Source organism: Virgibacillus litoralis (genome assembly GCF_017873675.1).
GTDB lineage: Bacteria > Bacillota > Bacilli > Bacillales > Amphibacillaceae > Lentibacillus > Lentibacillus litoralis.
In genome coordinates this window covers 1-53,789 of record NZ_JAGGKK010000020.1, presented here as the reverse complement: position 1 = coordinate 53,789, position 53,789 = coordinate 1, and the positions used below count along the sequence as shown (strand labels likewise).

General features: G+C 36.5%; 78 protein-coding genes, 2 pseudogenes and 1 riboswitch (1 of these 81 running past the window's edge). Of the genes and pseudogenes, 11 read left to right on the top strand and 69 right to left on the bottom strand.

Features of this window, described 5'->3' with window-relative positions; genetic code table 11:
• From ytkD to J2Z82_RS15915, 9 genes are all read right to left on the bottom strand, one after another.
• Nucleotides 1–187 carry the beginning of an RNA deprotection pyrophosphohydrolase gene (gene ytkD, locus J2Z82_RS15955; protein WP_209481814.1) on the bottom strand. 296 nt of this gene lie to the left of the window's left edge, so the window shows 187 of its 483 coding nt (coding positions 1–187); it begins with the start codon at nt 185–187; its stop codon lies off the left edge, out of view.
• Nucleotides 188–219: 32 nt separating this feature from the next.
• Complete coding sequence (locus tag J2Z82_RS15950) at nt 220–777, bottom strand: hypothetical protein (RefSeq protein ID WP_209481813.1); 558 nt, start codon at nt 775–777, stop codon at nt 220–222.
• A 199-nt stretch (nt 778–976) separates the two neighbouring features.
• Nucleotides 977–1,297: a hydrolase gene (locus tag J2Z82_RS15945; RefSeq protein ID WP_209481812.1), complete on the bottom strand. Its 321-nt coding sequence runs from the start codon at nt 1,295–1,297 to the stop codon at nt 977–979.
• A 107-nt stretch (nt 1,298–1,404) separates the two neighbouring features.
• Complete coding sequence (locus J2Z82_RS15940) at nt 1,405–2,235, bottom strand: ABC transporter ATP-binding protein (RefSeq protein WP_092492166.1); 831 nt, start codon at nt 2,233–2,235, stop codon at nt 1,405–1,407.
• A gap of 850 nt (nt 2,236–3,085) precedes the next feature.
• Entirely contained in the window at nt 3,086–4,507 is a 1,422-nt protein-coding gene (locus J2Z82_RS15935; protein WP_209481811.1) for an o-succinylbenzoate--CoA ligase, read from the bottom strand.
• Between the two features lie 81 nt (nt 4,508–4,588).
• A complete protein-coding gene (menB, locus tag J2Z82_RS15930; protein ID WP_092492164.1) occupies nt 4,589–5,407 on the bottom strand; it encodes a 1,4-dihydroxy-2-naphthoyl-CoA synthase in 819 nt (272 codons plus the stop codon).
• Nucleotides 5,408–5,444: 37 nt separating this feature from the next.
• The gene (gene menH / locus J2Z82_RS15925) at nt 5,445–6,251 is read right to left on the bottom strand and encodes a 2-succinyl-6-hydroxy-2,4-cyclohexadiene-1-carboxylate synthase (protein ID WP_209481810.1); all 807 of its coding nucleotides are present in this window, start codon (nt 6,249–6,251) and stop codon (nt 5,445–5,447) included.
• Between the two features lie 11 nt (nt 6,252–6,262).
• Nucleotides 6,263–7,990 (bottom strand): 2-succinyl-5-enolpyruvyl-6-hydroxy-3-cyclohexene-1-carboxylic-acid synthase, encoded by a 1,728-nt coding sequence (gene menD / locus J2Z82_RS15920; protein ID WP_209481809.1) that lies wholly within the window; start codon nt 7,988–7,990, stop codon nt 6,263–6,265.
• 2 nt (nt 7,991–7,992) lie between these two features.
• Nucleotides 7,993–9,378, bottom strand: coding sequence for an isochorismate synthase (locus J2Z82_RS15915; protein ID WP_209481808.1), 1,386 nt, complete (start codon nt 9,376–9,378; stop codon nt 7,993–7,995).
• Between the two features lie 224 nt (nt 9,379–9,602).
• On the opposite strand from J2Z82_RS15915, the gene J2Z82_RS15910 reads away from it, so the two are divergent.
• Both J2Z82_RS15910 and J2Z82_RS15905 read left to right on the top strand, forming a co-directional pair.
• Nucleotides 9,603–10,538: a 1,4-dihydroxy-2-naphthoate polyprenyltransferase gene (locus J2Z82_RS15910; RefSeq protein ID WP_209481807.1), complete on the top strand. Its 936-nt coding sequence runs from the start codon at nt 9,603–9,605 to the stop codon at nt 10,536–10,538.
• A 14-nt stretch (nt 10,539–10,552) separates the two neighbouring features.
• Nucleotides 10,553–10,942 carry a hotdog fold thioesterase gene (locus J2Z82_RS15905; protein ID WP_209481806.1) on the top strand — a complete coding sequence of 130 codons (390 nt, stop codon included), beginning with the start codon at nt 10,553–10,555 and terminating at the stop codon, nt 10,940–10,942.
• 97 nt (nt 10,943–11,039) lie between these two features.
• Here the strand turns inward: J2Z82_RS15905 and J2Z82_RS15900 are convergent, their stop codons facing one another.
• Nucleotides 11,040–11,633 (bottom strand): ECF transporter S component, encoded by a 594-nt coding sequence (locus J2Z82_RS15900; protein WP_280923006.1) that lies wholly within the window; start codon nt 11,631–11,633, stop codon nt 11,040–11,042.
• Between the two features lie 267 nt (nt 11,634–11,900).
• Nucleotides 11,901–12,051: riboswitch (FMN riboswitch) on the bottom strand.
• A 153-nt stretch (nt 12,052–12,204) separates the two neighbouring features.
• Nucleotides 12,205–12,879 (bottom strand): coiled-coil domain-containing protein, encoded by a 675-nt coding sequence (locus J2Z82_RS15895; protein WP_209481805.1) that lies wholly within the window; start codon nt 12,877–12,879, stop codon nt 12,205–12,207.
• 249 nt (nt 12,880–13,128) lie between these two features.
• Here J2Z82_RS15895 and J2Z82_RS15890 point away from each other — a divergent pair, with 249 nt between their 5' ends.
• Entirely contained in the window at nt 13,129–13,488 is a 360-nt protein-coding gene (locus J2Z82_RS15890) for a YhjD family protein (protein WP_209481804.1), read from the top strand.
• A 160-nt stretch (nt 13,489–13,648) separates the two neighbouring features.
• On the opposite strand, the gene J2Z82_RS15885 is transcribed toward J2Z82_RS15890, so the two are convergent.
• Nucleotides 13,649–13,768 carry a YjcZ family sporulation protein gene (locus tag J2Z82_RS15885; protein ID WP_209481803.1) on the bottom strand — a complete coding sequence of 40 codons (120 nt, stop codon included), beginning with the start codon at nt 13,766–13,768 and terminating at the stop codon, nt 13,649–13,651.
• Nucleotides 13,769–14,179: 411 nt separating this feature from the next.
• Here J2Z82_RS15885 and J2Z82_RS15880 point away from each other — a divergent pair, with 411 nt between their 5' ends.
• Nucleotides 14,180–14,407, top strand: a complete 228-nt coding sequence (locus J2Z82_RS15880; protein ID WP_209481802.1) for a helix-turn-helix domain-containing protein — start codon at nt 14,180–14,182, stop codon at nt 14,405–14,407.
• A 123-nt stretch (nt 14,408–14,530) separates the two neighbouring features.
• Nucleotides 14,531–14,734 (top strand): hypothetical protein, encoded by a 204-nt coding sequence (locus J2Z82_RS15875; RefSeq protein ID WP_209481801.1) that lies wholly within the window; start codon nt 14,531–14,533, stop codon nt 14,732–14,734.
• Nucleotides 14,735–15,093: 359 nt separating this feature from the next.
• On the opposite strand, the gene J2Z82_RS19445 is transcribed toward J2Z82_RS15875, so the two are convergent.
• The 22 genes and pseudogenes from J2Z82_RS19445 to J2Z82_RS15770 form a co-directional block, all read right to left on the bottom strand.
• Nucleotides 15,094–15,330 (bottom strand): peptidoglycan-binding domain-containing protein, encoded by a 237-nt coding sequence (locus tag J2Z82_RS19445; protein ID WP_245251754.1) that lies wholly within the window; start codon nt 15,328–15,330, stop codon nt 15,094–15,096.
• Nucleotides 15,331–15,741 (bottom strand): annotated as a pseudogene (locus J2Z82_RS19440) (M23 family metallopeptidase); the annotation flags it as partial.
• Nucleotides 15,742–15,754: 13 nt separating this feature from the next.
• Nucleotides 15,755–16,006 carry a phage holin gene (locus J2Z82_RS15865; RefSeq protein ID WP_209481799.1) on the bottom strand — a complete coding sequence of 84 codons (252 nt, stop codon included), beginning with the start codon at nt 16,004–16,006 and terminating at the stop codon, nt 15,755–15,757.
• 22 nt (nt 16,007–16,028) lie between these two features.
• Entirely contained in the window at nt 16,029–16,364 is a 336-nt protein-coding gene (locus J2Z82_RS15860; protein ID WP_209481797.1) for a hypothetical protein, read from the bottom strand.
• A 118-nt stretch (nt 16,365–16,482) separates the two neighbouring features.
• Entirely contained in the window at nt 16,483–16,629 is a 147-nt protein-coding gene (locus J2Z82_RS15855) for a hypothetical protein (RefSeq protein ID WP_209481795.1), read from the bottom strand.
• 126 nt (nt 16,630–16,755) lie between these two features.
• On the bottom strand, nt 16,756–16,995 hold the full coding sequence (locus J2Z82_RS15850) for a hypothetical protein (RefSeq protein ID WP_209481794.1): 240 nt from the start codon (nt 16,993–16,995) through the stop codon (nt 16,756–16,758).
• On the bottom strand, nt 16,992–17,417 hold the full coding sequence (locus J2Z82_RS15845) for a DUF1617 family protein (protein ID WP_209481792.1): 426 nt from the start codon (nt 17,415–17,417) through the stop codon (nt 16,992–16,994). The genes J2Z82_RS15850 and J2Z82_RS15845 overlap by 4 nt, the downstream gene beginning before the upstream one ends.
• Nucleotides 17,417–19,924: a phage tail spike protein gene (locus tag J2Z82_RS15840; RefSeq protein ID WP_209481790.1), complete on the bottom strand. Its 2,508-nt coding sequence runs from the start codon at nt 19,922–19,924 to the stop codon at nt 17,417–17,419. Before J2Z82_RS15840 ends, J2Z82_RS15845 begins: the two co-directional genes overlap by 1 nt.
• Before the next feature lie 12 nt (nt 19,925–19,936).
• The gene (locus J2Z82_RS15835) at nt 19,937–21,373 is read right to left on the bottom strand and encodes a distal tail protein Dit (protein ID WP_209481788.1); all 1,437 of its coding nucleotides are present in this window, start codon (nt 21,371–21,373) and stop codon (nt 19,937–19,939) included.
• On the bottom strand, nt 21,363–24,701 hold the full coding sequence (locus J2Z82_RS15830) for a phage tail tape measure protein (protein ID WP_209481786.1): 3,339 nt from the start codon (nt 24,699–24,701) through the stop codon (nt 21,363–21,365). Before J2Z82_RS15830 ends, J2Z82_RS15835 begins: the two co-directional genes overlap by 11 nt.
• 43 nt (nt 24,702–24,744) lie before the next feature.
• A complete protein-coding gene (locus J2Z82_RS15825) occupies nt 24,745–24,891 on the bottom strand; it encodes a hypothetical protein (protein ID WP_209481785.1) in 147 nt (48 codons plus the stop codon).
• Nucleotides 24,892–25,103: 212 nt separating this feature from the next.
• The gene (locus J2Z82_RS15820; protein ID WP_209481784.1) at nt 25,104–25,469 is read right to left on the bottom strand and encodes a hypothetical protein; all 366 of its coding nucleotides are present in this window, start codon (nt 25,467–25,469) and stop codon (nt 25,104–25,106) included.
• A 59-nt stretch (nt 25,470–25,528) separates the two neighbouring features.
• The gene (locus J2Z82_RS15815; protein ID WP_209481783.1) at nt 25,529–26,407 is read right to left on the bottom strand and encodes a major tail protein; all 879 of its coding nucleotides are present in this window, start codon (nt 26,405–26,407) and stop codon (nt 25,529–25,531) included.
• 3 nt (nt 26,408–26,410) lie between these two features.
• Nucleotides 26,411–26,797: a hypothetical protein gene (locus J2Z82_RS15810; RefSeq protein WP_209481782.1), complete on the bottom strand. Its 387-nt coding sequence runs from the start codon at nt 26,795–26,797 to the stop codon at nt 26,411–26,413.
• A complete protein-coding gene (locus tag J2Z82_RS15805) occupies nt 26,794–27,180 on the bottom strand; it encodes an HK97-gp10 family putative phage morphogenesis protein (protein ID WP_209481781.1) in 387 nt (128 codons plus the stop codon). Before J2Z82_RS15805 ends, J2Z82_RS15810 begins: the two co-directional genes overlap by 4 nt.
• Nucleotides 27,170–27,508 carry a phage head closure protein gene (locus tag J2Z82_RS15800; protein WP_209481780.1) on the bottom strand — a complete coding sequence of 113 codons (339 nt, stop codon included), beginning with the start codon at nt 27,506–27,508 and terminating at the stop codon, nt 27,170–27,172. Before J2Z82_RS15800 ends, J2Z82_RS15805 begins: the two co-directional genes overlap by 11 nt.
• On the bottom strand, nt 27,505–27,810 hold the full coding sequence (locus tag J2Z82_RS15795) for a head-tail connector protein (protein ID WP_209481779.1): 306 nt from the start codon (nt 27,808–27,810) through the stop codon (nt 27,505–27,507). Before J2Z82_RS15795 ends, J2Z82_RS15800 begins: the two co-directional genes overlap by 4 nt.
• A 12-nt stretch (nt 27,811–27,822) precedes the next feature.
• Nucleotides 27,823–28,044 carry a hypothetical protein gene (locus J2Z82_RS15790; RefSeq protein WP_209481778.1) on the bottom strand — a complete coding sequence of 74 codons (222 nt, stop codon included), beginning with the start codon at nt 28,042–28,044 and terminating at the stop codon, nt 27,823–27,825.
• A gap of 59 nt (nt 28,045–28,103) precedes the next feature.
• Nucleotides 28,104–28,280 (bottom strand): hypothetical protein, encoded by a 177-nt coding sequence (locus tag J2Z82_RS15785; RefSeq protein WP_209481777.1) that lies wholly within the window; start codon nt 28,278–28,280, stop codon nt 28,104–28,106.
• 25 nt (nt 28,281–28,305) lie between these two features.
• The gene (locus J2Z82_RS15780; protein WP_209481776.1) at nt 28,306–29,520 is read right to left on the bottom strand and encodes a phage major capsid protein; all 1,215 of its coding nucleotides are present in this window, start codon (nt 29,518–29,520) and stop codon (nt 28,306–28,308) included.
• Nucleotides 29,521–29,522: 2 nt separating this feature from the next.
• On the bottom strand, nt 29,523–30,278 hold the full coding sequence (locus J2Z82_RS15775; protein WP_209481775.1) for a head maturation protease, ClpP-related: 756 nt from the start codon (nt 30,276–30,278) through the stop codon (nt 29,523–29,525).
• Nucleotides 30,279–30,301: 23 nt separating this feature from the next.
• Nucleotides 30,302–31,513: a phage portal protein gene (locus J2Z82_RS15770; RefSeq protein ID WP_425348065.1), complete on the bottom strand. Its 1,212-nt coding sequence runs from the start codon at nt 31,511–31,513 to the stop codon at nt 30,302–30,304.
• Between the two features lie 78 nt (nt 31,514–31,591).
• On the opposite strand from J2Z82_RS15770, the gene J2Z82_RS19790 reads away from it, so the two are divergent.
• Entirely contained in the window at nt 31,592–31,771 is a 180-nt protein-coding gene (locus J2Z82_RS19790) for a YegP family protein (RefSeq protein ID WP_209481773.1), read from the top strand.
• 38 nt (nt 31,772–31,809) lie between these two features.
• Here the strand turns inward: J2Z82_RS19790 and J2Z82_RS15760 are convergent.
• From J2Z82_RS15760 to J2Z82_RS15725, 8 genes and pseudogenes are all read right to left on the bottom strand, one after another.
• Nucleotides 31,810–33,320 (bottom strand): annotated as a pseudogene (locus J2Z82_RS15760) (terminase large subunit).
• Complete coding sequence (locus J2Z82_RS15755) at nt 33,292–33,609, bottom strand: phage terminase small subunit P27 family (RefSeq protein ID WP_209481772.1); 318 nt, start codon at nt 33,607–33,609, stop codon at nt 33,292–33,294. The pseudogene J2Z82_RS15760 and the gene J2Z82_RS15755 overlap by 29 nt, the downstream one beginning before the upstream one ends.
• Before the next feature lie 135 nt (nt 33,610–33,744).
• The gene (locus J2Z82_RS15750) at nt 33,745–33,999 is read right to left on the bottom strand and encodes an HNH endonuclease signature motif containing protein (RefSeq protein ID WP_245251752.1); all 255 of its coding nucleotides are present in this window, start codon (nt 33,997–33,999) and stop codon (nt 33,745–33,747) included.
• A gap of 62 nt (nt 34,000–34,061) precedes the next feature.
• A complete protein-coding gene (locus J2Z82_RS15745) occupies nt 34,062–34,382 on the bottom strand; it encodes a hypothetical protein (protein WP_209481770.1) in 321 nt (106 codons plus the stop codon).
• Nucleotides 34,383–34,446: 64 nt separating this feature from the next.
• Nucleotides 34,447–34,707, bottom strand: a complete 261-nt coding sequence (locus J2Z82_RS15740; protein ID WP_209481768.1) for a hypothetical protein — start codon at nt 34,705–34,707, stop codon at nt 34,447–34,449.
• Between the two features lie 101 nt (nt 34,708–34,808).
• Nucleotides 34,809–35,129 (bottom strand): hypothetical protein, encoded by a 321-nt coding sequence (locus J2Z82_RS15735; RefSeq protein WP_209481767.1) that lies wholly within the window; start codon nt 35,127–35,129, stop codon nt 34,809–34,811.
• Between the two features lie 90 nt (nt 35,130–35,219).
• A complete protein-coding gene (locus J2Z82_RS15730; protein WP_209481766.1) occupies nt 35,220–35,750 on the bottom strand; it encodes a hypothetical protein in 531 nt (176 codons plus the stop codon).
• Nucleotides 35,751–35,770: 20 nt separating this feature from the next.
• Nucleotides 35,771–36,694 carry a Kiwa anti-phage protein KwaB-like domain-containing protein gene (locus J2Z82_RS15725; protein ID WP_209481765.1) on the bottom strand — a complete coding sequence of 308 codons (924 nt, stop codon included), beginning with the start codon at nt 36,692–36,694 and terminating at the stop codon, nt 35,771–35,773.
• A 120-nt stretch (nt 36,695–36,814) separates the two neighbouring features.
• Here J2Z82_RS15725 and J2Z82_RS15720 point away from each other — a divergent pair, with 120 nt between their 5' ends.
• A complete protein-coding gene (locus tag J2Z82_RS15720; RefSeq protein WP_209481764.1) occupies nt 36,815–37,030 on the top strand; it encodes a hypothetical protein in 216 nt (71 codons plus the stop codon).
• A 14-nt stretch (nt 37,031–37,044) separates the two neighbouring features.
• Here the strand turns inward: J2Z82_RS15720 and J2Z82_RS15715 are convergent, their stop codons facing one another.
• The 27 genes from J2Z82_RS15715 to J2Z82_RS15585 form a co-directional block, all read right to left on the bottom strand.
• Entirely contained in the window at nt 37,045–37,467 is a 423-nt protein-coding gene (locus J2Z82_RS15715; RefSeq protein ID WP_209481763.1) for a hypothetical protein, read from the bottom strand.
• A 231-nt stretch (nt 37,468–37,698) separates the two neighbouring features.
• Entirely contained in the window at nt 37,699–37,902 is a 204-nt protein-coding gene (locus J2Z82_RS15710; RefSeq protein WP_209481762.1) for a hypothetical protein, read from the bottom strand.
• A 46-nt stretch (nt 37,903–37,948) separates the two neighbouring features.
• The gene (locus tag J2Z82_RS15705; protein WP_209481761.1) at nt 37,949–38,632 is read right to left on the bottom strand and encodes a hypothetical protein; all 684 of its coding nucleotides are present in this window, start codon (nt 38,630–38,632) and stop codon (nt 37,949–37,951) included.
• Nucleotides 38,633–38,882: 250 nt separating this feature from the next.
• Nucleotides 38,883–39,425 (bottom strand): site-specific integrase, encoded by a 543-nt coding sequence (locus J2Z82_RS15700; RefSeq protein ID WP_209481760.1) that lies wholly within the window; start codon nt 39,423–39,425, stop codon nt 38,883–38,885.
• Entirely contained in the window at nt 39,422–39,937 is a 516-nt protein-coding gene (locus J2Z82_RS15695) for an ArpU family phage packaging/lysis transcriptional regulator (RefSeq protein ID WP_209481759.1), read from the bottom strand. The genes J2Z82_RS15700 and J2Z82_RS15695 overlap by 4 nt, the downstream gene beginning before the upstream one ends.
• Before the next feature lie 3 nt (nt 39,938–39,940).
• Nucleotides 39,941–40,084 carry a hypothetical protein gene (locus J2Z82_RS15690; protein WP_209481757.1) on the bottom strand — a complete coding sequence of 48 codons (144 nt, stop codon included), beginning with the start codon at nt 40,082–40,084 and terminating at the stop codon, nt 39,941–39,943.
• Nucleotides 40,081–40,251, bottom strand: coding sequence for a hypothetical protein (locus tag J2Z82_RS15685; RefSeq protein ID WP_209481755.1), 171 nt, complete (start codon nt 40,249–40,251; stop codon nt 40,081–40,083). Before J2Z82_RS15685 ends, J2Z82_RS15690 begins: the two co-directional genes overlap by 4 nt.
• Nucleotides 40,248–40,427: a hypothetical protein gene (locus tag J2Z82_RS15680; protein ID WP_209481754.1), complete on the bottom strand. Its 180-nt coding sequence runs from the start codon at nt 40,425–40,427 to the stop codon at nt 40,248–40,250. The genes J2Z82_RS15685 and J2Z82_RS15680 overlap by 4 nt, the downstream gene beginning before the upstream one ends.
• A 126-nt stretch (nt 40,428–40,553) precedes the next feature.
• Entirely contained in the window at nt 40,554–40,976 is a 423-nt protein-coding gene (locus tag J2Z82_RS15675) for a hypothetical protein (protein ID WP_209481752.1), read from the bottom strand.
• A gap of 40 nt (nt 40,977–41,016) precedes the next feature.
• A complete protein-coding gene (locus J2Z82_RS15670; RefSeq protein WP_209481750.1) occupies nt 41,017–41,211 on the bottom strand; it encodes a DUF3954 domain-containing protein in 195 nt (64 codons plus the stop codon).
• Nucleotides 41,212–41,276: 65 nt separating this feature from the next.
• On the bottom strand, nt 41,277–41,483 hold the full coding sequence (locus J2Z82_RS15665; protein ID WP_209481748.1) for a hypothetical protein: 207 nt from the start codon (nt 41,481–41,483) through the stop codon (nt 41,277–41,279).
• Nucleotides 41,476–41,721, bottom strand: coding sequence for a hypothetical protein (locus J2Z82_RS15660; RefSeq protein ID WP_209481746.1), 246 nt, complete (start codon nt 41,719–41,721; stop codon nt 41,476–41,478). The genes J2Z82_RS15665 and J2Z82_RS15660 overlap by 8 nt, the downstream gene beginning before the upstream one ends.
• Before the next feature lie 11 nt (nt 41,722–41,732).
• Nucleotides 41,733–42,992, bottom strand: a complete 1,260-nt coding sequence (locus J2Z82_RS15655) for a DNA cytosine methyltransferase (protein WP_209481744.1) — start codon at nt 42,990–42,992, stop codon at nt 41,733–41,735.
• Nucleotides 42,993–43,166, bottom strand: a complete 174-nt coding sequence (locus J2Z82_RS15650) for a hypothetical protein (RefSeq protein ID WP_209481742.1) — start codon at nt 43,164–43,166, stop codon at nt 42,993–42,995.
• A 23-nt stretch (nt 43,167–43,189) separates the two neighbouring features.
• On the bottom strand, nt 43,190–43,396 hold the full coding sequence (locus J2Z82_RS15645) for a hypothetical protein (RefSeq protein ID WP_209481740.1): 207 nt from the start codon (nt 43,394–43,396) through the stop codon (nt 43,190–43,192).
• The gene (dnaB, locus tag J2Z82_RS15640) at nt 43,386–44,660 is read right to left on the bottom strand and encodes a replicative DNA helicase (RefSeq protein WP_209481738.1); all 1,275 of its coding nucleotides are present in this window, start codon (nt 44,658–44,660) and stop codon (nt 43,386–43,388) included. Before dnaB ends, J2Z82_RS15645 begins: the two co-directional genes overlap by 11 nt.
• Nucleotides 44,638–44,916 (bottom strand): replicative helicase loader/inhibitor, encoded by a 279-nt coding sequence (locus J2Z82_RS15635; protein WP_209481736.1) that lies wholly within the window; start codon nt 44,914–44,916, stop codon nt 44,638–44,640. The genes dnaB and J2Z82_RS15635 overlap by 23 nt, the downstream gene beginning before the upstream one ends.
• Nucleotides 44,913–45,719, bottom strand: a complete 807-nt coding sequence (locus tag J2Z82_RS15630; RefSeq protein ID WP_209481734.1) for a chromosomal replication initiator DnaA — start codon at nt 45,717–45,719, stop codon at nt 44,913–44,915. The genes J2Z82_RS15635 and J2Z82_RS15630 overlap by 4 nt, the downstream gene beginning before the upstream one ends.
• Before the next feature lie 24 nt (nt 45,720–45,743).
• Nucleotides 45,744–45,914, bottom strand: a complete 171-nt coding sequence (locus J2Z82_RS15625; RefSeq protein WP_209481732.1) for a hypothetical protein — start codon at nt 45,912–45,914, stop codon at nt 45,744–45,746.
• Between the two features lie 32 nt (nt 45,915–45,946).
• The gene (locus J2Z82_RS15620; protein WP_209481730.1) at nt 45,947–46,654 is read right to left on the bottom strand and encodes a hypothetical protein; all 708 of its coding nucleotides are present in this window, start codon (nt 46,652–46,654) and stop codon (nt 45,947–45,949) included.
• Between the two features lie 221 nt (nt 46,655–46,875).
• Complete coding sequence (locus J2Z82_RS15615; RefSeq protein WP_245251749.1) at nt 46,876–47,271, bottom strand: replication terminator protein; 396 nt, start codon at nt 47,269–47,271, stop codon at nt 46,876–46,878.
• 448 nt (nt 47,272–47,719) lie between these two features.
• Nucleotides 47,720–47,893, bottom strand: a complete 174-nt coding sequence (locus J2Z82_RS15610) for a hypothetical protein (protein WP_209481728.1) — start codon at nt 47,891–47,893, stop codon at nt 47,720–47,722.
• Between the two features lie 104 nt (nt 47,894–47,997).
• Complete coding sequence (locus tag J2Z82_RS15605; protein ID WP_209481727.1) at nt 47,998–48,249, bottom strand: hypothetical protein; 252 nt, start codon at nt 48,247–48,249, stop codon at nt 47,998–48,000.
• Nucleotides 48,246–48,761, bottom strand: coding sequence for a helix-turn-helix transcriptional regulator (locus J2Z82_RS15600; protein WP_209481725.1), 516 nt, complete (start codon nt 48,759–48,761; stop codon nt 48,246–48,248). The genes J2Z82_RS15605 and J2Z82_RS15600 overlap by 4 nt, the downstream gene beginning before the upstream one ends.
• A 65-nt stretch (nt 48,762–48,826) precedes the next feature.
• Nucleotides 48,827–49,015 (bottom strand): helix-turn-helix domain-containing protein, encoded by a 189-nt coding sequence (locus J2Z82_RS15595; protein ID WP_209481723.1) that lies wholly within the window; start codon nt 49,013–49,015, stop codon nt 48,827–48,829.
• Entirely contained in the window at nt 49,016–49,795 is a 780-nt protein-coding gene (locus J2Z82_RS15590; protein ID WP_209481721.1) for an antA/AntB antirepressor family protein, read from the bottom strand. It lies immediately after the preceding gene.
• Complete coding sequence (locus J2Z82_RS15585; protein ID WP_209481719.1) at nt 49,796–50,029, bottom strand: helix-turn-helix transcriptional regulator; 234 nt, start codon at nt 50,027–50,029, stop codon at nt 49,796–49,798. It lies immediately after the preceding gene.
• A 159-nt stretch (nt 50,030–50,188) separates the two neighbouring features.
• Between J2Z82_RS15585 and J2Z82_RS15580 the strand changes: the two genes are divergently transcribed.
• The 4 genes from J2Z82_RS15580 to J2Z82_RS15565 all read left to right on the top strand — a co-directional run bounded on the left by J2Z82_RS15580 (nt 50,189) and on the right by J2Z82_RS15565 (nt 53,346).
• Entirely contained in the window at nt 50,189–50,599 is a 411-nt protein-coding gene (locus J2Z82_RS15580; RefSeq protein WP_209481717.1) for a helix-turn-helix domain-containing protein, read from the top strand.
• A gap of 119 nt (nt 50,600–50,718) precedes the next feature.
• Nucleotides 50,719–51,423 carry a hypothetical protein gene (locus tag J2Z82_RS15575; protein ID WP_209481715.1) on the top strand — a complete coding sequence of 235 codons (705 nt, stop codon included), beginning with the start codon at nt 50,719–50,721 and terminating at the stop codon, nt 51,421–51,423.
• Between the two features lie 97 nt (nt 51,424–51,520).
• A complete protein-coding gene (locus tag J2Z82_RS15570; protein ID WP_245251748.1) occupies nt 51,521–52,024 on the top strand; it encodes an ImmA/IrrE family metallo-endopeptidase in 504 nt (167 codons plus the stop codon).
• A gap of 92 nt (nt 52,025–52,116) precedes the next feature.
• On the top strand, nt 52,117–53,346 hold the full coding sequence (locus tag J2Z82_RS15565) for a tyrosine-type recombinase/integrase (protein ID WP_209481713.1): 1,230 nt from the start codon (nt 52,117–52,119) through the stop codon (nt 53,344–53,346).
• The last annotated feature ends 443 nt before the right edge of the window (nt 53,347–53,789 follow it).

Here is a 53,789-nt window from a genome sequence, read left to right as displayed (position 1 = left end):
CCTGTGCGGTTTCACCCTTTTCTACTTTCCCACCTGGAAATTCCAATCCACGGTCCTTATGTCTCGTTAGCAGCCAATCATCATTGAATTTACAAATAACCCACACATGTTTCGGTTTATTTGAAAAAGGGTGGTCATCAAATGATAGCTTTACTTCATTATGGTAATAATCTTTGAATGTATACATTATTTCAACTGCTTTCATATTCGACTATAGAATTAATGTTCGATGCCTGTTATTTTCCATCCATCATTATATGTGAATTCGATTTTCACCATATACGACCCATTTAAATCAGATTTATTTTCCTGTACAACTTCAATTACATTACTTTCTTTTTGTATCATATCATAGTCATTTTTTTTGTTAAACCAAGGCGGTGTTTCAGTGGGTATTATATATAATCCACTTGGCTGACTCTTGTAATAATAATCAACATATTCAGCCGCTACATTATTGGTGGTTACTTTTTCAAACTCCTTCAGCAACTCGTTCTTCGTATCAAAATTGACCACTTTGTTATTACTGTCAACATCCTGTACGAGTATTTTCATAAACTGATTTGTAAGGGAGACAATCCGTTCATGAGAAAGCTTCTTTTCAAAATTTTCCTTTTTTAATGTCTGTGCACTTACCTTAGAATTTTCATGGTTATTATTATATTCAACTGTTGATGCAGTTTGAACTTCGGTTGTTTGGATCATAAAAAATAATGGCAAAATAATAGTACAACTGATAACCCACTTAAAATATTTAAGGTATATGTTTTTTTTCATGTTTTTCGCTCCCTTCTTACTTATATAAGAACATCCTGTTATACTATTCCTTTTTTTCTGGTCCTATAAACTTCTTCTTAGAAAACTTGGCATTCGCCAAGCCTTTGGGCGAATTGCCTTAGTTGCACTTATGCAGTACTTTCTTATCTGCCAAAAAAAAAACAGGAATAAGAGGGGTACTCTTATTCCGTTTTCCAAATCACTCGTGTCCATCTGAGAGAACACCCATACTATCTATATGGTTTTTGGTAGTCTCATCGCCCAAATCATAGATCATTTGAAAAGCTTCTGTTATGCCTATATCATAATCATCGTTCGAGCTGTCATTATGATATGGCATAATAGGCACATGTGATCGAAAGAATGAACGATAATCAGCGTTATACATGTCATCCATTTTATCGCGTAAGACACGTACCTCGTCCTCTGTTGCATGAATTACAAACTCGTCATTATTATCGTATTTTATTTGAGATATTTCCTGACTTCCCAAGTTAATATAAAATTTCTTTTTTTCCATACAGCACCTCCTGCTCATAATTTGCCTCAAATGCATTGGATAAATGTATGGATAAATTAAAAAACCCATCAATCTGCGAAGACTGATGGGTTACTTTACGATTTTATTCAGTTAATTGCTGATTGCGATGCTCCTGCTCCATTAGCATAAATACATCGCCCTCTTCCATGCGGAATACACATTGGTGTACCAAACATAGGGTCAAATGTCACATCACACTTCATTTGGAAAACTTCATGAACTAGTTTACATGTAACAATTTCTTCTGGTTTACCTTGGGCAAACACCTGTTTATCTCTAATTGCGACAATATGATGGGCATAACGGCAGGCAAGGTTTAAATCATGCAGTACCATTACAATCGTACGCCCGTCTTTTTCATTGAGCTCGAACAATAAGTCAAGTACGTCAATTTGATGTGTCATGTCCAAGTATGTTGTAGGTTCATCTAACAATATTGTATCCGTTTCCTGTGCCAAAGTCATTGCAATCCATGCTCGCTGACGTTGACCTCCAGATAACGAATCAACTGAGCGATCCTTAAACTCCATCATATTGGTAGCTTCAAGTGCATTATTAACAGCATTTTCATCATCATTAGACCATTGTTTTAGGAAACCGCGATATGGATGTCTTCCTTGCTTAACGAGTTCCATTACTGATAATCCTTCTGGTGTTACTGGTCCCTGCGGCAAAATGGAAAGCTTTTTAGCGACATCCTTCGTTCCCATTTTAGCAATATGTTCACCATCTAACACAACATCCCCACTTTTGGGTTTAAGTAAACGAGCTAATGAGCGTAACAAAGTAGATTTCCCGCAGCCATTTCCACCAATTAAAACAGTAATTTCACCTTTAGGTATTGTTATATTTAAATCATCTATTATTATGTCTTCACCGTAGCCAAGTGTTAAGTCCTTCGCTGTCAACGTTTGCATTGGAATCTCTCCCCACGTCTGCATTCTTTCACTAAAAAGCATATACAACTATTTTAGAATGTACATGCACAGTTTTTCACATTACATTGTATATACAGTTTATTTGGTTTTAGGATATAAGTCAATGACTTTGAGAATCATTTTCAATGAAAATTCATATTTTCAAACAAATTGTTGTTAAGATGCCACTTTTTCACTCCGGCCTTCGATTGTATAAGTAAGAAGGACATCCTCTGTAAGTAAGTATTGGTTTTTCTACAAGCCATTGTTTATTTCTAATAGCTGTTGATAAAATAATCGCTATTAGCTTTCATCTGATTAGTGGACACAGGAGCTGCTATTTCGGTTAAAAAGTGCTTTTTGTGGGATTCGCGGACGCAGAAGCGCTTATTTAACATATATCCAAGTGAAATAGGAGTAATTATAGCAAATAAGGTATCTGGTGTCCGCTTAAACCTTTATATTGCTTGTTTTCCATACAATAAGGTCCCTCATGTCCCCAAATTACTAATAAGCAATGCTTTTTGTATCTGTACGGAAAATTAATTCAGCACATTATACGAATCACTCACGGCAGTTATTTTCGTTTATGGTCATACGACATTTGATGTTGTTTGTATTATTTTTTTTAAAATAATACTTTGTGTTACTACATTCGATTCTCAAGCCAAAAAAGTGGCAACAAAATATCGACAATCTAGCGGAAATTAAAAATTACTGTGTTAACCGCTGTGGTGCTGTATTAAGGAAGTCTATTCTTAGAAAACTAGGCAATCACCAAGCTTCGATAGTGAATGCCTTCGCTGTACAAATGCAGTAAGAAAATAATCGCTATGCTAGCGCAGGTAAACTATAACAATTTATTTTTCACAATTTTATTTGACGCATTTCTCGGAAGCTTATCAATAAAATGAATCTCTTTTGGCAGCTTGTATTTAGCAAGTTTCTGACTGGCAAATTCCAGTAAAACTTCAGCCGAAACAGATTTATCATTTGTAACAACAAATGCGATGGGAACCTGTCCCCACCTATCATCGTTTCTTCCGACAACACCTACTTCCTGGACTGCATCCATCTCAGACAGGACGCTCTCGATTTCAGTGGGATATATATTTTCGCCACCAGATATTATAAGATCTTTTCGTCGATCGACAACATATAAAAAACCATCATCATCAAGATAACCCAGGTCACCAGTAGCTAGCCATCCATCATTTAGCGTTTTTTCTGTTGCTGCTTCATTCTTAAAATAACCACTTGTAACCATTGGGCCCTTTACGAATATCTCACCAATTGATTTATCTAGTGCATCAATTTTCAACTGGGCTGGGAATAATGGCTTCCCAGAAGAACCTATCTTGTCCAAAGCATCATTTGGGCTTAAAGTTACAATTTGTGATGACGTTTCTGTCATACCGTAAGATTGGAACACAGGGACATTACGAAACTTCGCCTGTTCCAAGAGTGACTTTGGCGCTGGTCCGCCTCCTAGCAACACACAACGGAAGGTATCTGGAAAGAGATTGTCACCAAGGTACTCAACAAGTTCCCTTAGCATAAGTGTAACAACAGAAACAATTGTCACACCTTTTGACATAATCGCATCATGTACACTTCTCTTATCGTATTTATCAACTAAGTAAACAGGCATCCCATAAATAACGCTTTTAACAAAAATAGACAGACCACCAACATGAAAAATAGGTAATGCATTAAGCCACTTGTCGTTATTATTTAGGCCCAGATTCAACATAGAACCTATTGCACTCCACCAGTGATTTCCATAAGTATGAACTACACCTTTTGGGAATCCTGTGGTACCTGATGTATAAATAATAGTGAATCTGTCACCTAAGTTAATTTCCTTTCGCAACTCAACTATCTTTTCCTGAAGCGAGTTAACTTTAGAAAATGTATATACCGGTACACTGAAATTTGTATTATTATTTTCAGCCAATACATGTGAAACTTCTGCATCGCTGATTTGATATGCTAATTCCTTTTCAGTTAAGCGAGTATTCAGCATGACCGCAACAGCCCCAAGATAACTTAGTGCATGTATTGCAATTACCATATCAACATTATTGTTAGATAAAATAGCAACATGTGATCCTTGTTTAATATCTAATTGTGCTAGTTTTTGAGCAAAATGTTGGCTTTTTTCCTTTAGTTCCAAAAAAGTTAAGGAAGTTTCATTTTCCAGTTCAATTGCAGTTTGATCTGGAGCAATATTTGCTTGTTTTGTCAGCCAATGTGGAATGGTTTCAGGCATAATGCTGACCTCCTCATTCAGTAAATGAAAAACCTTTGCCTATCATAAGCAAAGGTCTCTCTTTTTAAAAAATATTTAAAATCACGGGAAGCGTGGAAATTGCTTAAAGTCTGGTTTTCTTTTCTCTTTAAATGCATCGCGTCCTTCTTTTGCTTCCTCAGTTGTATAGTAAAGAAGTGTTGCGTCTCCACCCATTTGCTGTAAACCAGCTAATCCATCTGTATCGGCATTAAATGATGCCTTTAGGAAACGAAGAGCTGTTGGTGATTTTTCAAGCATTTCTTCACACCATTGAAGCGTTTCATCCTCTAGCTTGTCCAGCGGGACTACAGTATTTACCATGCCCATTTGAAATGCTTCTTCGGCACTATATTGACGGCATAAATACCAGATTTCGCGTGCACGCTTATGACCAACCATACGTGCTAAATAACCTGCTCCATATCCAGCGTCAAAGCTGCCTACTTTTGGACCAGTTTGACCGAACACTGCATTATCTGCAGCGATTGTCAGGTCACATACAACATGCAGTACATGGCCACCGCCAATAGCATAACCAGATACCATTGCCACAACTGGTTTTGGAATCGTACGGATTAACCTTTGTAAATCAAGAACATTCAAACGCGGCACCTGGTCATCACCAACATAGCCACCATGTCCTCTCACTGATTGGTCTCCACCAGAACAAAATGCTTTATCGCCAGCACCAGCCAAAATAACAACACCGATTGATGAATCATCACGTGCGTCAACAAAAGCGTCGATCATTTCATTTACCGTTAGTGGTGTAAATGCATTGTGTTTTTCGGGACGATTCATCGTTACCTTTGCAACACCATCATACTTTTCATACGTAATTTCTTTATACTCTCTAACTTCTTCCCATTGTACAGTCATTGTTTTCCTCCTTTAAAAATAACTATGTAGTTTACTACTACCATATTGAATTATAAAACTCATTTACTATTTTACCAAAAATTCCTGGCTGTTCCACGTGAATTGCATGACCGGCATTTTCAACAATCACCAGTTTACTTGATGAAATGCGTTCTGACATCAATTTATTTATATCAATAAATTTCTGATCGTATGCACCAACAATTAAAAGTACAGGAATAGTAATATCTTGTAATTGATCCCACCAGGATGGCTGCTTGCCTGTCCCCATATAGCGGAGTGAGTAAGCCAGACCTTCCGCAGATTGTGCTAATCTTTCATCACGGATCTGATTTTGAATATTGTTTGGCAGACTTTTCTGTGTCTTAAAAAGATGGATATTTTCCCAGAACTCTACGAATGACTCAATCCCATTCTGTTCAATACGTCTGGCAAGTTTTTCATCATGATTAACACGGCTCTTCCGTTCATCATCTGAATTTAAGCCAGGTGAAGCACTTTCCAGCGTTAATGATTTAATTCGCTCCGGATAAAGCATTGCGATAGATAATGCCGTCCTTCCACCCATAGAATAGCCTGCAAGATGAACTTTTTCCAGCTTTAAGTAATTTAATAAATGTATTAAGTCAGAGCAACATTCTTCCATTGTTCTTGGTGTACCTAAAGTTGTTTTTCCGTGTCCTGGAAGATCAACGGTAAGGATCTGATAATGATCCTGCCAGTCATTTATAAAAGAAGTCCAAGTAGCAGCTGTACCTGTGAAACCGTGCAATAACACTACTGTCTCCTTACCTTGACCATCTATTTCATACCAATATGATGCATCATTTACTTTAAAATACACAGAATCATCCTTTAATTCAACAGTTCATTCTCGATTGCCTGCCATTTGCTTCGATGCCATTCCATATTTACGGTTCTGTCAGTCTTCACTTCAATCACCGACAGTCCTTGACTCTCATAGCTAGACTGCAGCGCTTCTCTTAACTCTGAATCGCTATTGACCCCAACATAGCTTCCACCATACATTTCAACTATATGTTGAAAGTTAACGTCCATTGGGGTGCCAAACAGAGCCTCAAAATGATCCTTGTAATTTACTTGGGGCAAAAAAGAAAAGATGCCACCACCATTGTTATTAATTAAAAGGATAGTTATGTTTAACTTATATTGCTTTGCAGCTAATAACCCATTTGAATCATGGAAAAATGATAAATCGCCAAGTAACAATGTAACCGGATCACCTGTTGAAGCTGCACCTAATCCGCTTGACACCATTCCGTCAATCCCATTAGCACCACGATTGGCAAGTATATTTAATCTTTTAGGTGTTGTCACAAAAAACGTATCCACATCCCTAATGGACATACTGTTACCGACATACAAGCTGCTCTCATCGGGAATAGCATCCATTAGAACTCTGGTAGCGTCTCCTTCTGTAAGCATAACTGAATCATCTTGTCCCAGGAGATGTTTTTTGGCAACCTGATTCATAGATTGCCATTTTTCCAGCCATTTCTCATCAAACATTAAATTTGCAGCAGCCAAATCATTGCACAGTAAATCCGGTTCAGCATAAATAAATTCAGTTCGATTGCCCGCTGGTTCACGATAACTCGCTTCACTTTCCACGATATACTGAGAAATTTCACTATGTTCTTTTACATAAAAGAGATAGGCTTTAGACACGGGCATGGCCCCAAAACGAATAATAAAGTCAGGCTTCAATTGTTTACGAATCGAATCATTTCGTAATATTGCATCATAACCCTCAATCACCTGATCTTTATGATGCTGACCAGACCTCACCTGTGACAGCGGGTCAGCCAGGATAGGAACTTGCCATGATGCAGCAAGCTGTACGACTGCCTCAGCAAACTCCTTATCGAGTTGTGGGCCACAAACAATTAACCCTTTTTGATGTGTCTGTAATTTCTGGATTAGTTGATTCAACTGATCCAGATGTAACCTTCTCTCTCCATTAAATACAGGATAATATGCTTGATCACCCTGCTGTCCCCACAAATCAGATACGGTAAAATCTGGAATTAATGGTTCACGCAACGGAAAATTCAAATGAACCGGACCCGCATTACCATCTGTAGCGGTATTTACTGCACGTGATGCTTTACTTCTAGCATATTCCAGCATTTTAGAATCAGCTTCAGGTAATGCCATTTCGTGAAACCATTTAGCATAATACCCATACAAGCCGATCTGTTCAATCGATTGTGGTGCTCCTACATCCCGTAATTCATGTGGGCGGTCAGCCGTTAATACAACTAAAGGAACGCGCCCATAATGTGCTTCCACAATAGCTGGATAATAATTTGCTGCAGCAGTACCAGATGTACAAATAATTGCTACAGCTCGATTTTTCTTTTTGGCTAATCCTAATGCAAAAAAAGCAGCCGAACGTTCATCAATAATTACCCACTGGTTTATATCAGGATGTTCTGTCACTGTCATTGCCAATGGTGTCGACCTGGAACCAGGTGAGATCACCACATCGGTCAACCCGCTTTGAACGAGCTCATCTACAAAGTTTGCAATATATCGTGTTAATACTTCTGTATAATCCATCATTAGCCCCCTAAAACGGACAGCATTGGCAGAAACTTAATATTTGTTTCTTCATATTCAGCTTGTGGATCTGAATCCTTCACAACACCACACCCTGCGAACAGTGATGCTTCATCACCTTGAATCAGACCAGATCTGATTGCAACAGCAAATTCGCCATTCTGGTTAGAATCCAGCCAACCAATTGGTGCGCCATACCAGCCACGATCCAGCTGTTCCTGTTCACGAATAAACTTAAGTGATTCTTCGCGCGGAACACCTCCTAAGGCTGGTGTTGGGTGCAGTTGTTTAATAATATCAAAAATGCTGTATCCCTTCTTTAAGGTAGCAGTGACTGGAGTATATAAATGCTGTAAATTTTTAAGCGGATAAATCACAGGGTCCTCTGGAATTTGAATAGAAGTGCAATAAAGTTCCATTGCATTTTTTATCATATTTACAACAAAATCATGCTCACTGCGATTTTTCCCATCCTGTAAAAGATTATTGCTGATCTTTCTATCTTCCTCTTTTGTCATTCCTCTTGGTGCAGTTCCAGCTAAACAAGTTGAAAGTAATTGTTGATTTTTCAGCTTTACCAACCTTTCTGGTGAAGCTCCGACAAAACAATCTCCATCACGTTCAAATGCAAAGACAAAACTGTTTGACTGTGAAGTTATAAATTGATCTAAAACAGCAGTAATAGATGCATCGTCCTTCAGCTTAATTCTTACTTCACGAGCAAGCACTATTTTCTCAGCTTCATCTTGGTTAATTTTTTCAGTTGCACGTTCAACGGTATCCATCCATTGCTGCGGTGCAATTTCATTCTTTGAATGGATTCTAGCTTGTGCTGGAAGAGTTGTTGAATAAGACATTAATGTTTCTTCAGCGTGTTTAATTCCATTTGCTAACTGCCTGGAATGATCAGCCTGATTCACTTGCACATTTGTCGTCATAAAATACTTTCCTTCATTTACAGTCAGGATAAACTTTGGTATCGTAAACGAACTATGACCGAACTTCTTCCATAAATCAGACTTTCGAATGCTTGGATCAAAAGACATACCGCCCATAGTAACCATGCCTGTTCCAGGAACCTTGTAGGGATTATGAATAATTGCATCTTCTAATAGTTTCTCCCATTGTTTTTCCGTATTTTGAAAACGGTATTCATTAGCACCAATATGAAACGCACTTCCGACACCCACTAAATAAAATTGTTCTGAAGTGCTTGTCCAAAAAGTACGATCCATTCCTAATTCTTTAGCAGATTCAAAAAACCGAAGTGGGTTTGTCTCATTTATTTCTTTCGTCATACTTATTATTTGTGTCTTATTATTTGATTTAGCTTGATCGACCGCTTCTTCGAGTAGCGACTCAATCAGCTCTTCTTTAATTTCTATCATCAACCTTAACCTCCGTAACTTTAAACAATCACAAAGTACCATATCTATTTTATTCTCTTTTTGCCTGATTCTCAAGGATTGACTTTTATTATGGCGCTTAAATGAAATATTTCCAATTGACACCCCTTGCTGAATTGCCTAAACTATATATGTTAATGTGATATTAGTTGTACTTTTCCAGTAAGAAGTTTTCTTACTGCGAACAAACAGGGGAGAGAACATCCGTGGAATCATCAAATAATTCTACTATCAAACAGGAACTTAATGAAAAAAGCGGTTTCCAGATATGGTGGAGGCTGTTACGTCCGCATACACTAACAGCTTCTTTTGTTCCGGTTTTTGTCGGAACAATGCTGGCACTTATTGATCATGGGATAAATATCTTCTTATTTTTAGCAATGCTGCTGGCATCTATGTTAATTCAATCCGCTACAAATATGTTTAATGAATACTATGACTTCGCCCGTGGGCTGGATAATGAAGAGTCTGTCGGTATTGGTGGCACAATCGTTCGTGATGGTGTTTCGCCCAAAACCGTATTACGATTGGCGCTTACTTTCTTCGGAGTCGCCATTTTGCTAGGTGTATATATTTGTATTGAGTCAAGCTGGTGGATAGCTGTCATTGGATTAGTATGTATGCTTTTTGGCTACTTATATACAGGCGGGCCATTACCAATTGCATATACTCCATTAGGTGAAATCTTTTCAGGCTTCCTAATGGGAACGGTAATTATCGGAATAAGTTATTTCATCCAAACACAAACACTTACAAGCACAGTAATTTGGGTTTCAGTCCCAATCGCTATTTTTATTGGCGCGATTATGATGTCCAATAACATCCGTGATTTAGATGGAGACAAAGAAAATGGCCGGAAAACGATTGCAATTTTACTTGGAAGAAAAAATGCTATCCGGTGCTTAGCTATATTATTTACTGTAGCTTTTGTGCTGACAACAGTTTACATTATTGTCGGGATGCTTCCAATTTGGTCTGCGATTGCGCTATTAGGAATTTTTAAAGCAATTGATGTTGTCAAAAAATTCCAGGGTAAATCCCAACCAATTGAGATGTTGCCAGCAATGGTTGCAACTGGAAAGACGAATACCATTTATGGTTTTCTTCTTGGTATATCTTTATTAATCAGTAATTTTATCTAAAAAGGAGCTTTTAAATGGATCTATCAAACACTCTAATGGAATCACTTGGTATAGAAGTTTCATCTCTTGATAAAAATCTGGTTACCATGACAATGCCGGTTGACCATCGCACACATCAGCCAGCAGGTTTTTTGCATGGTGGTGCAAACGTAGCATTGGCAGAATCCGCAGCAAGTATTGGTGCATATATGAATGTAACCCCCGAAGAATTTAATGTGTTTGGAATTGAAATAAATGCTAACCATGTTAAAAGCAAGCGTGAAGGAATTGTTACAGCAAAAGGAACTCCAGTACACATTGGAAAAACAACGATGGTCTGGGAAATTAACATCGTTGATGAAAATGATGATCTTATATGTATCTCAAGATGCACAATTGGGGTAGTGCCTAAGAAAAGCGATTAGATAAAGTGACTGCAAACAGGCAGTCACTTTTATTTTGGTAATCGTTTTGCTTTTCATATATAAAAATGAGAGTGCCACCTGTGACACTCTCATAAAGCTAAGCTAAATTGGCTTGTTTTTGCTCAATCCATCTTTTCATTTTTATAAATAAAGGTACAAATAACAAACCTACTATAATTCCTTTAATAATATTAAATGGTAACACACCAAGCGATACCGCTATCCATTTTGCGCTCTGACTCATATCCTCCCACCCCATAAACCATGCATATGCAGGCAGGATGACAAGATAATTTAGTATGCTCATTCCAATTGCCATAATAACTGTTCCTGTTATCAAACCGGAAATAATACTTTTAACACCTTTATATCTATGATAAAGCATCGCAACAGGTACAATAAACATTACTCCTGCCAGGAAGTTTGCAATTATACCAATCGGATCACCGGCACCAGAAACGACTAGATAGAGCATGTTCTTTATTGCTTCTACCGCTACTCCGGCCATTGGTGTAAAGATTAAAGCAGCGATTAATGCAGGTACCTCACTGAAATCTATTTTCAGATATGGTGGTAAAAACGGTAATGGAAAATTCAAGAAAAAAAGTACCAGTGAAATTGTTCCCAATAATGCTAGAATAATAAGTTTTAGTAATTTTGATGAATGCTTATTAGTTGTGGTTTGCATCATCAACTCTCCTCCCTCATCTTTAATCGATTCACATCTGTCTTGTGATGAAGGGTAAGCCTATCCCGTTTTATATTTTTAAAATGCACATTAGAAAACTTGGCATTCGCCAAGCCTTAATATAGATAAGCCTTAGTTGCACTTATGCAGTAAGAAAGGATTTATACTTTCTTAACTGCTAAAAAACATAAAAAACCCTAAAACCTAATCGGGGCTTCAGGGTATATATTCACAGGAAAACAGAGGCGCAAAACGCACCAATTTTCGGCTCGACATCTTCTCCCATCCAGACTGTAACTGTCGGTCCCGGACTCACACCAGGTCCACCGCTTGGCAAATGCCGCACGGGTCACGGACTTAGAACATTTAATAATTGTTCCTAACCGTCGGTCGGGAATTGCACCCTGCCCCGAAGATGGAATCGATATGTTATTGTATTTTTATTATAGCTTAACTGTGATTGTATCGCAATATCTTAGCTTTTATTATGTTTTCTTTTGGTTTAATTATGATTAATTTAAGTTGTTGTTGACGAATTTAGTCAACAATTCGTCAACAATAGTTATATCTACCTTTACTCTACAGGTGTAAACGTGACTGGAACATTTAATTCCATTGTATCCCCATTTTCAGCAAAGAAAACATAACTTGATAGATGATAATCAGGATTAGGTCCTAACGTTTCCGATACTTTGCCCTCACCGGACCCACTATCAATAAATACATTACCCGATCCCTGCGTTGGAGTTATTTTATAACGCCCTATTGGTAAATCATTTCCCACAACATAGTGACCTGCTTCTAATTTAAGAGGCTTTCCTTCAGCTTTTTGTAATTTTCCCGTTAGAGATTGAAGTTCCTCTGTTTTGGACTCTATATTTTGCTTTATCGTGCTAAGTGTATTTTCAGCTTGAGATATATCAGTTTCCAGACCATCACGATTGCTTGCTAGTTCTTGCAATTTGTCAAGTTCATCTTGGTTTTTTGCGACCTTCTCTTCAATGGTCTTTAAGTCAGATTCTGCTGTTTCAATTTTATTATTAACATCAACCAATGTTTGTTCAGCTTCACCAACTTTTTCCTGTATTTGTTCATAATTCAACAATTCTTTATTTACTTCTGCAGTTAATGAGTCCTGGCCTTTTGAATAACCTACATTATGAATGCCGAATACAGAAATAACTACTACAATTATTGTTACTGCTATCCAAATCCATTTGGTTTTAAATAAAGACTTAATTTTCCCCATCTAATTACCCCCTTCTTTATGACACTATTCTACATCTATTGTCGGATTACCTGCCTTATTTATCAAGTCACCCAAAACATTCTGATAGCATACCCTCATTAATTAATTGCTTCAAACTAGCTAAATTACTGGAATGAAAAAAATCGATGATCTATTTGAACGAAAATAACCATTGAATAATTAACACCCACCTGTGTATAATAAGAACAAACGTTCGTTACAAGGTGGGTGCTTTAAGTGGATAAAGAAATGATTAATAATTACGTCACTATCCCAATGGCCATAAGAGTACTTCGGCAAGATCGTGAAGTACTTAATGATTTTAAAATGTACCGCATTTATCTGAGTAAAATAGATGCTGTTCTGGAACAATTGCAGCAAGATTTTAACGCAACCAAGAAACACTTGTATACTATCGATCATGTAAAGATAAGTTGTATCGAAAAAGGCGATACCATGAAATACAGTGTGCGTGGTAATGGAATGAATGAAGTTTTTGAATTTACTCCTAGTGAATTGAGAAGTTTAACGAGTGAACTTATGAGGGATTATTTGTACGGAGATAAAGCGATTTTTTCTGAATTGAAGGAAGATACGTGGATTAATTAAGCCCTGTTATGAGGGCTTTTTTGTTTGTTTGAAAATAAAGTAAATTATTTTCAATTTGGATGCCACCAACGCTCTCTGCAAACGATAGTGGGTATAGGAGGGGGAAGAGGGTGGCAGTCTTCCCTATCTCAATTCAATCTTCTTCTCAAGTGTAAGGTTTTTAATAATAGTCTTTTTTCACAAAAGAAGCCCCTATAATAATTAACAAAATAAAAAGAACAACGATTAACTCAAAATTGTTATCCCTCTTTTTATCAAAACCGCCAAAAAAGTCACTCATTTATGATTCCTCCTTTCAAAATAGCCTTACCTTATATTATGTTGAAGGGGTTAAGATTGTTTGTACAAATACCTAGGGATCGACCGATGTCAAATACAGCCAAAGGTAGAAAAAGTGATGTTGGAAAAATATTGATACATAATGTGTAAAATGTAATAATTTGAAACTGTAACAACCATACCTCAACTTAAGTTGTTGTTGTTACCCCAAAAAAAATTAAGCCATAGTTTAATACTATGGCTTTTTTATGTAATAAAAAACACGTAAGCAATAAAAATTATACAGAGGATTAGACACTTGAATTTTGTGACATTAGCTATATTATATAATGAAAAAGGATTATAAACTAGGCGCCAAAATCAAAGTATTTTTTTACAGAGTAAGAACAAAATATCACAAAAGGTGGGCGTTATGGATCGTCATTTATTTAAGAATATACGAAAGTTAAACCGATTATCACAATACGAAATGGCAGCCAAAATTGAAGTAAGCCGGTCACTAGTGGCAAAGATTGAAACAGGTAATAGAGGACTAACACTGGATATAATTAAGAAGGTTAAACAGGAGTTTGGCGTCAAACATATCGAGCAAGTCCGGGATGTAATGGGGCCACTAAAAGGTTTACAACCCCATCTTTAATAGATGAGGCCATACTTAAATTGTTAGTTTCAGCTATAGTCTAGTACTATGGCTTTTTATTTCACCCTAATCTTTGGTAAAATTTTCTGTAGTCAATATAATCCAACAAGAGAGGATGATAATATGAAAAACATATTAGAAGTGGCCCAGGAAAATAATCTTACCTTAATTGAAGTTGGCATCCTGGTTGAACTTGATAAGAATTACCCTCAAACAATAGAAATTAAAGAAGTGACTAATGATGGACAAGTAAGAGAAAATATAAATAATTTAATACAAATAGGTTTTGTCGAGGAAAGATTTCAAAAATATAGGATCAAGAAGTGAATATAAACATACCCTCCACCAATTATGGTAGAGGGTTACTTGTATAATTTAACTATACTTGGTAAATATAAAATTTATAGGTCAAAGATGGCACATACCTCTCTTCATATTTTCACCGACCTAGCCTCATCTTAATCGATGGGGTTTTTGTATATTATTACTTAAACTGTAAATAATAACTCACGGAAGTGGGCGTTCATTCTCCCCCTCAACTTCCGCTTTGCCTCTTCATTTGTGAAGGGGTCTTTTTCTTTTGGCTTTAGTTTATCCAACAAGTGTTTCCGCACCGACGTTGGAAGTGGTCTGCCTACCACCTAACAATTAAATAGTTTTCTTATTTTATTGATTAAATTCCTTACTTAAAACATTACATTCCAAGTTTCAGGTCCAACAATACCGTCAACCTGTAAACCATGCCTACGCTGATAATCTCGAACTCCTGCTTCTGTAATAGGCCCATAAATACCATCAGGCTTAACACCGACAGCTCGTTGAATACGTTCTACGTCAATACCAGTATCTACATACTCTTGTCCGATATAATGCCCTGGATAAGGAACGATTCCATGTTTACTTGTAGATTTACTTGGAAACAAATCTTTTCCAATATAATCTAAAGGATCCACAGCATTCGTTTTATCAATGTTCCAGTTGCCATCTTTATGCAATTCGAAATGAAGATGCTGACCAGTTGAATGTCCGGTATTACCCATGACACCAATCTGTTCACCCTGCTTAACATGATCTCCGACATTAACCCTACGTGTACCGCTTTGCATATGAGCATATACTGTTTCCCAAACGTCACCGCCAATATTGTGTTCAATCATAATACATTCACCATATGAACTTGATAAATATGAACGTCTTACTTTACCAGCAGCTGCAGCGTAAATAGGATGATAACCGCCATCTGCAAAATCAGTACCATTATGATCTGGTCTGTGGCTTGTCCTGAAATCACTTGTTACTCTTTTGGTATCTGTTGGATTAATAAATGTTGTCATAATAAAACTCCTCTTATTTTTTTATTAATTTTTGAGATTGTAATGCTTTCTTTTGTAACCCTGCATTCTTACTTACATACGTGTTTTTCCATACTGCATAAACTCCACTACCAAGCATCGCAGCTGCAACAAAAAAAGCACCAAATGCATTGATGCTTTGTTCCGTTAACCATTCAAATTTAATATTAAGCGTTGCTAAAAATCCCATTAATGTTGATAGGAACCCCACAATTAGTATTGATAAATCTTTTGCTTTGTTTTTCATAATAAATTCCTCCTTAAAAAATTTAATTAACATATGGCAATAACAAAGCGACGATTGCTATAATCGCCGCTACCCATGCTGGTAAGTTTCGTTTCCAGTTGTCCTTTTCTTTTACAATCCTTTCAACATCTTCCTTATTAGCTTTTGTACTAACTTTTGTTTGCAAGTCATTAATATCTTTTTCGTTTTCAGTAGAACGGTTATTTGCAGAATCTGCTACCTTTTTTGTTTCAACTAACGTCTCTTTCATATCAGTTAAGTTGTCAATTTTCCCTGCAAGTTCCGTAATCGATATCTTCAACTCCATCATTAGTGCATAATATTTTTCCACAGCCTCCACTTCCTTGTTTTCACTCATACTGACCCCCTAACATTGCGACATAAAACATATAAATTTCAACAACCTCTAACATTAAGTTGGACTATCGTGAATACTTTTTTCTACATAAAAAATACGCCCTCATAGGACGTGTTATTTAGTAGAAACCATCTAACCATGGATCCAAATATTCTTCTCCTTCATTTGCAATTTGTTCAAAAAACTCTTCCTTTTCTCCAAACTCATCAAATACATTAATATCTTCATCGTGAGTGCTAAATAGACCTAGAATTTTACTAAGCAAACAATCACCCCGTTCCTGTATTTGTGTGTACTGTTTTATCTTACAGGACTAATGTTAACCACCAGTTAATAAAATATAAATTTAGTGTTAAGTTTCAACCAAAAAACTCCTTACTTAGCGTTTAGTTTATGCCTCTAATCGTTCTATAAGCCTTTTCTTAACCAAAGTACTCAATCCATCCATTGATGAATTAGTCTCATATTCTTCAACCGTCGCTGGTACATAACCGTTGATGTTAATTTCCTTTTCACTGTCTATACCCTGGAAACGAACATGTACCCTTTGCTCTTCACCAGTAGCCGCACCAACATTTTTGACGGTAACAAACTGGACATTACTCACTTTTATTTCCATGTTTTGAATCATTTACTTTCCTCCTCATCGATTTCAAACTGTTCACATAGATAATCATACGTGTATGCTTCTTGGCCACTAAATTCTTTGTCACAATCCAATACTACTGTTTTAACAGTCTTGAGCATTCCCTGAGCATCACCACCCTCAATGATTAACTCTTCCTCATGCAGTTCCTTCATATCTTTTTTGAATGCATCTTTATCTATGACATCCCATTCAGTGTCATTTTTAATCTTCTTTGGTTCACCTTCATCGTCCAGGTTACAATGTTCTTTTAATAATTCTTTTTCCTGTTCTGCAACTTCTTTTAATCGATCATTCAGTAACTTAATAAACCTAGTGCGATGCCTTGATTGTTTACCTTTTAAAGACAAATCAAAAAACAGGCTCATTGCCTGCCCTAGTTTCCCGTTTTCAATTTTTATTTTCATTATGCTGCACCCTCCAATTGTTCTACACGTGCTTTTAAATCTTTTATTTCAGCTTTTCGCAACTCATCAGACATTTCAAGATAGTTAATACGTTCATCATGGCCATAATAAAGCGTTGATATTTCTTGAATCGCTTTCCATGCCCAACTACTCATACCATACTGTGATACAGCTTCACCATCTGGCGCTATAATTTTTGCTGGCGTAGCGTACCCATAGCCAATTACCAAACCTTGTCTCAGGATATCTTTTCCTGCTTCAACATCACTTATTAGCCTGTATTCGTGTATAGTAGAATTGTTTATTAAATCTAATGCACTTTCTTGCCATACAACGATATCCTGCTTGTTTTCCTCTAATGAACCCGTCCAATGGTCAGACGCTCGAATAGGTGCTAATGTACTGGATAAGTAATGTGTTGCCCGAATTTCATCGTCACCTTGAAGATAGGTTATACCATCACCGCTATTGTAAAAACGTCCTGCATTATTACTGTAAAGTCCGTTTCCGTCTGACCGCACCGTGCCGGTTGCGAATATGTTACCCGGTCTAAGTGTGCCACCACTCAATGTGCCGGAAAGACTCCCTCCTATGCTTAAATTTCCATCTGCATGAAAATTATTTGTAGTCGATGTTGTACCGTTATGCTCTACTCGTAAACGTTCGGAAGCTCCTGAACTTAAAACTTGGAATAATGGTTGTCCGGATGCCGGGTTGGAGGCTACTCTGAAATATCCTGTACCTTCTACATCTATGTCACTAAGTACTTCTACGAAACCATAAGGAGCTAACCTAACTCTATAGGCATCTGTACCACCTACATATACGTTATGAATATCAGTACCCGAAGTTTCAAATCTAAACCTAACATCTACGGTTCCATCACCATAGTAAATATCCCTTCCGTCCAAAAACCCGGCTTTATCCATATAAATAGTTTTACCTACGCTTAAATCTGTTGTCACATCAATTGTAGTATTGGATGTTAGTGATCCTGCAGTAACTTCACCTAAATTAGCACTAACAGCACTTAATGAATCTGCGACAATTTGACTGGCTACGACAACACCAGTATAAACGCCATTCTCATCAATATAAGTACCTTGTCCATTCCAGGTACCTGCGCTTTGTATCTGATCATCAGTTAATTGACCACTTAACCAACCTACATTAAGTGTACCGTCTACATTAAACACACTTGCTTTATCCCACATGTCTCGATTATTATTTACCGTGTTTTTAACCGATTCATAATTATCATAAGCATACTGTTCAGCATTTGATTGAGCGTTTTGTGCTTGATTGAAGGCATAGGAAGTACTGTCTGTGTATATCACACCGTCTTTATCATCAATACTGGTCTTTGTGTAAGTGTAATCAGCCAATTCCGTTTGCCCAATTTTAAAAGCGACTTGCTTACGCAGATTACGCCATAAGGCCATAACGTCCTCTTCCGTGTATTCAGTATAATCACCCAAAACAACTTTCTTTTTTGACTTATCAGTAATGCTGCGGTCTTGTGTATGGACACGTGCTTCTAAATAAAGTGGAGGGCTGAACTTGGTATCTTTTATTTTGATGGTATCACCAAAACGGATCTTTTTATTTTCCATTCCCGGTACATGTTCCAAGTCAGCTATATCAGATTCATATTCCACAACTTCATTCACACGTTTTTCAAGTTCGCTTTCAGTTAACGTAGTTAATTTATTGAGGGTCATATCTTGGTCAGTTGATTGTGGTTCATACGTACCAATTAAATGCTGTAAATCACCGTTTTTGTCAGGTTCACCCCATCTTTGAAGCGCATCTTCATCTGTAACCGTCACTTCTAACCGTGTACCGTCTTCTTGTTCAGGACCTAGTCCAACAAGTGCGGTATAGATATTACCCGTCTTTTCTTTTCGTTTGATTCCAAGTAAATCTTTACCTAGCGTGACTTCTCGACCTCGCCATTGCCCTACCTGTTCTAATAAATCAACATATCTACCAATAACCCTGTTGCCATCTGTTACTACACGGAATCGCAGTTCCAAATCAAAATCAGTTGCTATACGCTTTAAAAGGCTGTATGGATTTGTATGTGTATCGATATTAAAAGTTCGGCTGCCTCCACCTTCAATAGTTCCAGCAAGCCATCCCGTTCCATCAAGCGCGTGTGCCATAGCAGTAGAAGGCGTTTGCCCTGTCAATGTTTGCGGATATATGACTTTTGCTTTTTTAAGTAGTAGATAGGTTGCTGAAGCATAGACTTCCATTTGTTTGTCCATTGTTTTAATTGATTCCTGGATGACAAATTCTCTCAGCTCTCCATCCTCACCAGGGATAATAACTCGATTTTGCTTACCTAAATGTGGTGAAAAGCGTTTATCTGCAAATGTAGTAAAGTTAAACGTTTCCAGCGTGTCTTTCAGCGATTGTCGGTGCATGTTGCTTATTATATATTTGGCTGGTATGTCGTCTTTTATGATACCGTTTTGTCCATCTGTAATATGGATAATTGACATTCGGTTCACCTCCTACTTAAAACGCTCTCTGTAACGGGCAATGGTATTAAATACATTATTTGGATGCATAACAATCTGATTGTCACCTTTTGCTAGTTTGAAATATTGAGCACCGAAGTCTTTTAAATCTTTTCTGTCTTCACCATTTATCAAGAGTTCGTCATTTTTATGATCAAACTTAATAACATCACCTGCATAAGCAATATATGGTGTTTGGTCAACGGTTGTTTGCGCTAAACCAGTCGCACGAATATAGTTTATTTTCGGCCCATATGCACGTGGGGTATCGCCATATTTACCAATGTGGATTTGAATGTATTGCAGCCGACCACCATAGTTATTTGCTCTATCTACAAATACCTCTCTTAACGAATCAACATGATCGCTAGAGTTGTCTATTCGCGTTACATAAAACTCAATTTTATTACCTACACGCTTCATACGAACCATACCAAACCAAAACTCGGTACGTTGTTCATAATTACGTGAACTCATGAAATATTGACCGGTTGCCCTATCACCAAGTCGTGCTTCAGCAACTTTTGTGTGTACGTTTGGGCTATTGTCTAAGACAGCCATCTTACCTAACTCATTCATGCCTTCATCAAATGCATAAAATTCAATACGTACTGTTTGATCTTCTTGTGTTGTACGACCTTCCAAGTGCATTTCAACTTCAAAGTCTTGTGCTGGTGTGATCTCTTTAAGCAAAGCAGGTCCATGCCAATCAGGTGTATTTGTACCGTAAGAAGGTACTGTTATACCGTCACCATCTGTACCAAGATTACCATCAACCGTACCGTCTACATTAGTAGGAGTTGCTCCCCATGTACTAAGCGTGTCTCCTCGTTCTTCCAATAACAACGTTTTAGTATCGATTACTTCTTGATCTACTTTTGCAGGTCTACCAATTAAGTTGTATTCTTCACCATCCGAAACCATCGCAAATGTAATTGGTGCTAGCACCTCTAATTCAAATATGGGGTCAGCTTCAGCAGTTCCACCGTTTGTAATTGTGACAACATCATTACCTAGAAAATCTTCTGTGAGTTCAGATCCGTATGAATAAGGATCTAAGCATAAAAATTGTATGGTTCCGTTTCGCAATTCAGCAAACTTTTCAAAGTCATCTATTGAATTCTGAACAACAGCATAATAGATCCGTCCTGGTTCATCATCAAATTGTAATTCAACAGATTCATCAGTTACTAACCATGAAGCTAATTCGTCTTTTAACTGTAGTGCATGATTATCGTCTCTTACTGTGAATCCAACTGGCTGATTAATTATCAACGGTTGGATACTGCTTGATTGCAAATAAGCTCCATCCATACCTGGTACAGTTAATAAATCGCGTGAAATGGAAGCGAAAGGAGGCTTGCTTCTGCCACGTAATAAATGCAACCATGGTTTTCGTATGTTATTAAATGTTAATGATTTAAGTGGCAAAGCTATCCCTCACTTCCTTCTCGCGATTTTGAAACTCAGTAATGTCTTTATGGATTTCTCGACTAACCTCTCTGCCATTCACCTGGTTAATAACTGTTGTGTAAATGACAGCTTCCCCTTGTAAATTTTGAGGTTGTTGTCCGTTTAACCTATTCACAATCTTATCAGCTTCACCACTTGTTCCAACGCCACTTGCGTAAGCAGGAATGTTGTTTAATGAGTTTAGTATTCTCTTAGAATCATCATGATCGAATACCTGATAACCAGCAGGTCTGTCATATAATCCTGCATTCAACATTTCAAAGTTACTGCCTAATTTTCCAAGTTCAAAACCCTCTTCACCTGCTATGAATGGACCGCCTTTGTGTGTACCACCATCTGCAAACCCTGGAACATAATGACCACCACCGCTTGTGGTGATATTCAATGTTTTATAAGAATCTTTGGCTAATCGTCGCTCAAATGCAGCTAAGCTTGGATTAGTATCGAGATGAATCGTTTTACTGTAAACCGTTTCGCCAGCTAATTTATTAATCTGTCTAAGCTCATCCTTAGCCTTTATTAACCTGTCTCGCTGTTCATTTAATTCGCTGTTCTGTTTTTGGTATTGTTTTAAACTAATATCTCCTTGGTCCAGTTGTTCATCTAGTTTTGCTTTCTTTATATCCAACTTTTTCAGTTCTTTGTCAATCGCTTCAAGTCCTTGTCCTTTTTTAGCGTTAATTTCCAACTGAGAAAGTATTAAAGCTTCATAATCCCATTTCATTTTATCCAGTTCTTTTAATTCTTCACGCGTTAATTCAAGGTCATCTTGTTTCTTTTCGAATTTTTCTACAAGCTTATTGTATGTTTTGTTCAATTCACTTTTTTCAGCGCGCAAACCCTCGACAACTCCACTTTGTACAACGCGTTGTCTTTCAAGTGTTGCGCGTTTGTTTCTGGCTTCAACACTGGTATCCCCTTCAAGCTCCAGTATTTTGTTTTGAATATCCCGTAATTTTTGTTCTTCTTTTTGCAGGTTCTTCGTGTTTTCAATTCGGCTTTCTCTATTACTTTGAATATCTTGTTCAATATTTTTAATGTCAGTGACCAAATCTTTCTGATCTTGCATTAATTGCGCTTCATTTTCAAGGGCTTTTAATAATTCATCTTCAGCTGCAATCATCATTTGCTTACGTTTTTCATCGTTTAATTTTTTCAGTTGTGCCAGATTATGAGCATAAGCATTACCCTCTTCGCTTATTGCTTTTTTTGCTCCTGGAGCTTGTTCGATAATGTCACCATTTAATTCTAAGAACCGATCCATTTCTTTATTTGTTAATCCAGATTGTTCGAGAAGCTTGGCTTGTTCGTCTTTTAACTCTTTGATTACTGAGGCATTGTTGGTTTCTTTCAATTCGCTCATAATGTCCATATACCGGAGCATTTCATCAGTGGCCAAACGATTTTTCTTTTCAAGCTTTTCAAATTCAGCTATCAGTTTATCGGTCTGGTCAACTTCAGCTTTCATACTTTCGACTGTATCCCAATTGACATCATTTAGGTCAGAACTTTCTTTCGATAATGCATTAACTACAGTTCCTAAGACAGTAACGCCAGCTATAGCCCAACCAACAGGACCACCAACACCTAATCCAGCAAGCCTACCTAACAGGCCTGCACCTCTTGCAGCGCCCAACATTTTAGAAAGAGATCCAAATATTTTTAATGCGCCGCCTACAGTCGTAGTCAATCCACCTAACACAATACTTGCTGGACCAACAGCTGCAACAAAGCCAACCATCTTTAATATAGAGCGTTGTTCTTCTTCATTCATTTTTGAAAAAGCGTCTGCACCAGCTTCAATCTTTTCAATAAATGGTTCTGCTGCATCAATGGCATCCATGACAGCAGGTACTAATGCTTCACCTAATGTAATGCCCAGATCTTTCACACGGTTCCACATAATTTTTAATTGTGATTCGGTTGTTGCATAGCGTTTTTCGGCTTCTTCAGTGAGTGCAATATTCTCTTTCCAAGCTTTTGAACCGATTTCAAGTGATTCAGAAAATACGTCACTTGCTCCTGCAGCTCTTAACAATGCATCACGCATTCGTACTTCGGTAATACCCATTTCATCAAGTACACCAATTGCAGATAAACCTCTATCTTCAGCAGTTGATAACCCTTCAATAAACTGCATGATAGCACCAGTTGCATCTTGTTCATATGCCTGTTTAAATTCTTCTGCAGAAACGCCTGCAACTTTTGCAAAGTTATCTAAACTGTCTCCGCCTTTTTCAGCTGCGAGTTGCATTTCAACCATAACTTTAGAAAAACTAGATCCACCTGCTTCTGCTCTAATACCAACTGAACTTAATGCAGCACTAAAAGAAAGTATTTCCGATTCAGTCATTCCTACTTGATCACCGGCACCAGCTAAGCGTAATGCCATTTCAGATATTTCGGATTCTGTTGTAGCTAAATTATTACCTAAGTCAACAACGACTGAGCCTAATTTATCAAAGTCATCTTGACTCATACCTACAATGTTTGCAAATCTAGCAAACTCAGTTGCTGCTTGACCACTTGTTAGGTTTGTTGCTTCTCCCAAGTCAGCCATTACCCTAGTGAAATCTTCAATGTTCTCGGTTTGTATACCTAATTGCCCGGCACTTTCAGCAATTGCTGAAATTTCCGTAGTACTAGCAGGAATCTCTTGAGCCATATCACGAATAGACTCTTTTAACCCATCCATTTGCTGCTTAGTTCCATCAACAGTTTTTTCAACGCCAGTAAAAGCACTTTCAAAATCCATAGAGGCTTTAAATACAGCACCTGCACCAGCAACAATAGGTACGGTAACTCCCATTGTGTAAGCTTGACCAAACTGCCTCATGTTGCTACCAGCATTCATCATTTTTTGCCCTGCTGTTTCTGCTGATTTGCCTAATTCAGTCCACTTACTTGGTTGGTTTTTGAGCTGTCGATTTACATCTTTTAATTCATGTTCTGTTTCGCTTAACTCACGATTTGCACGTTCTAAACGTCTTGCAAGGTTTTGGGTATTCTTACTAAACTCACCGCTATTTTCTTTCGATTCATTATAAGCTTTGCTTAATAAGTCAACCTGTGATTTTTGCAGTTTCAACTTTCCTGATAACGTTTGTGATTTATTACCCAAAAAATCTACTTCATCTCCAGTTTGTTTGAATCGACTCCTGGCTGTTTTTAGTTCTTCTTGTACAGTTTTCAATTCACGATTAACCTTACCCATGCCTTGATTAAACTTAGCGCCATCCAGTGATACTTGAGCAACTAAATCAGCTATTACTTCGCGATTTGCCATAGTGTACCTCCTTTCTGGTGGATTAGATTAAGACCACTTCCTTTCACGCTTTGACTTGGTATCCCAATTTAACTGAGCATTCGAGTAAAATTTTATTTAAAGCGTTAAACTCTTCCGTGTTCAATAGATGTTCCTTAGTATCACGTTCTAAAAAATCATCCATCACTTCGCAAGCTTCTTGAATACCCAATTACTCCACCACCTACAACGCCCTCATCTGTTCAAGAGCCTTATTTTGTTTCTCCATTTCTTTCGCTTTATCGATTCTGTCTTGCTTATTAAAATGCAACGTAAAAAGCGCAGTTAGCCTTCTCATGCCAATGCGCCAAAATTGCTCTTCATCTTTTTTTAAAATATCTGTATAGAATGACAACAACATTTCCCAATCATACTTCTGATTTTTTATTTTTTTTTATCAGTTTCGCTGTCCTCTTTGTCCTTGTTTTTTGCTTTTGGTTTTCCGTCGAGTATTGCTTTATAAATTTTAGTAGCGTATTCCTGAATGTTATTTACATCAACGTATTTACCAACAAATTCTGGAGTTAGTTCTCTGTCCTCATGTACTAATCCACCCCATAGAAAAGCTTTAATTGCATATGGGCGCATCTCTATTATGTCTTTTTCAATATCGTGGTATGTTTTATCCTCATGAAGTAAATCAATCTCTGCATAAGCGTTTAAGTCCAATATGAACGTGCGCTCTTTATCGAGTTGTATTTTTACTTGTGTTGGCTTGTGTTGTAGATCATCTTTTAATTCTTTTTCCACAAAATCACCTCCTGTTTTATGTAGAAAAAGAGAAGGTATTAACCCTCTCTTTTATAAATTTATGAAGTTGCGAAATTAGTAACTTCTGTATTAGCTAGGTTGTTTCCAGCTAAATCTCGTATATTCTTAGATGCGACTGCTGTATAGTCCATTGCAGAATTTAAATCTGTTGTTGGAGTAAATGTAACTGTTGTTTCATCTGTACTCTGAGTCAATGAACCGTCAACTACTGTACCTAATGAATCCATTAAGTAGAAGTTTCCATCGTTAACATCCGCACTCCTGATTGCTTCATCAAATGTCCAAATAACATCTGTTGTAATAGCAACTGCTGTCGCATCATCATCCGGAGCTGTAGTAACAGTCGGTGCGGTAGTATCTGGATTAGGTTCATATACAGAATTAAACCAGTCGTCAGCAGTAACAGTTTCGAATCCAGCATTACCTTCATTTCCGGTAAATTTCCACTCTTCATCAAAATCCCGTCGGATGAACTCCCCAACAATGGACGGTTGACCATACTCAATACTATCAGTGCCAGTGTTTTTTGTGCGTGAAGGTTCTTGGAATTTACCTTTTAATATCCACCAAAATTCACTAGTTCCATCATCCAATGTTACTTCATAGCCAAACGCAACATACGGGGCATTACCTCTCGAACGTAAAACACCGTCGCTTCCCAATGTTTTCCCTAAAAGCGCCGCTTCATCTTTAGCTGGCAACTTAGTAGTGGTGATCGTAACAGTTGCATAATTGAATTTCGAAGCATTAGAAACTACTTTATTATCACCGTATAAACGACCAGTCGCTATACTCGGTTCAACTCCAGCAGTTACCGCTTCGGCTAACTTAACTGGCGTGTCATAAGTGGCTCCTGAGTCTGAGTCATCAGTCAATATTGCGTAATGAAAATTCTTTAATCCATTTTCATATCCCATAACTTACAATCCCTCTTTCCTCATTTTAATTTTCCATCGGCTAGAAACATGCGTATAACCTGTATCAGTCTCATACGTTTCTCCGATGTAAGTACGATAAAAGCCCAACGACTCCATAGTTTTGGTAACCTCGTTACCTAATGAAGTAGTTGAGCCTGTTTTTGTAAATACAGATATTTGATAGTGAATATATTCTTTTTTTGCTTTGTTATCTGCATAAAACGTATCAGTGTTATTGATTAACTGATAAATAACATAAGTGTCAAAGTCTTGATTCGGTTCTGCTTTTAAATCAAAAATAGCAGGATAACCATAAAACGTATCGAGCTGTCCAGTTAGCGTAGTGTTCAATTCAAGCGCATTTAGAATATCGTCTTTTAAATTGATCATAATCTTAATATCCTTTGCTGGCCTTCTGCTAAAATTCGAGCAACATCACCTTTTGATTGGCTTATCCCTTTTTCCATTGGAGCCTGGGCACTCATTTTAGAAGTACCTAATTCCAAGAACTTTAAAATAAAAGCTTTGTCCTTAGATGCTCCAACTTGAACACTTCTTTCACCGAATTCATTGGTACGTGTTGAGCTTGTTTTGATAGCATCAGCCAAGTGCGTATAATCAGCACTGCTATTGCTTGAACGATTAATGTTACTCGCAATTTCTTCACCTAGTTTATTGCCCGCAGCCTTTAGTGTCTGACCTTCCAGAACCTTACCTTTTCGACCTAGTTGACTTACTTTGTTACGAACATCAAGTTTCATATCAGCTGGCACTAGCTACCACCGCCTCTGTGATGATTTCTAGTTCTTTTCGCAAGCCTTTTACATCAGCTACACTTTTCACTTCATAAGACTGATCATTATAAAAGAAACGTCTGCCCTCACCATTTTTATATAACTCTTTATCAAAGCGAATTGTCCAAATAACAGTTCGGATAGCATTAGCAGCCTTGGCTTCAAAATATTCATCGCCGCCTTTATCTTCCCTGCTAGCCCATAGTTTTTTATATTCGGACCAGGTATCGACAAATTGACCATCTATACGCTCTTTAGTAACCTTTTGGACAGAAACGCGATGACGGTATTTAGATGGATTTGTCATGTCGTATCCTCCAATTCACTGTCAAGCGGTATTTCCTCCGCCTTTAGCTGAAGAATAATTCGTTCAAGACTATAGGCGAGCTTATTTGTGACAGTACCAACAACTTGAGGGCGACGTTCTTCGTAATGGTTGGCGACGAGTAGTTTAATAGCTAACCCATACCTTTCAGTTTCTGTATTCGTAATCCCAGAACTAGCCAAATCTTCTTGAGCAACAGAAATTAAAGAGCTGATAAACATATCATCTTCAGTTCCATCAACTCTTAAATAGCTTTTTACTTCATCTATGCTTGGTAAAGGCATTCAATCGCCTCCCTATTCCTTTGCCGTTTCTGATTTCTTTTTCTTCTGTTTAGATTGATTTTGTTTTGGTGGTTCTTGTTTAGGTTCTTGTTGCTTTTCTTTTTTAACTTCACCAAGATAACCCAGATCCTGCAATTCTTTTATTCTTTTTTCATTAGATTCATAGAAGTGATTAGCTTCATGAATTTTATTTGAATCTTTATCACGAAACCGTTGAAGCACCTTTGCTTTCATTTAATTCAACCCCTTCCATCTAAAAAAATACCAAGCCAGGACGAATCCCAGCTTAGTTATTATGACTTAATCATCCCAAGACTACGAAGGACGGCAAGTATTTCATTTTGCTTCGTAGCAATTTCAGTTGCAGTTGCAGTCGCTGGGTCAACGTGGTCCGCAATTGCTGAACCTTGTTTACCGTCAGCGGTAAGTTTACTGCCTGGGGTTAGGTGAACATCATTTAAATAAGGCATTTATGACCCTCCTAATTAGTATTTATTAAACTGTTGGTGTTACTTCCGCAATACGGAATGCTGATTTTAGCTTGATTTGGTGGTCCATCCAAGCAGTGATAACGAATTGCTCAATACCTGTTTTTACATCTTTGTCGCGTTCATTAAGCATTCCTAGGTCATAGTTAAAGTGAGAGTACATGAAGTCACCCACAATTGGCTTTGTAGCTGAATCAGAGAATACAACTGGCTTACCTAATACTTGTTCAGGTTGAGCAGAATAAAGTGTTGCATTACCATTCGCTAGAACCTCAACAATGTCGGAATAATCTTGGTAGCGCATAACGATCTTTGCGTTTTCACGATAATCCTCATGTAGGTCAGCAATAGCATTTTTAATTGCTTTATATAAGCTATCCCCTTGTACGACTGTGATTGCATTCTGGCTAGAGTAGAAAGACATATGCTCTTCACCAGCTTTAGGTGTCTCTGCGAAAACCACTTTCTTTTCTTTAGCAGCAACACCAGAAGAAAGCGCACGGTCAACATGGCTTACTAGATTTCCAGCAGATCCCATTAATACAGTTTCCGAAATGCCAGCAAATACTTTGAATTTGTGACGACCAAACGTTACAACATCTCCGCTTGCTTTAAGTTCCCTTGCAGTTGCTTTATCTGCAATGAAATCATCGTTATCAAGTGTAAATCCGATTTTAGGAATCTCAAGATTAGTGATTTGAGTAAAATCCGAAATCTCACGTAGTTGATTTTTTACATAAGGTTCAGACAGAATTTCTGTTGAAACAGTTTTAGGTAAAAACTTGCCTCCACCAGTTGTGCTATCGTCACCCAATGCTTGGCGAATGTCATCAGATATTGGTTTATTCTTCATGGTCGCGCGAATCAATTCTGCTTTAGCTTCTACTTTTTGTTTATCTGGGTCCGTAATAGCTTTTAGATCGTCTTGTTTTGCGAATTTAGCTTGTTGTTCAGCTTCTAATTGATCGTGTTGGTCTTTGATAACATCAAAGCGCATTTTTAAATCTCTCTTAGAATCTTGCAGTGCTTGAATATCTTCTGTTGTTTTACCTGTGTCAATTGCAGCTGCAGCTAAATCGTTCTCAACCTTTTGTAATTGTTGACCAACAGTGGTCATGTTTTGCTTTAGTTCATATAGAGTCTTGTCACCAAAGTGTTGAAGGTTCAACCTTAATAGATTTTTCTGTTTTACCGCCTTAAATAACTCTTTACTTTTTGTCATTATTAAATTCCTCCTAAAATATCGTTAATATAATTAGCATTTTGTGTAGCTTGCTCAGCTATTTTTTTACGTTGTTCCATTTCTTCTTCGCTTGGTCCAGTGGGCTCTTCGGTTTCTTTTACCAATGCTTCAGGTACATTCTTGTACTTAGCAAATAATTCATCACTAATAGATGCAGCCATGTCATTTGCATCTAACAACACATCACATAGTCCATATTGGATCGCTTCATCGGCTGATAACCACGTTTCGGCATCTAACATTTGTTTCAGCTTTTCTTCAGAAAGTTTATCGCCTGCTTTTTCCAAATAAGACTGTATTGCTGAGCCATTAATGCGATCAAGGTCATCTGCTGCTTTCCTCAATTCAGTGGCATTACCAATAACAAAATTTAAAGCGTTGTGTATCATGAGCATTGAGTTCCTGGGCATATAGATAGTATCCGCCGCCATTAATATTACGCTTGCAATAGATGCGGCCAACGCGTCCACATAACCATTTACATGCGCTGAATGTCGCTTTAACATATTACCTATAGCAACCCCTTCAAAAACTGCGCCTCCAGGTGAGTTAATGTAAAGATTGATAACTTCCACATTGCCAAGCGCATCTAAATCTTCTTTAAAACTATTTGCGGTTGTATCGTTCTCAACAAACTGATATCTTTCAATGTCTCCATAAATAAAAATATCTCCTGATTTACCATCAGCAGACATCTTCATACTCCAAAATTTCTTCTTTTTTTGCTTATTTCCCATTGTTTTCACTCACCCCCTTTCAATTATCTTTCGTTATTACTGCTTGTTGACTTCCTATCTTTTGGATCCATGTCTATAGGATAAAGATCACCACTAACCCACAACTTAGAAGCATTTCCCCCCATCGGGGCTTCATCTTCTTTACGTCTTACTTCGTCTTGCGACAACCAACCGTTACGAATTGCCTTAGCGTAATAATCTCCTTGAGTCGCTGTATCTGCTCGAAGCAATGCTTTTTCGTTGAATTTAAAATAAAAACCAGCTTTTCTTTCAGCTGGTGTAAGTAATTTTCTATTAAATTCTTGTTCGTACTGTCTTACAATTGGAATTAAGGTCAACTGTACAAACATACGCATTAACTGTTCATTACTGGAATAGCTTTGGCCTTCCGTGTCATTCAACATTGTAACTGGAATATTGTACACATTTGCTACTCGCGAGCGTGTAATTCGTTCTGTCGCCAGCGTATCAGCTGCTTCGTATTTACGCTCCAACTCATCAATTTCAACACCCGGTTCTTGGAACAAAATACCACCATTATCCTTATAAAATCGCTTGAAATCATCAATAACACGCTGTCTTTTTTCTGTATCAATGTTTGCTTGATATTTTATGATGAATGAGTTGGGAGCACTTTGCATTTCCTTTAGGCTAAATTCACGAACGGCTTTATCAAAGTCAGTTGCGTTTGATAATGCTTTGATGGGATTAATGCTTTTAATGCTGCCTGTGCTACCAATATGCTTTACGTGAAGCATGTTCATATTATGAAAGTAATAACGATTGCCATCGTCACCCAAAACTTCATACCATAAATCATATGAGTTTCTTTCAATTACTGGCTCTACGTGATTGGCATTTATGTTCGTTAATTTAGAAACTTGATTGCGTATATCCCTTTCGATAATCGCATAACCATCACCAGTCTCATTACGTGAGGTTTCTAAGTTTCGGATAAACTCAAACCCATGCATGTTTTGGTTTGGTTCGTTTATCAATACATCTGATGCAGCGTTACTCACTGAATCATAATTTTTATATAGCTTTAACGGTAATGAAGCCATACTATTTGACAACCTAGTGATTACACTAAAAATAGTCTCATTGGTGGCTAAGGTGGAATTTTCAATACCCCAAAATGTTTTACCCATCCAAGAAGAAAAGTCATAGTTTACTCCTTTCCATGCCATATAAGCGCTGTTAATAGAGTATTTTACGCGTTGAAAGAATTTCAATTTATCACCACCTTCCAAAGATTTTTGTAGGACTTTTTACATATTTGTCGAAACATTAATAATAGGGAGGTGAATAAAATGTATTTTGTTATTAAGAAGTCCGCCAATGGCCAATATTATTTCGTTATCAAATCAAATAATAGTCAAGTAGTCGCAACTAGCGAAACGTATACCAGTAAACAAAGTGCTGAAAACACCATTGATTCAATTAAAACTAATATTGATTCTGATTCCAGCGTTATTGACATATCTAAATAACTAATGCTATCAAGGTCGTCTTAAGGAGGGCGACCTTTTTAACTCCCCATCAAATCAGCCATACTAACAACCCCAATATCACCATCACCGGGCGGAACTACCAATTTCTCCATCACTTTTGTATGAGCGTTTAGTAACGCTGCAAACCCATCAATTTTACGATATCGATTAGCTTTAGTAGGCATTTTATTGTTATTTCTGTCTTTCACTAACTCCACATTGTTTATATACCAGCGTAACAATGGGTTCTCATTAAAAATAACCTTTCCATCTAGGAACATATTTTTAAGGTCATCCATTGCTGGACCTAATGTTAAAAAACCCTGCCTAACTACTTCTGTCGGATAGCCTTCCTGTTCAAACGCTTTGTTCAATCGGAAAGCTTTCGCTGGGTCATAGGTAATTAATTCCAGATTAAAATGGTTTGCTTGCTCCACAAACCAGTCATGAACTACATCTTCATTGATATAATCTTCATCCACAATAGTAAGATAGCCTCCCTCTGACCATTCTTGATATGGTATTTTTTCATTGTTCAACAACGTTTTCTTCCTGGGTATCCATGAATGCGATAATACAAAAACATCACCAGTTGCCATAATCGGTATCTCTAAGCACGCACTTGTGAAGTCTTCTGAATCAGATAAGTCATAACCACCAACAGCAATCGTTCCATATAGGTCTATTACATTTAAGTGCTTATCGTTTTTCTCCAGTGTTTTAAAGTCAATAAACGGCATCTTGCTGCCATTCACGAATATGTTGAACTGTTTTGTGATAAAGTCAGAACGTTCTTCAGGAGTTCGTTTATCTTTCTCCCAATCCTCAATCAATGTATCTAAATCAAGCGATACACCCATATTCGGATTAGCTTTTACCCACATCTCCGGCTTTTCGAATTCTTTTTCATTATCCAATTCAGCCATATAGTAAAAAGTACGTTCATCGACAATCGCGCCCCCAAGCGCATCTGCTCCCTGAGAATCGCTTCATCGAAAATAATTCCAGCCTGCTGTTTTGTATTAGCCAATAAGTAAACATCAGCACCGTTTTCTCCATCTTTGCTTACAGAATAAAGAGAAAGACCGGAAACGAGCGTTGATTTACCATTTTTACGACCAATAAAAATAAGGCCCTCACGGAAGCGCCTTACACCTGTATCTTTATGAACCCAACCATAGAGTGAACCAACAATGAAGTGTTGCCATGGTTGTATAACTAATTTATCAAAATCACCTTTAGAGGGTTTGCAATACTTTTCAATGAACCGTACTGGCCTGTGACCATCATCTTCAACGAATACCCAAGGAAAATCTTCTGTTCCCTGCCTTTTTAAATCCTTTAAATGCCTTTTTGCAGATAATATGTTTTTTTCACTTTCAAGAATGTTCCCTTTTACAACTTGTTCAGCATACCAGGTTGTTAAAAGCCTATCTGATGAATCAGTTAATATGGCACCTTTTTTAATCTGCTCTTTTTTCCACGCGATAAAACTAAAACTTTGTGTTGCTTTTTTAATCTTAGAAGGAGTCGAAGTCGTCGCTGTCATCGCCATTCACTACTTTCTTACGTTGAGCAGGTGTAAGGCCAAGGGACTTCAATAAATTATTTAATGTTTGTACGGTTTTTGCTTGTTCGACTACAAGGGGATTTTTAGTAAGGTTTGTAGCCCCTGCTTTATTCGTATATTCGTACATTAGATCCTGTTTGCCTATCTCTTTTTTAAGTTTTCGGTAAAACTGGTGCGTTTCCACATACAATTTAATCAACTCTTCATCTGATTCCTGGTACGATTCTCCAAGATAATTCCGTAATGATTTTGCAGTAGGCACTCCCATTTCTAAATCCTCCCTTCTAGCTTTTTTCGGGGTACCCCCCTTCATGAAAAATCTTCCGCGATAAATACGAAGCTGCCCCCTCGGTCTATAGAAGGCAAAAGTCCCACAATTTTGGGGAGGGGGCTTGTCCGATTGTCAAAATTGTTCAGGATTTTGACACAATTCAACAACTTTTATTCTATTTGAAATCGACTTTGATTGCTTCCTTTCCCGTTTCTCAGGATGAAGTTTGTTATGACAAGAAGCGCAAACGCTAACCAAGTTGTCCATGTCCAACGCTTTGCTTGGATCATCTCTAAGGTGAACAACATGGTGAACGGTATCGGCAGGCACAGGTCCTACAGTAGGTAGGCATTCTTGACATAGCTCTAAGTCTCTTGAAAGTACCATCTCCCTACATTTTTGCCATACGCTTGTTTTGTAAAAGGCAGTAGCTTGTTCTTTAGTTAGGGTCATTTGTTATCAGCCCATCCGCAGCTAAGACAAACTAATTCAGTACCACGTGCAATAGTTCGTCTTTCTTCCGTGTTAGGATTACCGCACAAAGGACACATTGTGTGCATTTCATCAAAGACTACGGTGTGTGGACTATAACCACTCAATGTATTATTTCTTTTCTGCTGTTCTTCCAACTCTTTCAATGCGGCAGTACCTTTCTTTGCTTCACGTTGTACTGCCTTAAGTCCTTTTAATGCATCGGATACATCTGCCATAATTATTAATGTTCCAGCACTTATTGTTTTCTCACCTTCGCTCGACTTATCGCCAGCCATGATTAACACTCTCCTTTTAAATTATATATATAAAAGGTGCCGTATTAGGCACCTTGTCCATTTTTTAACAGCAATGTCTCCGTTTTCTTTCTCTGCCTCTAACCTGATCTCTGTCTCGATCTCTTCCCATGACTTCATCCTTATCTCTATCTCTACCTCTAACCCGATCTCTGTCTCGGTCTCTTTCTCTGCCTCTGACTTGATCTTTATCTCGATCTCTTCCCATGACTTCATCCTTATCTCTATCTCTTTCTACACCTCTGACTTGATCCTTTCCTCTTGCTCTTCTTCTATCGCGAATGAAATTGTTACGTCTGCAGACCATATTTATCACCTCCATCACGATATTTTATGAATCAAATCTCTTACTGAAACGGCAATCACCTATAGGATGGTATATAAAAAAGACACCTCTTTTTGAGATGTCTAGATATCACCTATATAAGATTTATATCCTTCAAGCTTACCGATACCTTCGAGAGTTGCAAACCTCCCACCTGGAAGGACTGATAAATTCTTTATACTTACCACACCTTTAAAAGAATTATCTTCTAAGCTAGTCATAGTTATAGTAGGCATTTCAGTATCTTCAACTCTTTTTGCCAATGGTGTTTCATCTACAATGAATCGTAATTCTACTTTCCAGCCCTCTCTTAGGCCGCTTTCTATAACTAGAATATGGCCAGTGTGAAAATGAAGAATGTCTCCATCTTCAAATTGTATGGTTTTTATGTCTATCCGCTTCAATGTCTCACTCTCCTTTTAATAATACTATCGGCAAAAGAAGAGGGATATTAAAAAAGACACCTCCTTTTAAGATGTCTAAAAACTAAAAACTTATTTTTTATTAATAATGTATATTTTATCGCCTACTTTACGAACCTTTACAAGTCCCAATTCATTAATTTTTTGAGCCTTTTTCTTAGATATTATTATTTTTTTGTCTTTATCTGTATAAACATTAAAATTCGAAAATGTAAATAAAATATTTAGATAGAAAATATTACTCTTAACGTAAAAGACCCCTATAACTATAAATAATAAAATATTTACTAAAACTCCATTAATTTGGTCTACTTTTAACGTTGTCAGGGGAACAATGTAAGTAATAAAATATGATAATATTTCACTATCTATATTTTCGATATCCTCAAATTCTTCCTCTTCATTTAGTTCACAAAATAAGAAGTATAAAAAGGTTACAATTGATATCACAATTAATAACGTAAGAACAGAGTATGGTATAGTATTTTCAACTAAATTACACTTAAAGGGTTTATCAAAATCATAAAATTTAACCATTAAAATAAAATAAAGAGGTAAAAAAGACGAGATAAACAATAAAGTTTTGAATGTATTTGTTATCATCAATAATTACCTCCTATAAATTATACGTTAAAGTCGTCGACACCTTTCCTATTTGCTAAAACTGTCCTATAGTATGCGTCTCTCATTAACATTGTTATGTGTGTTAATTGATCTTTATCCGCGTACACTATTTGTGTTTTATCGGTGTTAAAATCAATATTTAAATCAAAAAGTTCCACTACTTCTGGTGCATTAGAAAAGTGTGCATGAAAAAGTTCTATTATTTGTGGATTCGACTGTATCTTGGTTAGCCTTCTTATTATTCGAGCATCCTCTAAGCAGTCATCTCTAAACTGGTCAAAGTTTTGTATTTTATTTCCTCTTTGCACCTCTTCAAGGCCAACTTCAGCATTTTCTTTATATTTTTCCCTCAAGTTAAAAATACGTTCCGCAGAGATATGGTTGAAGAAGATAACCTCATCCTCTAAAGAGATAGCATCTATCCACCCATCAATTGCCATAAGTTTACTGCCTTCCAATATGTTAAATGTATCATTTACCTTTCGCATCCAGAAGCCTTTTCTTATATTTTTTAACTTATGGTTTTTTCTAAACAAATATAAATACTTTGTTGGGTCTTGATCTTTATTTATTCTTAATCTAAATATTAAGAAGCTCACATCATCTGGTTCAATTTCTTCAGTTCCAGGTTCATCAAACAAATTTATTACTTCCGAGTAATTACCTAGATACTCTATTTGACACTCCGAGAATTCATCGTTTTCATGTCCACTGGGATTAAAAGGCACTTTTGCCAAATCACTATTTATTTTACTCTGAACACTGTCTTTAAACAGTTTTACCACTTCTTTTTGGACATCATTTGAAACTGTTGGCTTAAATGAGGTGTATTTAGTTCCATTCTTAGTCACAAATAAAACTGATAGTCGACCTTCTGGTTCTACATAGGTCTCTAACAATGTACGAATCTCAGTTAATTCCATTTAAAAATTCCTCCCCCTTTTTTCTTTTAATTACTATTTCGACAAATAATATAATATTCCTGCAAATTAACAGGAATTTACAACTTAAGTGTCGAAAGGACTAGTAAAGGAGGTGAGAAAATGTCCAGACGTTATCATTCACCGTTTAACGGAAATCGTTATATCGGGAACACAAATACTAATGAAGTGCACGATTTAGACAAAGAAGAGAGCTCATGTCAAATTAATCGAATTAAAGATAGTCACGTAAAGACATTCATACCTGATACTCATTCACAAGCCAAAAGTGAAGGCTTTGACAATTGTGCACATTGTATTGGTAATTCTCGGTACTAGATCAATGCAGGAGGCTACAAGCTTCCTGCTCTTACATCACCTTTATTAAAAGGAATAATATCTTGTTTATTCCACACTTCGCATTCTTGCAAAGTAACACACCCCGTTTTAAGTTGCATTTGCCAAACTCCATTTTGTTCGCCGTCTGCATAATAATATGGATAAGGTTTATATCCTAAATCCTTAGACAGTCTAACACTTTCTTCTTTCAATAAAGTCATGGGTGCATCACTATGAGTTTTCCATTCGCCGAATGCATTTTCATATTTAACAATTTGACCTGCCTGCCCATGGCCACAACAACACCCTAATGTTATAACTCCCTTATCATTCAATAATTGAATCTCATTTGCAATACATGCATCTACAAGAACACAATTATGTAATTGATCAGTATTAATTACTTCTACTTTTTTAAGAGTTCCGTGCCAGCACATTGTATCACCTCACCAATAGTATCTACACTATTTATTATGATTATTAACAATAAAAAATAACTCAATAGCTGAGTTACTTATCACTTAACCGATTAAACTAAAGTTCCCTGCTTATCTTACAAAAAAAGCACCCACCGATTGGATGAGTGCCTTAAGTAATTTCCTATTAATAACATAATAACTTATTTAAATGTAAATGCTCTGCTTTTATTCTGCCATTTGTCTGCCACTTTATTTTCCTTTTTCAATTAATGCTTCAATTACGTCCTTAACAATGTCAGTTAGATAGTATTTATGAATAAATCCATCATTATCAAAGGTTGGATTTAATACCTCTTTGTAAACTTCGGATGGAACATCAAATATTTCAGCCTCTGGATCCTCGAGCATTCGCTTTAACATTTTCATTCGTTCAGTTACCTGGTACTTGTCCATATCATTTACCTTAATATTAGTTCACTCCCCTAAAGAAAAGTTACTCTTAATCTTCGTTATTATCTTCATTGTCTTCAATATCAATTAAATCTATGTGTTCCGTAATATCAGCTAATCTCTCATAGATATTTGAATCGGTAATTGGTGTGCTGCTAAATGCCCAAGCTAAAAATATAGTGAACAATACTTTTAAAACAGGTTTAGCATATTTCTCCCAGTTTCTTTTATCGTCTCCTTCAATGTTTCCTTTTTCAACTTCACCGTCAGTCGTGTAGATAACATAATTTATTTTGAAAGCTAAGTTAAAAAAAGCAGGACGTTTTACGTCATACTCAAGGTCCTCTCCATCATCAAAACTACCGCTCTCTGAATCATCTAATAGATCTTCATCATATTCATCAAGAATATCTGTATTGAAGTCTTGGAGTATCCGATTGATTACATTAGAATACGACAAACTTTGTGATAGTAATTTTGGGTTTTTCTTAATAGTGGTTATCGCATCAATACGTTTTAGATACTGATTGAATGATGCGTTCGGGAAATAGTTGGCCCAATTCTGCATATGTTTGTATTCAAACGCTTTTGCTATAGTATTATTGTTCCTTATTGCGTTTTGCTTCTTTATTACATCCATTAAGTGCTGATTACTCAGTATATTGTCCCGAAAACGATTAACTTCATTTATTCTTCTTCTAAAATCATTGATAGCCTTTGCTACATCATTCAAACTATCAGCTCCTTTACTAATTGAGTTACACATATCTTATATACTGTGTAATTAAAGCAACGCCTAAACTCCTTGATACATGTAATTCTATCACAATCTACTAAAATGAGTTACACATCTATTATTTATGGATAATTCATATTGGAAAATATGTCTATAATTCTACTACAACCGTTACCATATAAGGAAAAAGCCTTGTTGATGTAGGTAAAATGGCAAAAATAAAAAGCCCATCTTATTAATGATGAGCTTAAATCTTAAATCCTTTCATGGCTTTATCCATTTCGTCTTGATCTATTCCAATATACCTAAGTGTTGTTTCTTGATCAGCATGATTGAATATCTGCTGCAACATAGCTACATTCCCGTACTTTTTATAGAAATGATAGCCAAATGTCTTTCTTAATGTATGTGTGCCTATGTCGTCTAAACTAACATACTCTGCTGCTTCTCTTAATATCTTGTATGCCATACTGCGTCCGATTGGTTTATTGATACCCTCCCGACTTAAAAACAAATACTCATGATCCTCTTTTCCTTCACAATACTCTTTGAATTCACGCCTTAGTCCAGGAGTCATTTCGATTCGTTTTTTCTTGCCTGTTTTAATTTCTATTAAATTAAAATACGCTTTCTTAGTATCCACGACACGAATCTCTAATATATCCGATATCCGTAACCCACTGTTAATACCAGTAACAAATAACATATAATCTCGATAGCTTTTCTCTTTTAGAAACCTTTTCATTACTCTTATGACCTCTGGGTCACGAATAGGCTGGACGAAGTTCATTCAACCTCACCATCCTTATTCACTCCACAATTCCAGCAATCCTTATTCTGACTATGTTTCTCTCCACATTCTTCACAAGTGACAAGATATACCTCAATCTTTAATATAAAGGCTAATTTATAGAAGGATCTAGCCTTCAATCGATAGTATTTCCGTTCACTATATCCTAGTTCATTGTAAACCTCATAATCGTACACATCATCGCTTTTTAAATATCGATTTATGATGATGGACCTTTCCTGATATGATAATCGATTAACTGCCTTCTGGATCCACCTGATATATTTTTTTCGCTTTCTCTCCTGGTCCATCTTTTTGACAGCAATATCTTCAGTTGAAGAATGAAATTGATTGTTTGGTGTTGGTGGTACAAGACTAAAGGATTGTGTAATCTTAGGTTGTAGTTCTTCTGGTTCCATTAATAAATACATCTGATAGTTTTCTAATGATGATTCAACTGCACTACGTGTTTCCTCGCGATCAATTTCAGGTAATTTAAATTCCATTTGCATTAACTACACCCTTTCTTTTGTCGCTTGCTCAGCCTCTTTAAATAACTGTTTCATGTACTCACTTCTTTTGATTGGATTGACCACACCTGTTCGTTTGTCTCGTCTATAGTTATTTACAGTCCATTTCATTCGATAGGTCATTTTCATTTATTCATAACCCCATGAACGATTAATGCAGCAATAGCTAATAACGCTATATTGGATAAGATAAACGTTATTTCCAGCTGCAGTAAAAGTGAAATTGAATGAGAAATGATTACTAGTACGCTCGCTATTGTTAATGTAGCTATAATGTATGTGAATGCTAATTTCATAAACGAACTCTCCTTCCTAACCGCCAAATAACGACTACCGGCCAACATATGAATAAAAATAATAATAAAAACATGAAATAAGTCTCGGTTGATTTGTCTTCTGCATATTCTTCTGGAGTCTTTTGTGTAGCACATATCACAACACCAATTATTAAATACAAGGATAAAATGAACATGTGATCCCTCCTTTTTATGATTAAAAAAGGACACAAACTAAGAGCATTTGCTCTCAATCTGTGTCCGTCGGTTCTTCCGTAAGGACTTATTTATTCAGTTGTTTCACTATATAGTCGGATTATGAACTAAATAGCTTCAAAATACCTTGCACTTATATTTCTTCTAAATACTTCCCTAAGACCTTTAAGAGTGCCAAAATAGATAATCTCCTTTTCACCCTTTATTTGCTTATTTGCATATCCCTTAGCACATAAATCTTCCCATTCATCATTGGTTTGATTACAATGATAATAATTTCTATATGGTTTTCTTGAATAATCCAAACCAAAACAATGTTTTAGTTTACCGACTTGATAATCAGTTAGCTTCAGGGCTTCTTTTCCCTCGTTAGTAACTCTAAAATAAGCCATGTCACTTTCCCATCCTGGACCCTTAGTAGCAAATCCCGTTTCAACTAAATCGTTCCAACCATTGTCATTCGCTTCCGTATAAAACCTATTTCCATTTTTTAGAGCATGTTCCATATCTCCAATTTGATTTTTATTCAATTTAACTTCTCCTTTCATACTTCGCACTTTTATCTGCCCATTAGATAAACTCTTGCCCCTCTATTCTCAATCTTTGACTACGATCAATATCTAACACTTGCCCATTTTTCCAAATAATTACGTCTTGACCATGATCTTTTGCTGTTACTTTAGTGAGGTGCCCGTTTTTTATCACGTACAATGCATCTTCTTTCAAATCAACTTCCACGGTCATTTTTTCAACATTTGCCAACATTATGCAAGCCCCCATGTTATAATAGATTTATAGGAAATAAGTCGAGAGCTCGCCTCTTGGCTTTTTTATTTGTTCGGCTCTTCCTCTCCGAATTCTACAGCTTGCCGGCACTTAGCATTAATGTGAGTGTATTCCAAAGTATACAAGCTTACTTTCTCAATATCTCTACCGTCACTAGTATGAGTAATACCTAATCGATAAAGATTATTTTTTAAATCTTCTATACGATCATTGACAGCTCGCTCACGTTGTTTTTCGGTTATATCATTCATTTGTTTTATTCCTCCTCTTTTCTCTTAATCTCTCAGCCTGTTTTAATATCATTTTGTCGCATTCATCATCATTAACAGCTACATCTGTTAACCGATTGATTATCTGACCTTTTTTCAGTTCATACGGGAAATTCATTCCATGCCGGGAATACCAAACTCGATTAAGTTCCTGATTATGCACGTTAGAACGCTTTGATATTCTCAGTAATTGGTGTTCAGCTAGGTTGTTGTAATCCATTGATTTGCCTCCTAATTACTTACAGCAGTTTTATATTCGTATTCATTCACACACATTTTTGGTAAATTCGCTCTAACTAATGCTTCAGCAAATGGTGGTGGAACTGAATTACCGCAACGTGCGACTTGCTGTGTTTTCGGATATTTATTGCCTTTATAGTCTCGATCAATGATGTACTCATTTGGAAAGCCTTGTGCTTTAAACAATTCATGTGGCTGCAACATTCTCATTCCAATATCAGCAATACGGTAATCTTGACCTTTGACAGTAACTAAGCCGAATCTGTCTTTTGTTGGTATCGTGTGTAACGGCTCATTCAGTGTTTGGCCAATACCTTGACCATAATATTTGATTAAGAAGGCGGTCACTAATCCAAACCTATTTGCTGTGGGTATGGTTGCTATCGGTTCATCTAACCCACTTGCCCTTGTTTCTTTTCCCTGATGAGTATAGTAGTGTTGAATGAAAAAGGCTTTGTCATTAATTACATAAGGTCTATCTGATTCGATAACGTACTTTTGTAATCCACGATTAATCCTGATCATTGTGTTTTCTTTCAACGGTATTTTTCTTGTATAAACACTTGGTGCAGGAATGTTCCAGTCAATAACTTCTCCTGCTGTTCTGTATGATTTCTTTAGTCCAAGTTGAACATTTAAATCATTTGGTTCTGCATGAGTTGATTCTGGAAATGTTATCGGTTCACCATCACACCTAGCAATCAAGAACAATCGTTTCCTAGTAGTTGGTGCCCCGTAATCACAAGCCTTTAATTCCTTCCAGTCAATTTCATAACCTTTATCCCTAAACTGCCTTACAAATGATTTGAATGTATCCCCTTTTCGTTCTGGATCTGGTTTATCATCTTTCAACGGTCCCCAGGTCTTAAATTCCTCAACATTTTCAAGAATAATAACTCTTGGCCTTACAGTAGCTGCCCATCTGTGTGCAATCCATGCTAAGCCTCTAATCGTTTTATTAACTGGCTTACCACCTTTAGCTTTACTAAAATGCTTGCAGTCAGGAGATAACCAACATAATCCAACCTTGCGACCTTTCACTACTTCTCTTGGGTCAATATCCCAGACGGATTCACAATAATGTTCTGTATCTGGATGATTTGCCTTGTGCATGGCTATTGCAGATGGATCATGATTAATAGCTACATCTACATTTAAGCCAGTCGCTAATTCTATTCCAGTTGATGCACCGCCACCTCCAGCAAAATTATCTACTATAATTTCTCTGAATATATTAAGTTGTCTTTTCAATCAAAACCACTCATTTTCTGTCTTGCTAACATCGATTTCCATAGCCTTAATCACCGCTAATTTGTGTTTCAATTCTCCGTATGACTTGCCATCTGTTTTGGTGTAATTTAACTCGTGAAGTTGCTCTATGATGTCCTCTTTCATTGTCTTTTCATGTACATCTGCTATTCCCACCCCATTCACAACCTTTTATTTTTTTAAGCTGACTCGCCTATCTTCGTCCGGTATTCCAACAGCAATTTATTCATCTTCACTTTGTTATTTGGCTTAAAATATAAATCCAATTCTCTTTGATCATCATCAAATGACAGTACCTTCATTTCTAATACTAGAAATTCAATTAGCAAGGATAAGGATTCATGGCTTTCAGCAATCGATTCAGTATAAACTTCTCTAAGATCCATGGCGTACATCCAAATTAAGAAACTGGTTATACTCTTTTACAAAAGCCAATTCGACTGTACCGATTGGACCATTACGCTGCTTAGCAATTATTACCTCGATAATGTTTTGCTTTTCAGAATCAGCGTAATAATAATCATCCCTGTATAAGAATTCAATGACATCTGCATCTTGCTCTATGCTTCCACTGTCTCGTATATCCGACATTATAGGGCGTTTATCTTGTCTCTTTTCTACTTCTCTAGATAGTTGAGATAAGAGGTAAACAGGGACACCTAAATCCTTGGCCATTTCTTTTAAACTTCTTGTAATTTCACTAACTTCAATATTCTTGTTTTCCGAACGTATTGGAGATCTAATCAACTGCAGATAATCAATTTGCACTAGCATAGGTACATCAGGATATTGTCTTTTTAATTTTTTAACTTTTGAACGAATATCTGGGATTGTTTGACCTGATTTATCGAAAATATGTATGTTCATGTTGTCTAGTTCGCCCATGGCATAAGTGAAATTACTCCAATCATGAGAATCAAAGTACTGTTTTGGGTTTTTCATTTTATAGCCATCAATACGGCCAATGGCTGATATCATTCGCTTATTCAGTAATTCCTCACCCATTTCCAGTGAAAATATTGCTGTTATTCCACCGTTCTTACAGTGTGCTGCAGCATGATTCAACATTTTTGCAGTCTTACCAACACTTGGTCTTGCAGCTGATATAATTAAATCTTCTTTCTGAAAGCCATCTAGCATGCTATTCAAATCTTTAAATCCGGTATCAATACCACTAAGTCCAGGTTCCTGCTTTTCGATTTTTTGATAAAGCTTTTGTAATGATTCCGAGTGATTATAATCATTGTCGTTATTTTCAAGTTCTAATTCAGAATACTCGTTCATAACTTTGGATAAGCCGTCTATACTGTGAATCTCTTTTTCTTGTATCTTTCTTGCCTCACGTATCTTCCAGGCATCAATAATGTATTTTTCATAAGTCTTAAATGGTTCAAGACTTGCAACACTATTCATAAGCTTAGATAAATAAGATTTCCCGCCAATTTTAGATAAATTAGCTGAACCTAGATTCATAACAACTGTAGCAATATCAATTGGCTCATTCTTTTGTTCAATTTCTCTAAATGTTTTAAATAAAATTTGATTCGTTGGTGAAAAGTGCTTAGCTTCAAGTGTTAGTTCTTTTATGAGATCGCCTTTTGTTAGGATGCAACCTAACAATGCGTATTCAGCTTCTTGGTTTGTATCCAACTGCAGCACTCTCCCATTCCCTGCGCTTTCTTAAAAAATCTTTGGAACGCGCTTCTTTTTTGACCTCACGTAAATCCGATAAACTTGGTGGAAACTTATTTTCTAATGCATATCGTTCTGCATTTCTCATGATTACTGCTGGATTCTGGTCTTTTAACAACCTTGCCCAGGTATCAATTTTGATTTGGTCAATACTAAAACTCGGATATGCATCAGCTAATAATCTCAGAACTTCAAAAACTTTTTCTCTGTTCATGATAAGTCGAATGCCTCCTTACTTTTTGCCTTAGTGCCATTTGCATGTACATGTTTAGCAAAATTTTTCAAAGGTTCCGCCTCATCGATGAACTTTCGAACATCCTTGTCGCGCATTAGATCTGCTAATGTGTACTTGTGAGTGAACCAGTAGTTATCACCAAAATAAACTTTACTGTAGTTATCAATAACCTGTATAAGCTGTTCATAAGTGTAATCTCTTAATCTAGCTCTTATCGATGATTTGATAGGGTTTGTCATTTTACTGTGTTGAATAATATTTTTAGATATATAGTGATCGAACAGATCACGGACAGTATATTCTTCTTCTTCTTCTTCTTCTTCTTCTTCTTTTTCTTCTTCTTGTCCACTTATCGTGGGCGTATCGTGGTACGTATCGTATAAAACCTTGACTTCCTTGCGTTCAACGCTTTCCCCAACATATTTAATTAAGTTTCTGTCTTTTACATCTTTAAGTTCTGCAGTTACACAATCCAAAATTGGTTTACCGCCACGATTAAAGTTATATCTTCCCCAATTCTTTAAAGCTATTTCTCTAGTATCGGAGTTATAAGCAACAATCCCATGGTGTCTAATAAATCTGTCCAGTAATGAGTTAATACTTTCTATCGAATACCCAGTGTCAAAGGCCATTTGCTTTTTGGTGATTTGATAGATACCTATTTGCGTTGTGCTTGAGTTGGTTAAGAGATAAAGGAAAAAGAATTTATCTTCTGGTGTCATTTCCTCAACTACTTTTGGATCATTCCAAAAATCGGTATGCACCATTCTAAATTTAGCCATTTACAGACCTCCGTATTTGAACATTTATTTTTTTAGTTCAATTCGTTCACAAATTGCAAAGCCATTTTTAATATTAGTAACGGTGTAATGAGGATAACGCTGCATATACTCTAAAGCTTTATTATGTATTTCTTGTTGGTTTTCAGCTTTGTCATAAACCCATTTAGGCAACAATACTCTAAAAGGTACTAGCATTCGTTATCCCCCTTCTATTGCATCAGTATTTGTTAGGCAATAATTGTAATTCTTCCAGATTCAATCTCTTTCTTAAGTTCAACACCAAGGTATACTGCAATGTTTGAGATTGCTTCTAGCTTCCAAGCTCCACCATCAGCCTCAAATAATGCACATTCTGGACCAGATTTCATACGGAAAACAAAATCACTTTGTGGTTGTTCAACTTCTGTGAATGTACGATACGGTGCTATGTTTACAGGATTTGGTACTTCCACATTTCCAACATTTGCAACACCTGTTCTAGCAACCACTTTTTGAGATACACCATCATCACCATGCGTATGAACGTTTTCCTCTTGGATGTTTCCAACTATTTTAAGCATGATGTCACGATCTTCACTTTTTACAAAAGTGGACTGCAGCTTAATGTTGAATGATTCGGTATCATAGAAACGATCAAAATGAAATGTCGGTGTCATTGCTTTAGCAAGGATCCATTCACTTCTGTTTTCATCACCGTTTAATTGTGATTGCACAAGTACGCTTGTTGGACTTTCTACATGGACAATTGCGTGACCGCTTCCATCAAATTCGGATTTTAAATAATCAACTACCCCGGACAAAGTATTTACTTCCAGTGCACTTGCGGTCGGTTCTTTTAAAAGATGTAATGGCTTGTCCGAGTAATCTTGACCATTTCTATCATGAATTTCTGCTTTTCCTAACCCTACAACGTACTGAATAGCTTCTTTAATCATTTGGGTATTCCTCCAATTATTAATTTGTTTTTGTATATGTGTATTAACAACTAACGAATAACAAATATTCTTGCTGACATCCTCAATCCTTTACTTTTGCAACACGGGCACCTCCTTTTATTGGAAGTTTCATTAATGCTAATAAAAAATATATGACCATTTTCACACTCAAACCGATTTAGGTTCACATTTCTCATCTCTTTCGCAATTTGTCTAAGGAATTATTTCCGTTGCTCCCTAAAATTAAGCACTTTCTCCTCTTGCTCAACCTTCTCGCCATCGTCTTTGGAAACATCGCCTTCATTGTCCAGAAACAATTGCCCTTTGACACCGGACCTAAGTTCTTTCCCAACAAAATTGCCCTTTTCATCAGCGCCCATCATAATTTTTGTTTGCACTTCTTTCGATGGCTGCAGCTTAACCTTTGTTTGAACAGCAGTGTTCAATATTTCCCTTGTTTCATCGCCGTGAATGTTGATAGAAACTGTAATGGTTCTGTTTTTATGTGGTTCCGTATTTGGGTCAGCGATGTTTTCAAGAACCCTTTCTAATTCCGTGTTTACTTTTTCCGCTAATGCACCATCAGCAAGTTTGTTTAAATCAATCATGTGCTCCATTATTTCCCTCCTATTGTCAAATTTGAATACTGGATGTATAATTATGTGAATGATTCATACAACTCTACTCGACCCACTGTAATGGGTCTTTTTTTGTGCCTTCCTTTCAATCGTCATGCTCGATTACTCCAGTACCACAGTTCTCACAATGGCTCTCATACCTGATTTGCGGTTTTGGATACCATAATTTCCACTTCTCCATCTGTCCGCACTCCTCACAAGTTGTGTAATTTATAATCAACCCTCCTTTCTATGGCTTTAACAGCGGTGACTAACGACGCGCTATTGTAGTGCTAGTCGCACCTTAGTAAGTAGGAACAGCAGTCAATTAACGGAGTGGGGGATGAAATTCCTGCTCCTACTCACTAAGGAAGGACTAGCGTGCCCATTCCTTTTGTGCTAATATATAATTATCGATTAAGTTATGACTCACTGTTTGCGCAGTGGGTTATTTTTTTGCATATTCTTCATAAGTCTCAATTTTTTCCTCCAAGTTGTTTCGTCCTCTGATAAGAACACGTCGAACTCCTTCTGGAAGGTCTCCCCAGTTAGACTTAATCCATTCTTCTGTTTCTGCTATATATGCCTTAAATTCTTCAGCTCTTTCCGTCCATTTGTTCATTTATTTCACTCCTTTCTCTCAACCACTTGTAATCATCGAAATATACAAGAATATTACAGCTGCAATGCCTGCTATAGCATGAAAATACTTATAACCTTGCTTACTCACATCGGATACCACCTTTGTGGCTGATTCAATAAATGATGTAAATACATGCGATTCCCAGCTCGCTTCTTATAAGCTAATTTGTCTAATTCTGTTAGTGATTTTGTTAGGCTAAGAGCCATTCTTTGGGCGTTCATGAAATCACTTTTATTTGTATATGAATTAATTAATTCAAGGCTTCCTGCTATATTTTTAAATGCTAATTCCGCTATTGGTATATCTTGTTCTAGAAAGTGTTCTTCGAAATTCATTTGATCCACCCCCGCGCTTTCCATGTCGGTATTCGATTTTTCATACAAGCTTTAATTGATATGGAGTACTCCTGTTCCAAACAAGTTAAAAATGAATTAATACTTGCCTGAACATCCAGTAATTCTTTTGCGCTATCTTCTATTTGCTTCAATTCACTTTCATCAGCATGCTGTGGTGGTTTTATCAGGCTGACCTCATTGAAGCGGTCAATGGCTTCTACAGCTTCTTGCTTGAATACTTCCTCCAGTGCTAATCGATGCCATTCAATCGCTTTCCCTGAATTGGTCAGTGGTGTTATGTAATCCTCGGCTGTTTCTCTTGCAACGTGAAAGCCATATTCTGCATCATCGTAATAAGTAACACTGCTTTTTGCTAAATCCTTTGTTAAATCCCTTTCATTACCTTCCAATTTCGAAACGAGCTGCTGACTGATGTATAAATCGTTTGCTAAATTCTCTTGTGAAAGCCCCTTTCTTCCCCTCATATCTTTCAGGACTTTTCCTGCTTTCATTATTCAATTCTCCTTTTGTAGTAATTTAATAAAACATAAATACATAAATTGATAGTATGGTAAATTTATAAGCTACTAACTTGGACGCTTTCGGATTCTTGTTCACGGATCCATGAATCAATTGCTTCTTTAGAAAACATGATTCTGCGACGTAACCTGAAATGCGGTATTTCTTTTTGCCGAACCATGGTGTAAATGGTATCGCGGTGTATGCCTAAATATTGTGATGCTTGCTGTACTGTGAATCGTTCCATTTAGATCACCTTTCCTTGTATAGATATTTGGTATTTAATGGCCATGTCTTTTATGATGGCAAGATAAATTTCTGTTAGCCGCTTATCATGTTCAATAACATCCATTTTGTTCGTTTTTTCAATTCTAGATTTCGATGCGCCTTCAAACGCCATGTTTCGTTTAAGATTTTGCAACCGGCGACTCAAATCACACTTTCCGCGATCTTCTAACAATTGATAGCTTTCTTTTCGGACATCTTGATAGGACTTATCCTTGCCAAGTTTGAATGCTATTGAATTAATGAGTGTATTTACATCCGAGCGCCAGTCTTTTGGATTTAATGAAATAATGTCTGTCACGTTATCAATGCGCTCATTAGCATAATCAACTGAACCTTTAAGTAGTTTTAGTTCCTTTTCTTGATTAACGAATTGCTCTGCAAACATCAACATCATTTCTGCCTGTGAGTTTGGTTGCTGCATGCGATTATTTTTTTCAAGATCGATGAAGTATTGACGGATTTTCATACCGACCTCATTTCTTTGGATCATAGTAATGTGCTTTGCTGTATCCAAAGTTAATACATAGTCTTGAGATGGCCTTCCAGATGTTTTACTCAAAAGTGAGTAAAAGTCTACATTCTCGGTGAAACCAACTGAAATTAAATTGCGTTGAATCCAGTCATTAAATCTTGTAAAGATAAAAAGTGCTTCATGTAGTTCTCTGGCAAAAACAACTTTCTCACCTTTTAATGTTTCGTATACAGGCAATAAATCATTAGCAATTGTTTTTAATTGCAACTAGATCACCTCCGCGCCATTAGTTTGAGTTTCTTGTACTTTTTTACCAAATAAAAACTCAACTTCTTTATCTAGAGTCTTTGCTATTTCTATAGCTGTTACTAAAGTAGGTGTTGAGTGACCATTTTCCCAATTGGCGACTGATTGTTTCCCTTTGAATCCAAGCATTTCCGCCAACTGTGTCTGATTTAAGTGTTTTCGTTTCCGAGCTTCAATCAGTCTCATGTTTTTCATGCAATCACCTCCGAAGGTATGAGTAACTTGAACCTTGAATTCATTATAAGTACAAGAAACTTGAATGTCAATAGTTTTGTACAAGATTTTCATACTTTTATTTTATTATTCTTATTAATAGAGTACAATGTACTTGTACCGAGGATTAGGGGGATAACTATGTTTCCAAAAAGATTAAAATACCTTAGAAAACTAAGAGGATATTCACAAGAGGGTTTAGGTAATAAAATAAATGCCACAAAAAGTACTATAAGTAATTATGAGAACGACTACAGTACTCCATCAAATGATGTTCTAAAAGACATTGCAGATGTACTACATACAACCACAGACTACCTTTTAGGTAGAACTGAAAAAATAAATGAATCTGAGAATGAAGAATTCGACTCCCTATCCGAAATCAACCGCCTTATTAAAGAATTTGGAATAGATCAATCCGGATTCTTTGATGTCGAAAAGTGGAAAAACATGGGACCAGAGGAAATTAAAGAATTAGAGAATTACTTTGAATACATCACGGAAAAGGCACAAAAAAAGAATCTCGATCAAGATTCTTTTAAAAAAAGTTAATTAAATATAATTATAGTAATATTAAATTAAATTTTAACTAACATAACTTTATCGCACACCAAATCTTGTAATAGTGTGTTTTTTTTATTGATAATTTAAGACAGAAGGAGATATAAAATATGAAATTGAAATGGATTGCTATACTTTTTTTAACATTAGTTTTAACTGCTTGCAATTCTGATGGACAGGCCGAAGGAAATAATACGGATGAACCGAAAAAGGACGAAGCCACAGAGACTACGAATGAGAATACCAAACAAACGTCTTCCGATTTAGAAGAAACGGCATCGTCTGAAAAATCAAATTCAAATGAACCTAAAAAACTGACAGAACCTGGACAAACTATCCAAGAAAATGGTTACACTGTCGAGCTAGTTAAAATGAAAACACTTAATGAAACAATAAAAGTATCTCCATTAACTATTAATTTAAAAGATGCAAAGTTAATAAAATTAAAAAATATGTCGGATTCCTTCAGAATGGATATGGAATATTATGCTGGAGAGCAAATCGGTAAGGAAGCTACCTATCTACAACTAGACTATTCAGTTGAAAATATGGAAGATAAAAATGTCGGTTGGAAAGGTTTAAATACTATAGTGACAGATAAAAAGGAACAAATAAACCTGGCGGAAAAGGATTTTGTAACAGATGATACCGATACTTCAAATGAATTTTTTGGTCAAGTAATCAAAGAAGGTGTTGATAGTGTTATCTTACAAAATCCGGATATTAATAATTTGAAATTAATATTTGGTGATAGTTATGATTCCGCCTCTTACGAAACAATATCTGAAGGCAAAGAGATTGAACTAACTTTTTGATAAACCTATAAAATATGGTGTGCATTAATTTGTACACCCTTTATTATACAATTGAATAGAACATATGTTTGCAATAAATTGATAGGATGGTGATAAATTGGTTTATACAGCTACCGCTTTAGAAGATTGGATTTCACAAAGATACATAAAATCTCGAATTCAATCAGCTAGTGATATTAGTATTGAACGAATAGCAATGATCCACAATATTTTTATTAATTTTAGGGAAATGCCAGCCAGGTACGATATACATGGTCGGTATAAAGCAATTGTCCTGGATGCAAGGTGTAGTCCAGAAGAGCAACGTGAACAATTTTTCCATGAACTGTGTCATATACTAAGGCATGTTGGTCATCAAACGATGATGCCAGCTGCATTCCGTGAATTACAGGAATGGGATGCCAGGCATTTTACGATGTATGCAACAATGCCTTATTTCATGTTAGTAGATTATGACTTTGAAAACCCTTATTTAATACATGATTTGGCATTTGACTTTGATGTGACAGAGCAATTGTGTCAGAAAAGAATTGAACATATTCAGAGAAATATTATGACAAACAGTTTCATGGTAGCTGAACGCAATCATTATTTTTTTTAACCATAACCGAACATACATTCTCATTAATTTGTATTACTTTGAAACGGTTTAACTACACAATTTAATTTTATGCTTAACAAGAGGTGATGATAGTGGGAAGTTACCAAAGAAGAGGCGAAAACTCATTTTTACTTGTAGTCGAATTAGGTTATGACGGAAAAGGGATTCGAAAAAAGAAAACCAGGACGCTTCAGGTAAAGGATAAGGCGTTGCTGCGAACCAAGAAGAGATTAGAAAATTACATCGAAAGTGAACTATATAAGTTCCAGGCAGAAGTGGAATCAGGTGAATACATATCACCCGAAAAAAGGAAATTCAGCGATTATATAAGTGATTGGCGTAATAAGTTTGCTAAAAACAATTATGCGGCTAGAACGCTTCAGAATTATAATGAGAAATTAAATAATTATATACTTCCCTACTTTGGAAGTAAAAGGCTTGATCAGATAAAACCTATTCATGTAGTTAATTTCATGAGTGAGGTTTCTCAACCTGGAGCAGCGGCTAGCAAAAGGGAAGAACCTTTATCTGGTGCCACCATTTATGAGATAGATAAGACTCTAAGAGTGGTATTAAATAAGGCTGTAGAATGGCAGCTCATTAAGAAAAGTCCAATGGATGGTCTGAAACGTCCTAAAATCAAGAAAAAAGAAATGAATTATTATGAAATGGATGATGTTATCAAGTTCATCTTAGCTCTATACAAAGAACCGGTTAACTGGCGTATGTTCTTTTTAACTTCTGCGATAGCTGGAATGCGACGAGGTGAAGTGCTGGCTTTGGAATGGACTGATTATGACTTTGAGGAGAATGAAATACTATTAAAGAAAAGCATACCTTTTTTTGAAAATGGAGAACCACATATAAAAAATACCAAAACGAACGAGATTATTAGAAGGATATCTATGCCTGGTTGGTACATGGAAGAAATGGGTCAATATAAAAAGAAATGGTACCAAGAAAAAAAGGATTGCGGGGATTGGTGGAAAGGTGGTTCAAATACTTTTTTGTTCCATAAAGGTTTTGGAATACCTTATATCCCTAGTACAGTAAATAAAACATGGACCAATATAAAAAAACGACATGGACTTAAAAATATAAGACTTCACGATTTAAGACATACAATGGTAACTTATCTTCTTGAGGATGGAGAAAGTTTGTTAAATGTCCAAAATAGAGCTGGCCATTCAAGTTCAAAAATCACAACAGACATTTATGGCCATGTCTCGAAAAGGGCAAGCAAATCGACAGCTGAAAGGTTCGAAAAGTTCAACCCAAAACATTTGGTCAACAATTCGTCAACAAGTACAGATTTTGATTGAGTAATGAAAACAAATAACGTTGATATATCAGTATTTATTGTCTACATCAAAACTGGGCAAAGGTGAAAGAAATCACCCTGCCCCGAAGATGGAATCGATATATAATTATCATTTATTATAATATTATTCTATTCATTTGAAAAGCAATCTGTTTCATCAAAAGTAATTAGCATACATTTCGTCCCTATTGTTGAGGAACCCATTTTTTAACGGAATGATAATCCAGTTAACTGACTTGACGGATCCTCATTCCGTTATTCCCTTTAAAACCCCTCTTTTAAGCAGGGGGGTGAATCCTCATTCCGCTATTTGTCATTTTCACCTCAAATTCGGCTGATTTTCTGCTATTAGCTACTATGAACAAAACTGGCTCCTTAATCGTAAAGTCGTGGGTTAATTTGGTAGACTGTTTACTAAGAAAGAAAAACCCAAATCAGAGCCAC

Excerpts from the sequence above, each read along its gene's own strand:
- J2Z82_RS15800 (WP_209481780.1), bottom strand. The coding sequence starts at position 27,508 with ATGACAAATCCATCTAAATACCGTCATCGCGTTTCTGTCCAAAAGGTT.
- J2Z82_RS15885 (WP_209481803.1), bottom strand. The coding sequence starts at position 13,768 with ATGAGTGACTTTTTTGGCGGTTTTGATAAAAAGAGGGATAACAATTTT.
- J2Z82_RS15950 (WP_209481813.1), bottom strand. The coding sequence starts at position 777 with ATGAAAAAAAACATATACCTTAAATATTTTAAGTGGGTTATCAGTTGT.
- J2Z82_RS15900 (WP_280923006.1), bottom strand. The coding sequence starts at position 11,633 with ATGATGCAAACCACAACTAATAAGCATTCATCAAAATTACTAAAACTT.
- J2Z82_RS15865 (WP_209481799.1), bottom strand. The coding sequence starts at position 16,006 with ATGAAAAACAAAGCAAAAGATTTATCAATACTAATTGTGGGGTTCCTA.
- J2Z82_RS15755 (WP_209481772.1), bottom strand. The coding sequence starts at position 33,609 with ATGGGAGTGCCTACTGCAAAATCATTACGGAATTATCTTGGAGAATCG.
- J2Z82_RS15610 (WP_209481728.1), bottom strand. The coding sequence starts at position 47,893 with ATGAACAAATGGACGGAAAGAGCTGAAGAATTTAAGGCATATATAGCA.
- J2Z82_RS15860 (WP_209481797.1), bottom strand. The coding sequence starts at position 16,364 with ATGAGTGAAAACAAGGAAGTGGAGGCTGTGGAAAAATATTATGCACTA.
- menD (WP_209481809.1), bottom strand. The coding sequence starts at position 7,990 with ATGGATTATACAGAAGTATTAACACGATATATTGCAAACTTTGTAGAT.
- J2Z82_RS15890 (WP_209481804.1), top strand. The coding sequence starts at position 13,129 with ATGATTAATAATTACGTCACTATCCCAATGGCCATAAGAGTACTTCGG.
- J2Z82_RS15830 (WP_209481786.1), bottom strand. The coding sequence starts at position 24,701 with ATGGCAAATCGCGAAGTAATAGCTGATTTAGTTGCTCAAGTATCACTG.
- J2Z82_RS15710 (WP_209481762.1), bottom strand. The coding sequence starts at position 37,902 with ATGGACAAGTACCAGGTAACTGAACGAATGAAAATGTTAAAGCGAATG.
- J2Z82_RS15895 (WP_209481805.1), bottom strand. The coding sequence starts at position 12,879 with ATGGGGAAAATTAAGTCTTTATTTAAAACCAAATGGATTTGGATAGCA.
- J2Z82_RS15695 (WP_209481759.1), bottom strand. The coding sequence starts at position 39,937 with ATGCAAATGGAATTTAAATTACCTGAAATTGATCGCGAGGAAACACGT.
- J2Z82_RS15790 (WP_209481778.1), bottom strand. The coding sequence starts at position 28,044 with ATGAAAGCAAAGGTGCTTCAACGGTTTCGTGATAAAGATTCAAATAAA.
- J2Z82_RS15915 (WP_209481808.1), bottom strand. The coding sequence starts at position 9,378 with ATGATAGAAATTAAAGAAGAGCTGATTGAGTCGCTACTCGAAGAAGCG.
- J2Z82_RS15795 (WP_209481779.1), bottom strand. The coding sequence starts at position 27,810 with ATGCCTTTACCAAGCATAGATGAAGTAAAAAGCTATTTAAGAGTTGAT.
- J2Z82_RS15810 (WP_209481782.1), bottom strand. The coding sequence starts at position 26,797 with ATGATCAATTTAAAAGACGATATTCTAAATGCGCTTGAATTGAACACT.
- J2Z82_RS15840 (WP_209481790.1), bottom strand. The coding sequence starts at position 19,924 with ATGTCAATTATCCATATTACAGATGGACAAAACGGTATCATAAAAGAC.
- J2Z82_RS15745 (WP_209481770.1), bottom strand. The coding sequence starts at position 34,382 with ATGGCTGGCGATAAGTCGAGCGAAGGTGAGAAAACAATAAGTGCTGGA.
- J2Z82_RS15620 (WP_209481730.1), bottom strand. The coding sequence starts at position 46,654 with ATGATTAAAGAAGCTATTCAGTACGTTGTAGGGTTAGGAAAAGCAGAA.
- J2Z82_RS15750 (WP_245251752.1), bottom strand. The coding sequence starts at position 33,999 with ATGGTACTTTCAAGAGACTTAGAGCTATGTCAAGAATGCCTACCTACT.
- J2Z82_RS15775 (WP_209481775.1), bottom strand. The coding sequence starts at position 30,278 with ATGGGAAATAAGCAAAAAAAGAAGAAATTTTGGAGTATGAAGATGTCT.
- J2Z82_RS15715 (WP_209481763.1), bottom strand. The coding sequence starts at position 37,467 with ATGTGCTGGCACGGAACTCTTAAAAAAGTAGAAGTAATTAATACTGAT.
- J2Z82_RS15585 (WP_209481719.1), bottom strand. The coding sequence starts at position 50,029 with ATGAAAAACATGAGACTGATTGAAGCTCGGAAACGAAAACACTTAAAT.
- J2Z82_RS19790 (WP_209481773.1), top strand. The coding sequence starts at position 31,592 with ATGTATTTTGTTATTAAGAAGTCCGCCAATGGCCAATATTATTTCGTT.
- J2Z82_RS15740 (WP_209481768.1), bottom strand. The coding sequence starts at position 34,707 with ATGGTCTGCAGACGTAACAATTTCATTCGCGATAGAAGAAGAGCAAGA.
- J2Z82_RS15600 (WP_209481725.1), bottom strand. The coding sequence starts at position 48,761 with ATGAAAGCAGGAAAAGTCCTGAAAGATATGAGGGGAAGAAAGGGGCTT.
- J2Z82_RS15625 (WP_209481732.1), bottom strand. The coding sequence starts at position 45,914 with ATGCTAGTACCTTTTAGAGTATTGTTGCCTAAATGGGTTTATGACAAA.
- J2Z82_RS15875 (WP_209481801.1), top strand. The coding sequence starts at position 14,531 with ATGAAAAACATATTAGAAGTGGCCCAGGAAAATAATCTTACCTTAATT.
- J2Z82_RS15815 (WP_209481783.1), bottom strand. The coding sequence starts at position 26,407 with ATGGGATATGAAAATGGATTAAAGAATTTTCATTACGCAATATTGACT.
- J2Z82_RS15730 (WP_209481766.1), bottom strand. The coding sequence starts at position 35,750 with ATGATAACAAATACATTCAAAACTTTATTGTTTATCTCGTCTTTTTTA.
- J2Z82_RS15785 (WP_209481777.1), bottom strand. The coding sequence starts at position 28,280 with ATGCCTTATTTAAATGATGTTCACCTAACCCCAGGCAGTAAACTTACC.
- J2Z82_RS15690 (WP_209481757.1), bottom strand. The coding sequence starts at position 40,084 with ATGAAAATGACCTATCGAATGAAATGGACTGTAAATAACTATAGACGA.
- J2Z82_RS15905 (WP_209481806.1), top strand. The coding sequence starts at position 10,553 with ATGGATCTATCAAACACTCTAATGGAATCACTTGGTATAGAAGTTTCA.
- J2Z82_RS15680 (WP_209481754.1), bottom strand. The coding sequence starts at position 40,427 with ATGTTCATTTTATCCTTGTATTTAATAATTGGTGTTGTGATATGTGCT.
- J2Z82_RS15605 (WP_209481727.1), bottom strand. The coding sequence starts at position 48,249 with ATGAATTTCGAAGAACACTTTCTAGAACAAGATATACCAATAGCGGAA.
- J2Z82_RS15780 (WP_209481776.1), bottom strand. The coding sequence starts at position 29,520 with ATGACAAAAAGTAAAGAGTTATTTAAGGCGGTAAAACAGAAAAATCTA.
- J2Z82_RS15725 (WP_209481765.1), bottom strand. The coding sequence starts at position 36,694 with ATGGAATTAACTGAGATTCGTACATTGTTAGAGACCTATGTAGAACCA.
- J2Z82_RS15940 (WP_092492166.1), bottom strand. The coding sequence starts at position 2,235 with ATGCAAACGTTGACAGCGAAGGACTTAACACTTGGCTACGGTGAAGAC.
- J2Z82_RS15720 (WP_209481764.1), top strand. The coding sequence starts at position 36,815 with ATGTCCAGACGTTATCATTCACCGTTTAACGGAAATCGTTATATCGGG.
- J2Z82_RS15945 (WP_209481812.1), bottom strand. The coding sequence starts at position 1,297 with ATGGAAAAAAAGAAATTTTATATTAACTTGGGAAGTCAGGAAATATCT.
- J2Z82_RS15615 (WP_245251749.1), bottom strand. The coding sequence starts at position 47,271 with ATGGAGCACATGATTGATTTAAACAAACTTGCTGATGGTGCATTAGCG.
- J2Z82_RS15700 (WP_209481760.1), bottom strand. The coding sequence starts at position 39,425 with ATGAACTTCGTCCAGCCTATTCGTGACCCAGAGGTCATAAGAGTAATG.
- J2Z82_RS15630 (WP_209481734.1), bottom strand. The coding sequence starts at position 45,719 with ATGGCTAAATTTAGAATGGTGCATACCGATTTTTGGAATGATCCAAAA.
- J2Z82_RS15645 (WP_209481740.1), bottom strand. The coding sequence starts at position 43,396 with ATGGATCTTAGAGAAGTTTATACTGAATCGATTGCTGAAAGCCATGAA.
- J2Z82_RS15880 (WP_209481802.1), top strand. The coding sequence starts at position 14,180 with ATGGATCGTCATTTATTTAAGAATATACGAAAGTTAAACCGATTATCA.
- J2Z82_RS15595 (WP_209481723.1), bottom strand. The coding sequence starts at position 49,015 with ATGGAACGATTCACAGTACAGCAAGCATCACAATATTTAGGCATACAC.
- J2Z82_RS15935 (WP_209481811.1), bottom strand. The coding sequence starts at position 4,507 with ATGCCTGAAACCATTCCACATTGGCTGACAAAACAAGCAAATATTGCT.
- J2Z82_RS15850 (WP_209481794.1), bottom strand. The coding sequence starts at position 16,995 with ATGATTCAAAACATGGAAATAAAAGTGAGTAATGTCCAGTTTGTTACC.
- menB (WP_092492164.1), bottom strand. The coding sequence starts at position 5,407 with ATGACTGTACAATGGGAAGAAGTTAGAGAGTATAAAGAAATTACGTAT.
- J2Z82_RS15845 (WP_209481792.1), bottom strand. The coding sequence starts at position 17,417 with ATGAAAATAAAAATTGAAAACGGGAAACTAGGGCAGGCAATGAGCCTG.
- J2Z82_RS15575 (WP_209481715.1), top strand. The coding sequence starts at position 50,719 with ATGAAATTGAAATGGATTGCTATACTTTTTTTAACATTAGTTTTAACT.
- J2Z82_RS15665 (WP_209481748.1), bottom strand. The coding sequence starts at position 41,483 with ATGAATGATATAACCGAAAAACAACGTGAGCGAGCTGTCAATGATCGT.
- J2Z82_RS15685 (WP_209481755.1), bottom strand. The coding sequence starts at position 40,251 with ATGAAATTAGCATTCACATACATTATAGCTACATTAACAATAGCGAGC.
- J2Z82_RS15580 (WP_209481717.1), top strand. The coding sequence starts at position 50,189 with ATGTTTCCAAAAAGATTAAAATACCTTAGAAAACTAAGAGGATATTCA.
- J2Z82_RS15670 (WP_209481750.1), bottom strand. The coding sequence starts at position 41,211 with ATGTTGGCAAATGTTGAAAAAATGACCGTGGAAGTTGATTTGAAAGAA.
- J2Z82_RS15635 (WP_209481736.1), bottom strand. The coding sequence starts at position 44,916 with ATGAACAGAGAAAAAGTTTTTGAAGTTCTGAGATTATTAGCTGATGCA.
- J2Z82_RS15660 (WP_209481746.1), bottom strand. The coding sequence starts at position 41,721 with ATGGATTACAACAACCTAGCTGAACACCAATTACTGAGAATATCAAAG.